Here is a 56,541-nt window from a genome sequence, read left to right as displayed (position 1 = left end):
TCAGGTCTGCGGCTCCGGACACCGTCTTCACTGGGAATTGGTCAAACGACCTCCTGCTGCTGATGAAGGCGGCAGGCGATGCGGGGCTCGATGTCACATTCGCCACGGCTTTCCTCGATCAACCCGGCAATATCGCCAACGCCGGCAAGACGGCCATCGGCCACTATATCGCCAACAATTATGACAACGCCGCGACGGACGGTAAATTCGCCGAAAGCTACAAGGCGGCGACGGGCCATTATCCGATCTTCGTTGAAGGCCACACCGCCTTCGCGCTTGGTGCCCTGCAACAGGCGCTGGGGACCGTCGATTTCGGCGGCGGCGACATTGATGCGACGAAGATCGCGCTGGCGCTGGAAAACACCACCTACGAGAGCCCGATCGGCCCGATCTCGGTCCGCAAGGAGGATCACCAGACGATCCGCCCCGTAGTTGTCTCCAAGGTCGTGGAAAATCCCAAGTATCCTGCCGATGGCACGAACATGGGCTTCGAAACGGTGAAGGTCATTGCCGGCGACAAGGCAATCAACTCGGTGCAGGACAGCTGCAAGATGGAACGCCCGGCCGAATAGGCCCCCGTCATCGAACGCTGGTCCGTACCAGACACGGACCAGCATCCTGACCGTCAGCTCCCGGAACACTCATGGAATTCGCGATCATCTCCACGTTGAACGGCGTGACCTATGGACTGTTGTTGTTCATGGTTTCCGCCGGTCTGACGCTCATCTTCGGCATGATGGGCGTGCTAAACTTTGCCCATGCGTCGTTCTACATGCTGGGCGCTTATGTCGCCTATGCGGTGTCCTCCGTCTTCGGCTTCTGGGCCGCCATCATCGTCGCGCCGATCTTCGTTGGCGTGACGGGCATGGCGGTTGAACGTTTTCTCTTGCCGCGCGTGCATGCCCATGGCCACGCGCATGAACTCTTGCTGACCTTCGGCCTGGCACTGATCATCGAGGAGCTCATCAAGCTCTGCTTCGGCGACTTCCCCGTGAACTACCAGATGCCCGCCGAAATGCGCTTTTCAGCCTTCCAGATATTCGGCGCAGACTATCCCTTCTACCGGCTCTTCATCGGCGGCGTGGCGATCGTGATGTTCACGGCGCTCTGGTTGCTTCTGACCCGCACCCGTACGGGGATCATCGTGCGGGCGGCGGAGCGGCTTCCGGCCATGGCCGAGGCACTAGGGCACAACATCCCGATGGTCTTCATGTTCGTGTTCGCGACGGGTGCCGCACTGGCCGGGCTTGCCGGAGCGGTGGCCGGAGCCTTCTACCCGACCAATCCCAACATGGGGCTGGAGCTCGGCGTTATTGTCTTCGTCGTCGTGGTCGTCGGCGGCCTCGGGTCACTGAAGGGATCGCTCGTTGCGTCACTTCTGATCGGGCTTTTCTCCTCGTTTGCCGTCGGCCTCGACTGGTCGCTGGCGACCCTCTTCTCGCTGGTAGGCCTGGGCGAGTGGGCGCGCTCCTTTGGTGGACTGATGACACTGGAGCTCTCCTCGGTCAGTGCGACGATACCGTTTGCTCTGATGCTGATCGTCTTGTTGGTCCGCCCGGCAGGTCTCATGGGCGAGCGCAACTAGAGAGGATGCCGATGCGTAAACTTTTTCTTCCCATCGCCCTGCTGGTCCTGCTGATCGTCATCCCTCCGTTCATGGGGATTGCCTGGCAGAACGCGCTGGTCAACGTGCTGATCGCAAGCCTCTTTGCCTTGGCGTTCAATCTGCTCATCGGCCAGGCGGGGCTGCTTTCCTTCGGCCATGCCGCCTATTTCGGACTGGGCGCCTTCGCAGCACTTCATATGATGATTGCGATCGATGACGGCTTTCCCTTCCCGACGCCGCTCGTTCCGCTTGCGGGCGCTGCGATCGGCCTCATTATCGGGCTCATCGCCGGCTACTTCGCCACAATGCGTTCGGGCGTCTACTTCGCCCTGGTCACGCTCGCGATCGCCGAGCTCTTCCATTCGCTGGCGCCGCGGCTGGAGGACCTTTTCGGCGGCGAAGCGGGTGTGTCCTCTATGCGGATGCCCTGGAGCGGGATCATTTTCGGCTCCACGCTGGAAGTCTATTACCTGACCTTGGCGTGGGTGGTGCTTTGCGGTCTCGCTCTCTGGTCCTATACCCACACCCCCTTCGGGCGTCTGACGCTTGCCCTGCGTGACAACGAACAGCGTGTAAGGTTCCTCGGTTACAACGCCCATTCATCAAAGGTGATCATATTCGCGATCTCGGCGATGTTCACGGGTGTGGCGGGCGCGCTCTTGGCAATCTCAAACGAGACGGCGAACTATTCCCTGTTTGCGAGCGATGTTTCGGCGCAGGTGGTCCTGCAGACCTTCGTCGGCGGGTCGACAATATTCTTCGGCCCCGTCATCGGCGCTGCAGCCTTCACCCTGTTCTCGTTTCTGCTTTCGGACGTCACGCGATCCTGGGTCTTTTACCAGGGGCTGATCTTCGTGCTGGTGATGCTCTATGCACCTGCGGGAATTGGCGGCGTCTTGCAACACCACATTCGCCATCGTCGCCAGCTGGACTGGTCGCGGCTCGCATGTCCCTATCTCGTCGCGATCCTTGGTGGCGTGCTGGTGGCCGCCGGCGTGGTCTTCATGACCGAAACCGTCTCGATTCTCTTCGGCGAGGAATATGCAATGGCGAGGCAGGCTACAGCCGGCGGCTTGCCGTCCTATCCGCTCTTCGGCATCGAATGGCGGCCGGTGAGCCCTCTCACCTGGCTCCTCCCGCTGATCCTCCTGGTCTGCGGTGTCGCCGTGATGGTTCGTGCCAGACGGCGTATCGATGCGCTCTGGGGAAGGATGGACGAAAGTAGGCAAGTCACGGCAGACGTCGCTGTACTGGGAGGTGCAACATGATCGCCCCGATCAACGACCAGCCGGCACTAAGGCTGTCGCGCGTTACCAAGTCGTTCGGCCCGATCGAGGTCATCAAGGGGCTGGAACTCGACGTCAGACGGGGCGATCGGCATGCGGTGATCGGACCCAATGGTGCCGGCAAATCCACACTCTTCAACCTGATTTCGGGCATGTTCGCGCCGTCGTCCGGCGAAATCATGCTCAACGGCCAAAGCATCGGCGGTCTGGCGCCGCATCGCATCAACAGGGGAGGGCTGGCACGCTCGTTCCAGATCACCAACATCTTCCATCGTCTGAGCGTGTTCGAGAACCTGCGCATCGGCGTCCTTGCCCGCCATGGCGTACGGTACGGCTTGTTTCGCCGGATTGCGCGGATGCAGCAGGTGAACGAGGAAGCGGCTGAGGCGCTGGCCCGGGTGGGGCTTGAGGCTCGCGCCCACGACCTTGCAGGCGATCTGACCTATTCGGAGCAGCGGGCGCTCGAGATCGGCATGACGCTGACCACCGGCGCGGACGTCATCCTTTTGGACGAACCGACCGCCGGCATGTCGCGCGAGGAGACAGCTCAGGCGGTGGAACTGATCCGCTCCGTCACAGAAGGCAAGACCCTGCTGATGGTCGAGCACGACATGAGCGTAGTTTTCAGCCTTTGCGATCGGGTTTCGGTACTCGTCTACGGCAACATCCTTGCAACCGACACGCCGGCGCGCATCAGCGCCAACCGAGAGGTGCAGGAAGCCTATCTGGGTCAGGAGGCGTCATGAGTCTACTCCAGGTAAAGGGACTGCACGCCCATTACGGCAAAAGCCACATCCTGCACGGCATCGATCTGGAGGTGCCGGAATCGTCAGTCGTATCCCTATTGGGTCGAAACGGTTCCGGCCGCTCGACCCTGTTGAAGGCGATGATGGGTCTGGTGCCGCCGAGCGGCGGGACGGTAACGCTGGATGGGGTTCAACTGGCCGGGCAGCGACCCTTCGACATCTGCCGCCAGGGGATCGGATACGTGCCCGAGGAGCGGCTGGTTTTTCCCAACCTCACGGTCGAGGAAAACCTCACCATGGGTGTGCAAAAAGGAGCGCCCGGCGCACATCGTTGGTCGGTCGATGAAATGTACGACTATTTCCCGCGCCTGAAGGAACGGCGCGCGATCCGGGCCGGCTATCTGTCGGGCGGCGAACAGCAGATGCTGACGATTTGCCGCTCCCTGCTGGGCAACCCCCGCGTACTGCTGATCGATGAGCCGACCGAAGGTCTGGCACCCAAGATCGTTGAGGTAGTGATGGAGGTGATCCTCGATATCGGACGCCGCGGCGTGGCGGTGGTGCTGGTCGAGCAAAAACTGACAATCGCTCTCAAGGTCGCACGGCAGGTGATGGTCATGGGCCACGGCGAGCTCGTCTTCAAGGGCACGCCCGAAGAGCTGGACGCTCATCCTGACGTAAGGCGCAACTGGCTCGAAGTGGCCTGAGGCAGCATCGCCCGCATGCAAGTAAGTGGACAGCAAATGAACATGATCAAGCGGATGAGCCCGCGCCCCGGTCTTCGGGTTCTGGTGACTGCCGGTGCTTCCGGCATCGGCGCCGCGATCGCCCGCGGCTTCCTGGAGGCCGAGGCGAAGGTGCTGATTTGTGACGTCGACGAAGAGGCTCTTCGATGTTTTGCGCAAGATCATCCGGAGGTCGCCGTCCTAAAAGCCGACATCTCTGACGAGGCCCAGGTCGACGCGCTTCTGGTCGCGACCGCGGCGAAGCTCGGCGATTTGGATGTGCTGATCAACAACGCCGGCATTGCTGGACCGACCGGCGCGATCGACGAGCTATCCGTCAACGACATCCGCCGCACCCTCGATATCGACCTGATGGGCCAGTTCTTGGTGGTGCGGCGGGCTGCACCGCTGCTGCGCGCCAGCGACGCCGGGTCGATCATCAACATTTCATCCGTAGCGGGGCGGTTGGGTTATGCACTTCGTACCCCCTATTCGGCTGCGAAATGGGGCATTGTCGGGCTGACCCAGAGCCTGGCGAAGGAGATGGGTCCGGACGGCATCCGGGTGAACGCCATTTTGCCGGGCATCGTGCGGGGTGCTCGCATCGAAAACGTCATTCGCGAGCGCGCCGCAGCCTCCGGTCTCAGCTACGAGGAGATGGAGGCGCAGTATCTCTCCAACATCTCGCTGCGCCGCATGGTCGAGCCGGAGGATGTCGCCGCCATGGCGCTCTTTCTAGCCTCGCCCGGTGGCGCCAATATCTCCGGACAAGCCATCAGCGTCTGCGGCAACGTCGAGAACATCTGAGATCAAGGAAGGAAAAGACTATGGCTCGATCATCCCGCAAGGTCATCATCACCTGTGCCATCACAGGCGGTATCCACACGCCGAGCATGTCTGCGCACTTGCCTGTCACCCCGGACCAGATCGCCGCAAATGCCATAGAAGCGGCCGAAGCCGGTGCGGCAATCCTGCACTTGCATGCCCGTAACCCGGAAGATGGCCGGCCGACCCAAGATCCTCAAGCCTTCGCGCGCTTCCTGCCACGGATCAAGCAGGCGACAGACGCGGTGTTGAATCTGACCACCGGCGGAAGCCCCACCATGACCGTGGAAGAGCGCCTGCAGCCGGCACTGAGGTTTGCTCCCGAAGTCGCGTCTCTCAACATGGGATCGATGAACTTTGGTCTCTACCCCATGCTCGGCCGCTACGAAAACTTCCAGCACGACTGGGAGCCGGCATATCTGGAGAAGACCCGCGACACCGTGTTCAGGAACACGTTCAAGGATATCGAGCACATACTGGAGAATTGCGGCGGTAACGGCACGCGCTTCGAGTTCGAATGCTATGACACCAGCCACCTCTACAATCTAGCGCATTTCCGCGACCGGGGGTTGGTCAGGGGTCCGCTGTTCATCCAGACGGTGTTCGGCATTCTTGGGGGCATCGGCACCCATCCGGATGATGTTTCGCACATGAAGCGCACGGCCGACCGGCTGTTTGGAGATGACTATGTCTGGTCCGTCCTGGGGGCCGGGCGCCATCAGCTTCCCGTCACGACGATGGCGGCTGCCATGGGCGGCAATGTTCGCGTCGGGCTGGAGGATTCCCTTTGGGACGGTCCGGGGAAACTCGCAACCTCCAATGCTGTCCAGGTGCGCCGCATCCGGCAGGTCCTCGAGGGACTGGGGCTGGAGATCGCCACTCCGGCTGACGCCCGCGAGATGCTCGCCTTGAAGGGGGGCGACAGTGTGCAGTTCTAGCGGCAGCAGAAGGGAGACGACCTATGTGGAATGACTTGGACGGTCGCGCGGCGACAAGCGGTGATATCTCGCTCGCTCGGCATTCGAAGGGTTTTCGACAAGGCGGCTGGCTTCATCTGCACGGTCGATTTTGCCCATCCCTGCAACGGAAAGAGCAGCGAGATTTCCTTCTGTCTTGGGAAATCTGCCTGACCGAACGACGCGGCTTGAATTGACGGCCAGAGCAGGAGCATTGCCTTGAACACCGAAGACATCACAACTGTGACCGTGGTGGGGACTGGACTCATCGGCGCCAGCTGGACGTGCCTTTTTTTGGCTCACGGGCTGGATGTCGTCGCGACCGACATTCGCGAAGGAGCTCAAAACGAGCTGGAGCTCGCAATAGAGCGATGCTGGTCTTCTCTTCCCGACACCTTGCTTGAAAAGAAGATGCGTGGCTCCCTGACGTTTGCCGCAGATCTCTCCGAGGCATGCCGAGGAACAGACTTTGTGCAGGAAAACGCGATCGAAAGAGTGGAAGAGAAGATCGAGCTGATGAGACGGATCGATGCTGTAACCTCTCCGGGGGTGGTAATCGCTTCCAGTTCATCCGCAATTTCTGTCAGCGACATGCAGAGTGCCTGCGCCCATCCAGAACGGGTGGTGCTTGGTCACCCCTTCAACCCGCCGCATCTGGTTCCGCTGGTCGAAGTCGTCGGCGGGGCAATGACGGAGGAAACTGCACTCGAGAAGGCCGAGCGATTTTACAAACGCCTGGGCAAGACGACGATTCGGCTGAGGAAGGAAATCTACGGGCACGTCGCTAACCGGCTGCAGGCAGCCATCTTCCGCGAGGCAATCCACCTGCTCGACAGTGGGGTCGCCTCGGCCGAGGACATCGACCGGGCCGTCATCGAGGGACCCGGTCTGCGGTGGGCCTTGATGGGGCCGTTGCTCACCTACCGTCTCGCGGGCGGCGACCGAGGTATGCAGGGGTTCTGGGACATGTTCACACCGATGCAGGACAAGCTCTGGCGCGAGCTCGGGACGCCAATGCTAGATGAGGCTCTGCAAAAGCGAGTGACGACGGCCGTGGAACTTGCATACGAGAACGTTCCGGTGGAGGCCTCGGTTCGGGAACGTGACGCAAGGCTGCGCCGGATACTGGCGATGCGGCAACAGAAAGGTCATCTGCGTTGATTGGCCCTCAGCCGGCGTTCGTTGGTGCCAGCTTAGCACCGACCGATCCGGTTCTTGCCGCCGACGTTCAGGTCGGGCCCCCAAGAGCGGGCAGGAAGATGAGGTTCGATTTGGCCTTACATCTGAGGCGGGATTGAACGATGGGTTAGCTTTTCCCTTCGTGAATCTCGCCATTGCAATCAGCCTCTCAGCTGCCGATGGCGAGCCTTGGTTGGGAACGTGGATCGCACATAATGTTTTGTGGGAAGTCGGTGCCGGCGTGCTGATCGGCCGCATCTTCGGCTGGCTCACCTTTCTGATTCCGGCTGATACGAAGCTAGCTCAGACGGGCGATGGCTTAATTGCCATCGCTGCCACATTCGTGTCCTACGGCCTCACAGAAATGATTGAGTGTTACGGCTTCTTGGCAGTGTTCATCACCGCGCTTACGATCCGTCATTCTCATAGGGAGCACGATTTTCATCGTGAGATGCACGACGTAACCGAGCAGATCGAGCGCCTCGCGATGATGATTTTGCTCGTGCTCTTTGGTGGAGCACTGGTCAATGGCTTGCTTGCGCCACTTCGATTCATGGATGTTATGGTCTCAGTCATCGTCCTTCTAGTTATTCGGCCGGTAGCAGGATGGATCGGCTTACTTGGGTTGGAGGCGGCACGGAGAGAGAAGCTGACGCTCTCCTTCTTCGGCATTCGCGGCGTTGGCTCGTTCTGCTACCTCGCCTATGGCCTTAACAATATGCCCATCGAAGGCGGGGAACGCCTTTGGGCCATCGTTGGCTTGGTGGTGCTCCTATCAGTCCTCCTCCACGGACTGACCGTAACCCCGATCATGCGGCAGCTCGACCGCAGCCAAGGCCGAGACCCCGATGCCGAGGGCATACCTCCGTCAGGACTGCAGCGGCCCGGCTAATCAGAGACGACTTCAGAGACATAAGTCGACAATACTTCGCAGATCCCAAGAGGCTCTTCTTGCAACCAAGGGGATTGACAATTATTGCGCTGCAGCCGCCAATGTGCGCGCGGAAAACCACTGCCCTCAGGTGCCATCGCATCAACCGAGGGATCTGGTTTTCCCGATAGGGGTGCGAATGCCCCTTCTATTCGACGCTTGGCACCGATCAACGCTCGTATGTCGGTCGCCAGCCTCGGGTAAACCCCGCGCTGCTCGATGCTTCCGTCAAAGCCAGTTGCTGGCGCAGGTGCCGGCAATCCTCAAGCAACGTCTCGATCGCAGCCCTTGCGTCACCGTCGTGCCAAGCCAGCACCACCTCGACGTCCGTTTCAGGTTGTTCGCTCAGTAGTTCAGCCGGACTGGATTGCATGACGCGAAATCCTCCTCCTTTCCGACACCTACGATTTTCATGACAAACCGGTACTTTCGCCGAGGCTTCCAGCTCGCCGGCACCGCGGCGGTCATTCCTCCCAGCGCCATCTGCTGCATGTGGACGTCCATGTATTCCGCATACCAAGACTCGCAGTCCTCCGCGACTTCGGCATAGGTCGCGCTTCTCCCACATTTCGGGTTGTCGCAAGTCACGATGTCTTCCGGTGACGGATTTCCGCCGTCGTACTTCAATCCACCGCCACAGGCAGCGCAGATCGGTGCGCCGAGGTGCCGGGTTCCATCATCGATTTCCATGGGCATGATTGCTCCTCTCGTCTTCGACCGGCTAAGGATCCAGAGCCAATTGCGGCGCGCCTTCAGCGGGCGGCGCCGGCTTTTTCTTGCTCGCGCGCGGTTTCGCAACTTGCCGCCGAGGCGCAGCGACCGGTTCGCTTAGCTCCAGTACGGGAGGCCTCTCGACCGGTTTGATCGCCGCGAGCGGAGCACTGACCGGTTCTGCTTCCACAGGCTCAGAGGCGGGTGCAAACCGGATCATTTTAGAGCCCTATCAAGTTTGGACATGATTTCTCCATCGCCCCGAAGCGCGTTATATATCTGTTGACAATATGTGGATGACCGCCTTCATCGCGGCCCATATGTTCTCATTATGTTCTTGTTGGCCAAGGAGTCAATGAGGATTCTCCTTCAGCCTTGTTGAGGCCGTCCAAGCGCGCGCATCGCGGTTAAGTCTGGTAGCAACCACTAACGTGGATGTGCAATCCGATTAGTTGCAAATCACCGTTGATTCCAGAAGCACATGCGCCTCTTCCTTTTGCCACTATTCGCGATCTTGCTACAACCCGGGCTTTGCTTTCGAGGATCCGAGGCTGTCTTGCGCCCGCATGTCGGCCGTTGAACCGGTTGCGCGTTTTCCTCTGAACTGCATTTCTGCTTTCCGGACCTGTCTGTACAGCGCGGGCGAAAAGACCTAATCTTTCTTTAAGCAGCAAAGCTCGGAATCAGCAGGCAATGCGTGTTGCCTCGCGTCAGTTGATGATCCCGCCCCGTTGGTCCGGGCGCAGCGAGGTTAGTCGCTCTCTCCACATTTGTAGTGCCTCAGGCGTCAATCGCGTCCACTGGGTGATTTCGCCGATAACCTTGAGTGGTGCGCTGCTACGATACGACCGCGTGGGGTTGCCGGGAAATTTCTTGTCAGTCACGTTCGGGTCGTCCTCGAATGTTCCAGCCGGCTCTACGATGTACACACGCGGGACTGCGCCGCCTCCGTTGAGTTCAGCCGCGATTTCAGCGGCGAGCCCGGCGCCGTCCACCATGGCAGTGAAGTAGATATGGTTCATCACCACTTCGGGACGATAGTTCGAGGGGTATCCCGCGGTGAGGAAGTCGCCCCTGCTCAAATCCGCGATTGTGCCATGAAAGAAGGGCCCGTCGTCCGGCGCTGTGGTCATCGTGACTGTCCTTATTTTACGATCTGCTTGTAGTCGGTTCGCTAAGCGGCGCCACCATCCGCAATGTGGTTATAAAGCGCCGTGAAGAATTCCGCTTCTGTCGCTCAGCGCGCCCATATCTGTCGTAGGGCCTGCCGCGGCATTTTCCCGAAAACAGACGTCAATCAAGATAGGTTTCGACGGCATCCAGACGCCCGGAAGCAGACATGACGTCGACTCGGAAATCCTGATTGGGGCAGTCATAGAACCCTGAAGAACGTCGCCTTGCAATGCCGATTTTTTCGCATCGGCGTGTCGGATTCCGTCTCCGCCGAACGCCATCATCACGAGCGGCCAGAAAAAGGCTCGTCCGCCGATCGAGGAGAAACCAGATGGAGCAAATGAATAATATAGATGGTGCCCAAAACCGCACGTCGGTCGAGCGTAGAGGAGACCGCGAACTCGTTGTGACACGGATAATCAATGCGCCGCCGAGCACGGTGTTCAGGGCGTGGAGCCAGCCCGTGCGCTTCCAACGCTGGTGGGTGCCCAAGTCGGCACCCGGTGTCTCGCTCGTGTCGTGCGACATGGACGTCCGTACCGGCGGCAAATATCGGCTGGAATTCGGGGCCGGCGGCTCGGGAACGATGGCCTTCTACGGCAGGTATCTCGAGGTCGTGACAAATGAGCGCATTGTCTGGACCAATGATGAAGGGGCTGAGGGCGCAGTCACGACCGTGACTTTCGAAGATCAGGGCGGGACGACGCTGCAGACCTTCCGCGAAATCTATCCGTCAACGGAAGCGCTCGAGGATGCACTGCAGGGCAGTGCGGCCGCATTGCCGGAACAATTGGACCAGCTTGAAAAATTGCTTTTCAGCTCTGAAAGGTAGCGCGAGTCGGGAAACCTGCCTCTGTACACCGACCTCCCTAGCGACCTCTTCTAACGACTGTTCCTGCCGGCGATGCCTGCTCAAGGTGGGCTTCATCACCCGCAGGGGCCTGAGGCCGTCTCCAAATCGCCTTAACTGCCATAGAGGCGATCTTGGCCGTCGCCCCGAAGCAGACATTTGGGCGACCACCAAAAATTTTCAGTCGCGCCACGACCGCCATTCCCGCCGATCTGTGTACTACGCTCGGCTCGCCTGAACGCTCAGCCACCAATCGTCCGGCCTTCCCATGCACCGCCGTATATCGCTGACGATCCAGCCGGCGTCCCTGATCGCGGATCGCAGGGAAGGCTCTCGCCAGTAGGTCTCGACATAGTGCCGCATCGCTGCATCGCGGCCGTGTGTGGATACATCCTCGCCGTCGCCCTCTCTCACCGATGCGTGCAGCCGGCCGCCGCTCCTGGTTGCCTCGGCAAGCCGTCCAAGCACCGTGCCGAAATCCTCACGCGCGACGTGAATCAGGCAAGCGCAGGCCCAGATCCCGTCATACGGCGCGCCGGGACGCTGCGGGTCGGCCAGATCGTCGATCAGCGGGTCCAACAGATCGGCCTCGTAGCCGCTCGCGCGAAGCAATTCGACGAAACCCTTCGAAATGTCGGTGCGCCGGACGCTAATCCCCCGCTTCTCAAGCGCCAGTGCATCTCGCCCGCCCCCGCTTCCGATCTCCAGCACTCTTCCCGAGCCACCCAGCGCGGTCACGAACACATCGATCTCAGTCGCCACCCATTCGGGCATCGCCGCCGCCTCGGCAGCATACTCGGCTGCGACCGCATCATAGGACCGCACGGTATCCCTGTCTGTGCTCATCGTAGCCCTCCTCCTTCAAAAACAACCGGCCCGATAGGCGAGAGGCCCATCAGCCGGTTGCGACTTCCGCACTTCGTCAGTTCATGCCATCGCGGGCGAATTGCTCCCGTGATTATCAGCAACGCGATCCAGAAGCACCACCGACCGAATTCCCTGCTGCCGGGCGGCAAGGCGCCCTCATCTCAGTCATAAAAGTCGTCCCGGCGCGCACGTGAAAGCAGACATCGGTCGCTGCGACTTGGCATCCCCCGGTGCGCCAATTGCGGTCATGCCACCTTGCTCTCCTCGTGGTGTTCCGGTTTCCATTTTTCAGCAAACGTGTTTTCAGGCTACAGATGATTAGTGATAAACCGGGACCAGACGCTTGAAACTTCTTTTGGTCGAAGACGACGCAGAGCTCGCGCAGTGGCTGATCAAGGCCCTGAAGCAACGATATGCCTTCATGATCGAATGGGCTGATGACGGCGCACTGGCGGATCAACGATTACGGCAAGAGGAATTCGACGCGGTCATCCTGGACCTCGGGCTGCCGAAGATGGACGGACGCGCAGTCCTTTCGGCCATGCGCAGCCGCGGAGACACGACACCTGCACTCGTCCTGACTGCTCGCGACACTTTATCCGAAAGGATTGGGACGCTGCATGAAGGTGCGGACGACTTCCTGGCCAAGCCGTTCGCGATTGAGGAGTTGGAGGCAAGGCTAGTGGCGCTGGTGCGTCGGGTCCATGGGCGAAATGCAGGAACGTTCTCCTGTGGTGAGCTGACCTACTATTCCGCCGAGCAGCGCTTTACGTTGAACGGCGATCCGCTGGACCTTTCGCCTCGCGAGCACTCGCTCCTGCGCATCCTCCTACAGCACGCGGGAGAGCCGATGTCGAAGCAGAAGATCGTCGACAGGATGTTCTCCTACGACGCCGACATCCACCTCGAGGCAATCGAGGTCATCGCTCACCGTCTTAGGAAAAAGCTCTCTCACTCCGTCCAAATCAGGACGCTTCGTGGCCTTGGCTACGTGCTTGAAGCGGGCGCGACATGAGCGCCACGAGCACCTCTAACCCCGGACGTCCTCTAGCGGTCACCCTTGGGGTGTGGATTGTTCCGGCAATCGTCCTTGCGATGGCGTCGACGCTCTGGTTCAGCGCGACGACCGTCCAGGAGATGGCCAACAGCGCCTACGACCGGTCTCTCGCCGGAGCCGTTAGGGCGATCGACGCCAACATCTCCACGGAAAGCGGTGGGGTCGGGGTCGAGCTTCCCTATAACCTCTTCGAGTTCTTCCAGCTCACGGCACAGGGCAAGGTCTACTTCAACGTCTCCACGAGCGATGGGCTGGTGCAGATCGGGGACGTGCTTTTACCGGAGACGCCGAACCTTGAACCGGGTCAGCTCCGTTTCCATGACGGCGACTACTTTGGCGAAGTCATCCGGGTTGGAGCGCTCTCTCGTCCGCTCGATCCTGCTAGACCTGAGGGGACTCAGATCACGATCCAGGTCGCCGAGACGAAGCTGTCGCGCACCACCTTCCAGAACGAGTTGATGATGCGCGCCATCCTGCGCGACGTCCTCGTTGTTGCGGTCCTTGGTACGTTGATAGGCGTCGGCGTCTACATGGCGCTGAAGCCACTGAACAGGCTGCGGGAAGCCATCGACGCTCGGGAGCCTGACGAGTTAAAACCTCTTGAGGTCGCTGATCTGCCCAAGGAGGTTCGGCCGGCAGTCGAGGCGATGAACCGTTTGATGGCCAGAAACGTAGAGCAAGCCCAACAACAGCGGCGATTTCTTGATGACGCTTCACATCAACTCAGGACGCCGATGACGATCCTACGCACCCAGATCGACTACGCGCTGCACCAGTCGAACCCCGATGAGGTCCGTACTGCGCTGCAGTCGTCCAAACTCGTGCTGGATCGCTCAATCCGCACGACAAACCAGCTTCTTGCGCTTGCCAAGGCGCGGACGTCACAAGGCACGGAGACATACCCCCAAGCTTCTATCGACGTCGCCGAGTCGGTCGCAGAAGTCGTCCGCATGCTGTGGCCGCGTATACGTAGTCGCCAAATGGACTGCATCGTCGAGTCTTCCGGTCAGAGGCTGATCGTCCGCGCCAACGAGGGCTTCCTTCAGGAGGCGATGATGAACATCCTGGACAACTCGATCAAATACGCCCCTGAAACCAGCCTCGTGACGGTGACGCTTTGGCGAGAAGACGCCGCGGCTGTCGTGGAGGTAATGGACGAAGGTCCGGGAATGGAAGAGGAGGAACTTGCCTACGCCGGTATGCGCTTTCGCAGCGGTCAAAAGGCTACGAGCGGGAGCGGTCTCGGGCTGGCGATCGCGCTAACCGTCGCCCGCGCCAGCGGCGGGTCGATGCAGGTGAGGAACAGGTCGGACCGCAGAGGCCTTGTCGTCTCGCTCCGCCTGCCTTTGGCAACTGAAAGCCAGTTGAAAGCTTGAGGCGGATATATGGCGAGCTTCGCAGATAGGAGGTCTGCGTTCGTCATCTGGAGGATCATCTATGACAATTGCATCTCGCGCCGCGCTCGCCGCCGCCATTTCTATCACAGCCGTTTCCGTTGCTCCGACTTTCGCGCAAGCAGAGCCGAAGAACCCAGAATGCATCGCACCAGCGCAGCCGGGCGGAGGTTTCGACATCACCTGCAAGCTCGCCCAGGCGACGCTTCAGCAGTCGGGCGCGATCAAGTCCCCGATGCGCGTCTCGTACATGCCGGGCGGCATTGGCGCGGTTGCCTACAACGCGATCGTCGGACAGCGCCGTGCCGAACCAAATGTCGTCGTGGCATTCTCCGCCGGATCGCTCCTGAACCTCGCCCAGGGCAAGTTCGGGGCATATTCTGAAAAAGACGTTCGCTGGGTCGCCAGCGTCGGCACCGACTACGGCGCTGTCGTCGTCCAGGACAGCAGCGAATACAAGTCGCTGACGGACCTGATGGCTGCCATCAAAAAAGACCCGAAGTCTGTCATCACCGGAGCCGGTGGCACGATAGGCAGCCAGGACTGGATGAAGGCCGCGATGGCTGCGCGTGCCGCAGGCATCGACTACAAAGCCATGCGCTTTGTGGCGTTCGAGGGCGGCGGGGATTGCGCAACCGCACTTCAGGGCGGACACGTCCATGTCTGCATGAACGACGTGGGTGACAGCCAGGCAGCAATCGATGGTGGCGCGCCGCTGAGGCTTCTTGCGATCTTCTCGGAGCAGAGGCTCCCAGGCAAGCTGTCCCAGGTGCCGACGGCCACCGAACAGGGATTTGACATCAAGTGGCCCATCGTCCGCGGGTTCTATGTCGGACCTGAAGTCAGCGACGCGGACTATAAGTGGTGGGCTGATGCTTTCGCCAAGACGATGCAGTCTCCCGACTACGCCGCGGAACTTCAGAAGCGCAACCTCTTCCCGCTTCCCATGACGGGCGAGGAGACGAAGGCGTTCGTGGAAAAACAGGTGGCGTCATACAAGAAGCTCGCCGCTGACTTCGGTCTCGCCACGACCAAATAAGGCCTCGCATCATGAAAACCGACCGCCTCCTGGGAGCGACCGCAATCGCGGTCGCAGCAATGATGCTCGTGTTCGGATACGCGCTTCAAGCACCCTTCGCCTACGAACCTGTTGGGCCCCGAGCGTTTCCGCTCATAGCTGCAGGCATGATCGCGCTGTGCGGCGTCATCTTGGTGCTGAGGCCCGGAGAACCGTCCTCCGAATCAGCGGGGCCTATCGGAGCGCTCGCAGCTTTATGTGGCTGTCTCGTTGGCTATGCGCTGCTCTTCCAGCCGCTCGGCTTCGTAATCGCGACGACAATCTTCATGGTCCCGATCGCGATGATCTTCGGCGCTAAGTGGTGGCAGGGTGCGGTAACGGGTGTCGTGCTCGCGGTCTCTTCCTACCTGCTCTTCGACCGAGTTCTGGAGGTCGTTCTTCCGGTGGGTCCATTCGGAGGGATCGTCTGATGGATTCGTTCAACTACCTGTTACACGGATTCGGAGTCGCTCTTGCTCCGACAAACCTGCTCCTGGCTGCGCTTGGAGCCGTCGTCGGGACGATGGTCGGTGTCTTACCGGGTCTTGGGCCCATCAACGCCGTTGCCATGCTGGTTCCAGTCGTGTTCGCGCTGGGACTGCCGCCGGAAGGCTCGCTGATCCTGATGGCGGCCATCTATATCGGCTCCGAATACGGCGGTCGCATCAGCGCCATCCTGCTGAACGTGCCGGGCGAAGCGTCTGCAGTGATGACCGCTCTGGAAGGCTATCCGCTCGCACGCCAAGGGAAAGCAGGGATTGCCCTGTCCCTTTCCGCCTGGACCTCGTTCGTCGGGTCGGCCATTGCGACCTTGGGGATTGTCCTTGCGGCCCCGGTTTTGGCGAAATGGGCCTTGGCATTCGGACCCGTGGAGTATGTCGCGCTCATGGTCTTCGCCTTCGCGTGTCTTACGGGCCTTCTCACGGACCAGCCCGTGAAGGCGATGCTCGCGATCGGGCTCGGGCTCGCGATCTCCACGATCGGCATCGATGCGAACTCGGGTGTCTACCGCTACACGTTTGGCTCGCCGAATCTGGTGGACGGCGTTCAGTTCGCCACTGTCGTGATCGGCCTCTTCGCGATCAGCGAGTTGCTGATCATGCTGGACGCCAAGCATGGTGGAGCAGCCGTCCGCATCGAGCAGTTCGGGCGCTCGCTATTCAACCGTCAGGAGATGCGCTTCACGAACATGGCGACGCTGCGTGGCTCGATAATCGGGTTCTTCGTCGGCATTCTTCCGGGCGCGGGTGGGACCGTGGCTTCTGCGCTCGCCTACACCACCGAGAAACGTGTTGTCGAAAAGAGCGATCCGGAAGGGAGCCGTTTCGGAGAGGGAGATGTGCGCGGGCTCGCTTCGGTCGAGGCGGCAAACAACAGCGCTTCCAACTCCAACTTCATCCCGATGCTGACGCTGGGCATTCCAAGCTCCGGGACGACGGCGATCATGCTGGGCGTCCTGACGCTCTACAACCTGACACCCGGTCCCGCGCTCTTCCGCTCGCAGCCTGATCTGGTCTGGGGTCTCATCGCCTCGCTGTTCATTGGCAACTTCATCCTTTTGGCGATCAACATCCCGCTTGTCGGCGTGTTCGCCAGGATGCTGTCCGTCCCGGCTTGGGTCCTGGTGCCGTTCATTGTCGTCGTGAGCGCGATCGGGGTCTACTCGGGCAAATCGACGACATTCGATCTCGTCCTCATGGTCGGCCTTGGTGTCGGCGGTTACCTCCTGCGCCGTCTCGGCGTGCCCATGGCACCGCTCATCCTCGGCCTCGTGCTCGGTAAGATACTGGAGCAGAGCCTGAGGCGAGCGCTATCGCTCTCTGCCGGAGATGTGGCCATCCTATGGTCGAGCCCGATCTCGATTACGCTGTGGATCATGGCTGCCGCCGTCCTCATTATCCCCCTCCTTCTTCCGCGCTTCGCGAAGTGGAGGCACAAGACAGCACTGCAGGTGGATTGACCGCAATGAATTATCTTCTTCCTAACCCAAATGACGAAAATCCGGCGGGTGACAGGCTTCGCCTTCTCTTGCGCAAGCCGGAGATCGTCAGGATGCCGGGGGCGCATAACGGCCTTGCAGCGCTCCAGGCCAAGGCCGCGGGCTTCGAGGCGCTGTACCTGTCCGGGGCAGCGATGAGCGCTTCGATGGGGCTGCCCGATCTCGGAATCCTGACGCTCGAAGACGTCTTGTTCTTCACCCGGCAGATCGTTGGGGCCTCGGGTCTTCCATTGCTGGTCGATGGAGACACGGGCTTTGGCGAAGTCTTGAATGTCATGAACACGGTACGGCGTCTTGAAGAAGTCGGTGCTGCCGCGATCCAGATCGAGGATCAGGTGCTGCCGAAGAAGTGCGGTCACCTGAACGACAAGAAGCTCGCGACCCCCGAAGACATGGCAGCCAAGGTTGCCGCCGCAGCGAGGGCTCGTCGTTCTCTTGTCATCGTGGCACGTACGGACGCTGTCGCAGACGAAGGGATAGAACGGGCAATCGACCGCGCCCGTCTGTACGTCAAGGCTGGCGCGGATGCCATCTTCCCGGAGGCTCTGATCACCGAAGCCATGTTCGCCGAGTTCGCAGCCGCCATGGGAGGCGTCCCTCTCCTGGCGAACATGACGGAGTTCGGTCGCTCTCCTCCCATGACGGCCGGCGCGCTCCAGGACCTCGGCTACAAGATGGTGATCTGGCCGGTATCGTCACTTCGGGTCGCCAACAGGGCGCAGCAGGACCTCTACGGGGAGCTTGCCCAGCATGGCGCCACGACAGATTTGGTGGCCAGGATGCAGACACGGGCCGAACTATACGACCTGATTGACCTCGCGAGCTATGAATCGCTCGACGCCAGTATTGTCGCAAGCGCTGTACCCCAGGCGGAATCGCGACAGGAGTAGAAGCCCATGGGTGGCATTAAGACCAGTGACTGCGAGATGATCCCTGACCTGATACGTCGAGTTCTTCCTCCTTCAACACGAGGAACTGGTCACGGATGGCTGCCGCTCTGGTCGCCTGCGGTACCACCGACCGATCGCCAATGCCGCCGGGCGGCAACGCGCCTTCACCTCGGCGGTAGATGCCGTCTCGCGCGCTTCCTGGAAGCGGACATCGCTCACGGCGTCGTCACGTCGCGTGTGCCGAGATCGGTGCGGCCGCCCGGTAGCATCCAGCACGCCTTGTCTAGTGGATCGGCGCTGGACGAGAAATAATGCGCCGTCTTTCGTCGCGAACGACCGCACTGGCTGCAAGAATGCGTTGTGAACTAGACATCTTCATCCTCGTTCGGATTGGCTGGCAGCATGGGATGACTTCACCGCTGTTATCGTGGAATCGTGTTTATCGGTAAGTGCGGCGAATGTCGCAGCCAGCAGCCCAATCGTCGTCGAAAGAAGAATGATGCAGAAGAGCCCATAGGTCGCGTCGTTTTCTGTCAGCATCGCCCCCGTGATCGATGAAAGGGCCGCACCGCCGCCAACCGTCATGGCACCGGCCAATCCGGCGGCGCTTCCGGCGAGATCCGGACGCACCGAGAGCATCCCGGCATTGGCACTCGGCATGGTCAGGCCGTTGCCGATGCCGATCAGGATGCAGGGGCCGAATAGCGCAATGGCATTCCTGAAGCCTGCCAGAAACAGGGCCAAGCCGATTATAGGGCACGCGCACGCTACGACGCGCCCCATAATCATCATGGTGGTCAACGGCACGCGCCCGGCATATCGCCCCGACAGGAAGCTGCCGAAGATATAGCCCAGGGTTGTGACGCCCATGAAGATACCGAGCGTTCCGGCCTGTAGGTCATATGCCGATGTTGCCGCCAATGGAGCGCCGGCAAGGAAGGCATAGAACGCTCCAACCGAGAACGACATGCACAATCCGTAGGCCCAGAAGCGCGGCGCGCGGAACAAGGCCGGATAGGTTCGGAACTGCTGAGCAATCGTGTCCGAGCGCGCTTTGTTGGTTTCGCTCAGACCGAACCAGCACAAGAGGAACATCACTGCCCCGGCGAGGGCGAGACACCAGAAAATCGCCCGCCAGCCAAGGGCCTGATCTAAAGCCCCGCCGAATGCCGGGGCGAACATCGGCGCGATCGCCCAGATCATTGCCGTATAGCCGATCCTGCTCGCCGTCCGCTCCTTTCCGACGGTATCCCTGATGACCGCCATAGCGACCGGGTAGCAGGAGGTAATTGTAGCCTGAAGCATACGGAAGGCGAGGAATATCCAAATATCAGGCGATAGGGCACAGCCGATTGATCCAAGCGTGAAAGCAGCAAGGTTCGCCAGAATGATCGGTCGCCGTCCGAACCGATCCGACAGCGGACCCATGACCATTTCCACCGCAACGGCGACCACCGCATAGCCTGCCAACGACAAGCTAGCGAAAGCATAGCTTATATGAAAATCCCCGGCGATATTCGCCAGCGAAGGCAGGAACACGTTCAGCGGTATGACCGAAAGAGCGCACAATAGGATGATTGTCGAGAACCTTGGAGGGGAGCGCATCATGTCTCAGCCCTCTCCAAGCCGCTCCGCCGCGGAGAAATCGAGGGTGAGGGCAAGATCTTGATCGTGCTGCCTCTAGGGGTATTCGTTCCGAGCTTTGGTTTCGTCAATGTCATTACGGCCTCGTCTAAGAGGCCGGCTGAGGATAGGTGTCGGACCCGTCCCTTCGCCGGCATGATCCGGATCAGGTTCAAAGGGTCACTGCGCTGCGTTGGCCAGCAGTATCTCAGCCCTTCGGCAGGGCACCCCTCGGTGTAGACGATGATAGAGCGAAAATCGCAAGCAAGCACGCTTTTTGAGGGGTACGGACAGTTACCACCTAAAACCTCACCTGGAAATTCACCCACCCCCTGGCAAGCATTCTCGCAGTGTCAACCCCGACTTTGTCTCACAAGCTGGATTTTAAACGCGTTTCTTCGGCAGTCGATGACCTCAAGGGGGCTCAAGCCCAACGTTAACTGCGATAAGCAACATGTCCGCTTTTCCTACTGGCAATGCGCCAAGCTGACAGTCTGAATAGCGCCTTTATTTCCGCCGTTCAGACCACCATTGCAGCTTCCCGAAAGCTGACGGTCTGCCAAGTCGGCACCAAGGCTTCCAGCGGTTACTCCGCGGTCAGCTCGTTTCCCAACGATAATCGCCGGGTTGATGTCAATGCGAGCATCCAAATATCATGCAAGTACTCCTAGGCTATCCGCCGGCGTGGTCGTTGCCGCCGTGCGCGGCCATGAACATGGCGACGGCCGATCGGCAGTAGGATTCGATCTCCTTGTCGTCCTCTGCTCGCGCCTGATCGAAGCGTGCAATAATTAGGAGATCGGACCCTTTGAAAAGCGCAGCGAACAAGCGGGCGGACCGGAGAGGATCGGGCACGTTTAGAACCGCCTTGTCGTGCAATTGACGCAACAGAACCTCGATTTGGGCGATGATATGGGCCGGGCCGGCGTCGTAATGCAGCTTACCCAACGACTTTTGATTCGTCGTGTCGGCCATGACCATGGCTTCGACATTGCGGACGTCCGGGCGCAACAGCGTGCGAAGCAGGGACGATCCCACCGCCATGAGCTGATCTTCGGCCGAACCGTCGACGCCTTCAAAAAGGACCTGCGGGATTAACTGATGGCACCGGGCCGCAAACGCCGCGCCAAACAGGGCCTCTTTGCTCTCGAAGTGACGATAGATGCTGAGTTTGGATATCTTCGCCCGCTGAGCGACCTTGTCCAATGTCGTCGCTTGAAAACCCAATTCCGCAAAAAGTTCGCTCGCGGCGTCGACTATGGTTTGACCAAGCGCCTCGTTAGCGGGCCGGCCGCGCCGGCCTCGACTATTTTCGGTCATGTCAATTCCAGTCCTTGACAGTATCTTTATTCTCGAATTACGATACCACTTAGTTTCAGAAATATGCAAGCCAAAGAATGAATCGAAAAACATGAGGGTGCCATGCAACGACGAACACTGCTGAAGCTGGCCGCGCTGTCCACCATCGGCCTGCCGCACGCCCAAGCCATCGCGGGTTCGAATCCAACATCGTCTACCCACAATACGGAGCCCACTACTATGGATAACGTCATCATCATCGGCGGCAGCTTTGCCGGTCTCGCCGCCGCCCTGCAGCTCGGCCGTGCCCGCCGTAAGGTCACCGTTCTCGATACCGGCCTGCCGCGTAATCGCTTCGCGGGCCGCTCGCACGGTATGCTCGGCCACGATCACAAGCCACCGCTGGACATCCTGGCCGAGGCGCGGCAACAGCTGACGCGTTATCCCGCGATCCGGCTGGTCAATGCCCGTGCCGACAGCATTTCCGGCACCATCGACAACTTCTCCGTCCTCACTGGCGATGGCGAAAGCCTTGGGGCGCGCCGCCTGATCCTGAGCTATGGCGTCGTTGACCAGATGCCTGATGTTCCGGGCTATGCCGAAAGCTGGGGCACATCCATCATTCCATGCCCCTATTGCGACGGCTTCGAAGTCGCCGGCCAGCATTGGGGCCTCGTCTGGTCCGGTCCGCAGTCAATGAACCAGGTCAGGCTGTTTCGCGATTGGACTGACAGGCTGACGGTCTTCGCCGATGGTCACGAGATTTCATCCGATATCCGGGCCGATCTGGCGGGCCGCAACGTACCTGTCGTCGATGGCCGGATCACCGGCGTCGCCCCTCACGGGAGCCACAACGCCACGATCAAGCTCGATACCGGGCCAAACGTTGCGGTCGACATCCTGTTCGCGCATCCGCGCAACAAGCCGTCCGCGAGCCTGCATGAATCACTGGGTCTCGCCACGGCCGACACACCCCTCGGCGTCGTGCTCAAGGTCGACGAGCGCCGCGAAACCAGCATGCCGGGCATCTACGCTGCCGGCGACCTCACCAACCCCGTCTTGCCCTCGGTCACCACGGCATCATGGCAAGGCGCGATGGCGGGTATCTTCGCCCAACAATCGATGCTGCGTTGAGAGCACAGATTGGAGATGAACATGGCCGTCGAACCGGACAGCGCGGGTGTCCGCTTCCCTCCGCCCTTCGTCTATCTGGGAGCGCTGCTGTTGGGGCTGGCGGTGGAGCGGTTCGTCCCCCTGCGCTCGTTCGGCATCGACTGGCGGTTACTGGTCGCGACGGGCGCGCTGCTGTTCGTTGCCGGCGCGGCGATCATGCTTGCGGCGGCGGGGCTGTTCCGGCGGCTGGGCACCAACATTCCGCCCTCGCAGCCAACGACCCTCATTGCAACGACCGGTCCTTATCGGTGGACCCGCAATCCCATGTATCTCGGCATGGCGCTTGTCTATGCCGGCCTTGCGATCGGCTTCGACGGGCCGATCGCCTTCGCCTTGCTCCCGTTGGTGCTGATCGCGATCCAGACGCAGGTGATCGCCCGCGAGGAGCGCTATCTCGAAGAGAAGTTCGGCGACGACTACCGCCGCTACAAGGCCGAGGTTCGCCGCTGGCTCTGACTATTCCGCCGCTGCCGCCTTCGGGGCCTTCTGATAAACCAGCACCGGCTTGCTTAAGCGGTAACCAAGAGCGGACAGACCGCCACCGGCCCCCCACCCTGGAAGCCTAGAACCTGCTCGTTGTTCCAATGGCCAATGGTGGCCTAGGAGAACCACAATGGGTATAGCACAATATGATCCTACCGCGCTGGGCCGACCGGCCTGGAACGCAGGCAAGCAAGTTGGCGTCAAGAAGCCCCTGAAACAACGCCAAATCTGGGCAGTACGCTTTTTCCTCGACCGAGAAGGAAGGATGAGAGATCGGGCGCTTTTCGATCTCGCCATCGACAGCAAGCTCCGTGGCTGCGATCTGGTAAAACTGAAAATCGGGACTCTCGTCACGGGCCACGAGATTCGAAATCGCGCGATGGTCGTTCAGCAAAAGACCGGACGACCGGTGCAGTTCGAAATTACGACCGAGGTCAGAGCTAGTCTGCTTGCCTGGCTTCAACGAAGGGGAGGAACAGTCGATGACTATGCCTTTCCCAGTCGCGCCGACCACGCTGATCATCGCAGCACCCGGCAGTACGCCCGGCTGGTCGATGAGTGGGTGACGGCGATCGGGCTTCGTCGGGAGGATTACGGTACGCATTCCCTGCGGCGAACGAAGGCTGCGATGATTTACAAGGCAACCTGCAACCTTCGGGCTATCCAGATATTGCTTGGCCATACTAAAATCGAGAACACAGTAAGGTATCTCGGCGTCGACATTGAGGATGCACTGGAACTGGCCGAGCGAACCGAGATCTGAAGGGGGGGGACGGCCCTGCAGGTCGCCGGGCCGCGCCGTTTTGCTCGGAGAGCCTCTTCCAGGATTCGATCGGCTTTGCGCCTTCAAGGCGGTCGTAAAGGGCGTCTGACGCGCTTCCTGAAGCGGTCGTCGCTCACGGCGTCGTCACGCCGCGTGTGAGCCAGATGCGCACATTGCAAAGCGGAATTCAACGTCTTTTCGATCAGAAGCAGCACAAATTAGGCGTCGAAAAAGTGTGAGTGGGCATCAGTCTGTTCGGGCGAAAACGCCCGGAGTGACGCCTACATGCCGCGTCATCGCGACAGGGCAAATGACGAGCGAGAGTTTAAGGTAACCTCTCCAATAGGGGCGACGCGGTGCCATCGATCAGCTCGCTTCTTTTGTGCGGGTTTTGCCCGGCCCTTGGTGGGCTTGGAGGGCGTAGCTTTTTTGCCTGCGCTAGCTCGCGAAACACCTGACGGAAGGCGGTGCGGTTGTCGCGACGGAAATCAGCGATCGTCTTGAAGTCAGGCTTCAGATGCCGAAGCAGCCAGATCACCTCGATGTTGCGATGTGTTTCCGCTCCCAGTCGGCGGCTCGAACGCACACGGTTGAGATAGCCGTAGATGTAGAGCTTCAGCAGATCGGCCGGATCGTAGCCGGGGCGGGCGGTCGCTTTCGGTGTCACGCGACTGAACCCGCCGCCTGTAAATCCAGCCCATCAACGAAGGCTTCGATGAGCGTGCAGGATTCTCGGCACCGACACAATCATCCACCGCCTCTGGAAGAAGCAGCATCTGAGAGCGGTCTGTTGCTGATGAATGGGACATAGCAAAACCTACCATGTCGCCACCTTGAAGAATCACGGATGCCTTCCATAGAAAGAAGCGACATTGCCAATAAACAGAATAGTGCTCCACGCGCAGGACGTCCAGGAGACCGTTCGTTTCTACGAAAAACACTTCAGCTTTGAGGCGTCCAAAGCCCTCATCGCATCACCGGCGTTCGCACCGCCGCAAAAGCCGCGCCGGCCGCCGCCGAAAAATACTCAGTTCTCCCTGGCGTCCACGTCGGCGTAAGTGGGGAATTTTACTTCGGCTTCTGGGGAAAACTCACGCGGCATTGACAGGGATGGCGTCTCACGTTGGCGCACGTCTTGTTGTCCAAGGGATGCAGCGTCAAGGTGGTTTCCGGACGGGCTGGCTTTGGCAGCGCCACATCCTTGTCACGCGCCTTCTCGCGTCACCTCGGATACGCTCCGAATGAGATCGGAAAACATCATCCGCCACTGCGGAAATAATCAAGCTGCATCAGTTTCATCCCTTTGCCAGTGATCGACCGGGCAGTAATTGACCGATCCCGGTCTTCACAGCATACGCGCAGCGCGCCCGCTTCGGCGTGTCGCGTTGTTGTAATAGCTTGAGGCCTGTTGGACCGAACGATGGCGCGACTGTTCCATCGCTTCGGGTAGGGGAATACCGCGGTTAGCCGCCTCGGTCAGGTACCCCGACCGCAGCCCGTGCGCCGAAAACTCCCCAGACTCCAGCCCTGCCAGCGCCGCCCGCTGCTTCACGATCTGGTTGATCGCGCTCGGCTCCAGCGCCCGCTTCGAAACATTACCCCAACGATCGATCTTCCGAAAAATGCTCCCCGTTTCGATCTTACCCGCCACAAGCCAGGCATTCAGCGCATCCACCGGCCGTCCTGTCAGATAGACGATCTCATCGTGCTCGGAGCCGGACGTCTTGGTGCGGCCCAGATGAATGGCGAGAGAGGGGAGGGGAGGGCTAGCTTCAACGAAGATCGGCGGCTCGACGATCAGCTGATCTCTGCGCAGACCGGCAATCTCGCTGCGACGGCGCCCGCCGGACGCGAACGCCACCATCAAAATTGCCCGGTCGCGGATATCACGAAGGCTGTCGGTGCTGCAGGTTGCGAGCAGCTTGGCCAGAACGTCGCCGGTTACCGCCTGGGCGCTCTTGCGTTTTCGGGGGCGTGGCGTTGCGCGCACTGCCAACCGGATCGCCGATTTGAGGGCAGGGGAGGCGAAGGCGCCGTCAACACCGCGCCATCTGGTCAGCGTCGACCAGCTGGCAAGCCGCCGGCGCACAGTATCGGGCGCATGCGGGCCGGACGACCGAAGGAAGCGCTGGTCGCGCAAGCTTTGCTCGACATCGGATGGCATGCCGTGGTGAGGGTCGATGGCGCGCTGCTCGGGCTGCCACAGATGATGGGCAACGAATTTCAGGAGAAGGGCCTCGGGTGCCGGCCAGGGCAGAGATTTGCCGGTGGCGGCCAGCGACCAGGCCTGCAGATAGGCAAGATCAGAGGTCAACGCCCGCAGCGTATTGGCGCCCATGCCCTCGTTGACCAGATGGCGAAGCGTCTCGACATCCTGATCGGTCAACAGCTCGGCCAGTTCGTCGCGGCGGTCGATCGGCAGGACGGCGGCGATCGTGTCCAGCGTCGCGATGCGTTTGTCGATGGAACGTGACGGCGAACTGCTTATATCGCCAGGCCGTGGACGTGCTGCCACGACGATATCTACGGGTTCCGTCATCGCCGCTGCCCTTTACCAGACCCGCTCATGCAAGATCGCATCGAACGCCATGTCGGTGGAGACGAATGCGCAATGCTCCAGCCGTGCCTGGGCGGCGAGAATGCGGTCCCAAGGATCTCGGTGATCCCAGTCAAAAGCCGCCGCGAGCTCGGCATGCAGATCGCTGACGGCCAACGTTTGCAGGCCACTTTCCATGACGGCTGCCCGCAGCTCTTGCGGCTTAAGATCAAGTTTGTTCAGGCGCATCTTGTTGTCCAACTCGTAGAACGTGACCGCACTAACGAGGATGGCGTTTGCCTTGTCCTCGATCAGGGATCGTGCCTTTGCCGACAGGCGATCGCTGCCGATCGTCCACCAGTAGACAGCATGGCTGTCGAGCAAAACTTTCATTGGGTGCTGTCGCCGCTCTCGGATTTGCCCTGCCAGACGCCGGTATCGTCGTTCCAGTCGCCAGCGTCGATCGCTGCCTGCTCTTCATCGACTGTATCGAACAGGTCATCGGGCAGTCGACGGTGGCGCAGCAGACCGAACGGCCGCTTACCTCCACCGGCTGCGGGGCCGATCCGTGCATAAACTTCGTTGCCGCGCATGATGACGATTTCCTCACCCTGGTTGGCGCGCTCGAGGACTTCTGCGAAATTTTTGCGGGCTTCGCTGATCTTGTAGCGGGTCTGGGGCATCCAACCCTCCGATATTGGCTTTCGACCAACTTATACCACGGCTTCCGAGTGCGTACAACTGCGATGTACATATCACCTCCGATAAGCGATACTTATCGATGGTTAGGCCGCCAACCTCGGATCATACCAAGTGAGGAACCGCAATATTAAGATAGAGTTCGATTAGCAAATCATTTACCATAAATTCAATGGTTTACGATCTCGCGAAAATCAGCATGACAGCCCTGATGCGGCCGGCTTTCGACGCCGGTGTCGCTCTGACCCGTCTCGACGAGCGCATCGCCCGTTCGCCGGTCGGCGCCGGCTTCCTCGAACGTCAAAACTTCGCCGACGCCTGCGCCTCGCTGTGGAGCGATGGCGAACTCGTCCATCTCGAGGACCTCGTCCTGCACGACGCCACCCGTGATATCCGCACCCCCACCCACGAGCTCACCATCGCCCGCGACGTGCTGCGCACCCGCCGGCGCATTGCCGCGCAGTCTCCGGACTGGGCGCTGTCGGCAGAAGGCATTCGCGCGCTCCGGAAAACCTCGGAGATCGCGTCGGGCGGCGGAGACGAGGCAACGACCGCCGGCGTCATTCGGCCCGCACTTATGGCTGATCCGGAAGGGGAGGGGGATAATGATGACGCGGATAGTATCGAAGGCGTCGACTACGTCGCCATCGATGCGGTGCTCGCCCGATCGGAGGCTGCGATCGAGAGTGCCAGAAGACCCCGGGCGTGGCAGCGTCCAGGACAAAGACCCGATGATCTATGATCTGGACTGGGACGAGGATGCCCGGATCGAGGAATGGCGCGGCGTGCTTCGCCAGGCCGAAAACTTGCCGGCGGTGCTGCAGGCGATCGTCGCCCTCGATGCCTGGAACGAGCTGGCCGTCCTGCAGCATGCGCCGTGGCTCGGCCGGCTATTTGCCGCCTCCATCCTGCGCCAGGCCGGCATCACCACCGGCGCCCATCTGGCCGCCATCAATCTCGGCCTCAAAACCATCCCTGTCGATCGGCGCCGGCATCGTGATCGGGAAACCCGGCTGCTTGCTATCGCGCATGGGCTGATCGCGGCCGCGGAGATCGGCATGAAGGAGCATGACCGGTTGGCGCTGGCGCGAAAAATGTTCGAGCGAAAGCTGGACGGACGCCGGACGTCTTCAAAGCTGCCGGAGCTGGTCGAGCTGGTGATGGCGAAACCGCTGGTGTCGGCCGGAATGGTGGCGAAGACCCTCGACGTCACGCCGCAGGCGGCGCGGCGGATTGTTTTGGAACTCGGCTTGAGGGAGATGACGGGGAGGGGGAGGTTTCGGGCGTGGGGGGTTCTATAAGCCCAGGTCGCGCCGGGATAGCCTGCCGCTGAACCAAAGCGACGGCGGCTACATTTTTGAGCAAAGGCCAAGCGTCATTAGCGTTTCTCGTCATCTTGATCAAGGACACCGCGGCGCGAACTGCGCTCAAGGACTCCGGCAATGGTCCGGATAGGCCGCTTGCAAATTGCGAGCGTTGACGGAGGCGACTGGCTTTGGCCAGCGGATCTTGTCGAAAAAGGCGTTATGGATCAGCCCGTCGACGTTGATTGAGGCACGACCTGTGGGGCCCGACTTGCCTACCAAGGGATACCGCCGGCTTGGACCTCTTCCACAGGCGACGTCGCTTTACTATGAGGGGGTGTTACGACGGAGCTAGATTCTGTAAGAGCGGACAGGACGACTCCGAACGGGCACGGTTGCAGTATGGCACTACACAAAGACGAGATTTTAAACTCCTTAGCCGCAACGGCGAATATCGCGCAGTTTGTGGCTTTTCGGCCAGCGGGTGGACGCCTCATACAAAGCTACTGTAGGATCGCGGGTTTTGAAGAGAACCATCGTTTTCAGGGTCCGACGGAGGCGATCACGGCACTGTTAGGCCGGAGCTTCGACCGAACGGTGAATGTCAGAAGCTATGAACCCAACAGCCCGCGTAGCCGGGAGTTTGTCTATGGCCTGCAGACGGTTGAAGAGGCGCTCGCGGTGCTTCACCGCCTCGCGGCAGAAGATTTGCATCTCATCGTGAATGAAACAATAGACATCCATGACGGGGGCGTATCTGGCGTCGTCCAGGGGCAGCTCATCGAGTTCGCCCCAGATGATACGCCACGTTGCGTCGAGAAACCTGGAGCCGCCTCCCTGCCATTGGCTCTTGGCTTGAACATACTGAAGACGGTCTACGGGTTCTCAGCCGAACTGTCTTTTGCCCAAAATGCTCGCATAGAATTCAGCATCCATCCTCGCCCTCGGGGGTACCACCAGCGTCACACCATCGTTTGGGAGCTAGAATGGGACGCGCCAGGCTTTCTGCCGGCGGCGCTGCTATGGCCAAACAGGTTCAGCCGCCATCTTGGCGACAAGGTTTTTGGTCTGCTGGTCGCGAATGAACTCGGCGTCCCGGTCCCACGAACGACGGTGATTGGGAGACGCATCGCACCTTTCACGTTCGGCCGAGACACCGGATCGGCGGAAGTATGGACCAGGACTGCCCCAACAGATCCGCAGCCAGGGCTCTACACGACCGTCAAAGGTTGGGTGGACCCGTTTGCCCTTCTGTCCTCTGAGGATTCAGACGGATCAAACATCCGGTCTGTGATCTGCCAGTCGGCGGTGCGCGCTCAATTTTCTGGTGCGGCGGTAACTGGGCCCAAGGGAGAAATCATCATCGAAGGGAGAAAAGGCGAGGGAGATCAGTTCATGCTGGGCCTTCAGCTGCCCGAAACGTTGCCCTCCTTCGTCGTTGAAAATGTCACGGCTATCTATTCAGTGCTAGCAAGCCGGCTCGGACCTGTAAGGTTTGAATGGGTTCATGACGGCGATGTTGTCTGGATAGTGCAGCTCCATTGCGGTGCCACAAGTTCCACAGCTGACGTTATCGTTCCAGGACAAGCTGATGCGTGGGTCGAATTCGAAACTTCAGCTGGACTAGAAACGTTGCGGCGGATTTTGGCCACAATGCCTGACGGCCATGGGGTTCTGGTGGTCGGTCGCGTGGGACTCACAAGTCACGTAGCTGATCTGCTGCGAAAGGCGAACCGGCCCGCAAAACTCAAAAGCAACTAGTGGTGGGGTTTCTTGGCCTTTGCTCGCGAGCCCGGTTACGGGTTGAATGAGCCGTTAACTGTGCCACCATCGTTTTGCGTGGACGGCTAGAAAAACAACTGGTTCCTGCTGAGGAACGAGGATAGCAAGCGAAAATGCATCTTGCGCTCTCACTCAACTCAAACGAAGATCGCGCATAGATAGCATTGAAGAGCTGATTCGCTAAAGGATACGCAATGAACGTTCAGGTCGCTGTCAAGATGAAATCTGGACCGAGCATTATGCTCGCAAGCGGCACCTGGTTCGATCTTCTTGACCCTTGGCACAGCGAATTTACCATCGCGGATATTGCGCAAGGTTTAGCAAACATATGCCGCTATACTGGCCAATGCCGAAGCTTCTATTCGGTCGCAGAGCACTCGCTTCACGTTTGCGACACCACCGACTCCTTCAAGCTTGAGGCATTGATGCACGATGCTGCCGAAGCATTTCTTGGGGACATCACCAGACCACTGAAGCAACTTCTACCAGAGTACAAAGCCATTGAGTCAAATGTCGAAGCTGCAATATTCAGTCGCTTTGGCCTTGATCGAGCTGCAATGGCTGACGTCAAGCTGGCTGATCTGCGTGTACTGGCGGCAGAGCAGTCGCAGCTGATGCCCGATGGTACCGATTACTGGGCGGTACAATCAAATATCCGCCCAGCGCCGGTCACCGTTCAATTTCTGTCTCCTTATGAGGCGCGGGAACGGTTCCTCGCAAAGTTCAACGACCTCATCGCCTGAAAGTTTTCAGTTTGGCTTCGATGCTAATCTAACTGAGCCCTACCGATGCAGCGCTTACGTCAAGGTCCGTCATTGGGCGCTGAACCAGGGCGCCGCCATAGCTCTGCTAACTTTCCATCTGCGAACCGGTGTGCCGATATCATATGGTCCTTGATATCCTGGACGCCATAATGCACCGTCAACTCCACCAGCGCGTTCTCAACGGACCGCGATTTCCTCCGATCCGCGTAGGGATACTCACTAATTGGGAGGAATGTGTTGGCCCCCCGTGGCTGCGGTTTCATAATAGTGGAGCCGCTGTTGATCGGGCTGAGAAGGATCTTGTCTTGATGAGCAGCAACGAGCGATGCGGTGTCAATCGTAAGGATTGTTTGCGGAAATGCACGGTAGGCTTCAGCATCCAGCAATCTCCATAGACGCTTCTTGTGAAGCCAAAAAAACGTCTTTCCATTTAACGTGCGATACCATTGCTCTGGTACAAGCCCGTCCAACAAACATTTCTCCAAAGCACTGTCTGTCATTGGTTTGTTGTCGCGGATAACAGCGTCGGGCAGCCCCTCCTTCGAGATCGTTACGCTTTCCGGGCGCCGCCGTGCTTCGATCGCTATTCGTTGTTGCCCGTTAATTTCATAGCGGTCGAGCAACGCTGTCGCGCTAAGGAGGCCGTGTTCTTGGATGGAAGGAAACGCGCCGTCTTCCGCCATGTGAAACAATCGCGGATAGGTTTTTACAAGAAGCTCAATTTCCATTTTCAGTTCTGCTTCCTCTGCGATCGATCACAATGGCATCCTCACCAAAACCCTTGGTGATCCAAGTAACATCGGTCCCGGTGACACGTTCAAGTTCCTCAACGAATTTCTTCGTTTCGGCTGTGAGCATCGCGTATTCCGTTGCAGACTTATTCGACGCATTAATGTAGTCAGCGAACGTAAGTGCGATATCTGTTGCTCCATTTAGTACCGCTGACCGTCGTACCTGCTCCCAATCAAATTCTCCAATCCGACGTTTCTTACCTGATACGGTACCAACTTCCGTTCCACGGATTTCCGCTTCGGATACGCCACTTCGCTCAGCGATCGTCGCGAAATCTATTTCCCGCATCATGGGACCGGATTTTCCCCCTACGCGGATAGGATATGTGCGCGTCACCATGATCACGCGGCGGACCCTTGCTGGAGCGATACCTGCGTCTGCCAAGCATCCAGAAGCGGTCGTTTCTCTGGACGTGACCCACGGATAATACCCGTGATGGATGCTCAGATCAGTCCCTTGTGTCCCTTCGAGCAAAATTCGATCGCCGCGCAGGTAAGCCTTTTCGAGCTCAATCTTCGTGCACCGGACATATTCCTTGAGTTCGGGCACGTCTCTCGCGAGCCGAACAGGGGAGTCAAAGTAGACCTTGTCGCCACGCCCAAGTATTTTCCTAGCGGTTGCGACGCCCACGCCTTTCTTAGTTGAGCCGATCGCCTCTAGACTCCCCATCTCGGTCTCGATGTCCGTGTCTTCGATGATCACGGCTTGAGGATCAATAGACAGCCGATCTCCCGTAAGTTTGAGATCCCGGACCTCCTTAAGGACCTGCTTGACAGAGAGCGTGGCCCCCGCGCCGATTAAGAGCTTGGCATCCGGGTTGGACAGCGTTCCCGATGGAAGTTGAATGTAGTCATACTTCGGAAAAGAGACCTTATGACCGGCGTTTGGTCCTCCGACCCGCATAAGGATATGATAATCCTTTGCAATATGCGCGCATATATTGCCTTTTCCCTCGCTACCGAACTGCGCACCAACGAGAACGTCGACGAGTCTTTCCGTCGTCTTCGGAAAGAGGTTCAGATCGCTCGCGGCGCGCGCCAGGAGCGAAGCAGCGTCGTTCTTATGCGTATCGAGGATGCAATCAGCCACCGTCGCCAAGTCATCGATGTTCCTTTCTGTTCCGTGAAGGCGAGCATCGTCGTAACTGGAAAACTCCTGCAACTCTGCTGGACGTTCAAGGTAACGTTTCCGAAGGACGCCAATCGGCGCTGTCAGATGAACATGAAAAACTTTTCCGGGTAACTGTTGTCTAAAATGCTGGACTTGATCCAACGTCCGTACCGCATCAATAAGCCAGATCGATCCTTCCAGATCACCTCGAGCGACATCGAGGAACTCATCAAGGACCCATCGGCCGGACGTGCTCTCGTCAAGCTCCAATCCCAGCTTAATAAGCGCTTCCCGGTCGCCTTGTGGGTTGCGCTGTAATAACAACTGCCGCGTGGAAATCCTCCGATCGCCGAAACGCTTTTCGAACTCGTTGACCAGCGCCGATTTGCCCACTGAAATGGGGCCTGAGATCAGGACTACATTGCCCATTGAATTTCCCGCCAATCGATCATTCTATTCTCCAATAAAGGCGATTCGTGCAAAAGTTGAAAGGGTGTGTGCGCTGCAATGCTTGAAAACTAACGTATCTCACGCATGAACGACGCTCCGGCCGTCAATCGCCTTCCGCAAACAACACAGCAATGAGCAATCGTCGCCGGAAGTTGGTGCCAATCTTCAGGTAGCTCAAGGACTTTTCAGGTACGTAACGCCAGAATGTCGGCGATTTACGTGCTCAACTCAAGCAGCGGCGACTCAAGTTCAATTGCTAGCGACGTTGGGACAGGTATTATATGTAGCTGTTGTAAAATCGAAGTATTCGGCAGCGAGGGGGATAAGCTTGCCCATCGAGAGCATCCATACATACCTTGTATATCCCAATAAGGGGGCCGCCGAGCCATCGGCCATCGTCGGAAGCCAAGTGCCGCATGAAGGCGACATGTTTATCCTAATGAGAAACGTGTACGAAAAGGCCGATACCGAATGCAACATCGGCATCGCCTTCAACAAGGGCAACGGCGGCGCTCAAGCCAACGCGCGTCGTGACATGTTGATTGCCTATGCGTCAGCGCCCGGGGTTGATTTGGGCCGTGTGCTTGCCGAGGAACTGGCGACGGTAACGACCCGTCGCTCGGGGCTCGGGCTTCTATTCCTGATCAAGGGCACCGAAGGTGCCGAGCACAAGGTGGTGATATCACGTTTTCGCGCCAACAATGGCGTGGTTGTAAACGAGGCTGCCGACATGTTGACGGTCGAATTCATCGACCGCGTGTTCATGAAAAATGCGCATTCCTACAAAGCTGTCGTCTACAAGCATCAGTCATTCCAAGGTGGTTTCTGGAGTGGCATGGCCGTCGACAAGCAGATTAACAGTCAGGATCTGGAGTCGTCGGACTACTGGGTTAAGGAGTTTCTGCTGTCGGACTTTATGACTAGCCCTGCGTTTGGTACCCGTCGTCTCGCTGTCGCATTGAAGAAGGCGATCAAAACGACGGACGATTTGGAAATCAAGCGCCAGATCACTGCCGCGGCTACCTTGGCCAGTGGGCTTGGTACAGAGACATTGAGCGTTGAGGTTTTCTGTAATCGTTACGGATTTTCCGAGGGCGCCAAGGCCGCCGTGGTGAAGCAGCTCGAACGAGCTGACCTGGCCAATGATAATTTTCAGTTCGATGCCACCGAGTTCACTCGGCAATTGCCTTATCGCACCGTGGAACTGGACAATGGGGCCATGCTCACCGCTGACGCTGCCTCCTTCGATAAGGTCTTCGAACACAAACCCGTCGAGGAAGGAGCCGATAAGATGCGCTTCAGCACAGTCGGCTCAGTGATTAGCGAAAAACTGGAGAAGGGTAGATGACCGTCGAAGCTCAATATCGAGCGCGGTACGAAACCGTACTCTTCCCCATCGCCGATAAGCTCGCCAACTTATTGCAGGACATCTTCGCCGGTCAGCCGCGGATCGATCGCATCTCGACGCGCCCGAAGTCTGTGGAGCGCTTCATGGGCAAAGCCGCTGCTGAGAAAGATGGAAAAGCGAAGTACGAAGATCCGCTTCATCAGATTCAGGATCAAATCGGCGCGCGGATCATCACTTTCTATAAGGACGACGTGCATAGGATTTCGGAGGAAGTTCAGCGCTACTTCCACGCCATCGAATCGAAAGACATGTTGCCAGAGAACGAGTGGGAGTTTGGGTATTTCGGAAATCACCATATCCTTATGCTGCAGCAAGATCTGATCGATCCTAGTTTCGACAAGAACCTCGTGCCCTACTGCTTCGAGTTGCAGATCAAGACTCTCTTTCAGCACGCATGGTCCGAAGCGAACCATGATCTCGGCTACAAGCCCGGGCAGCAGCCACTGGCCAGCGACGAGTTGCGACAGCTTGCCTTCACATCGGCTCAGGCGTGGGGAGCGGATCGGGTGTTCAACGATCTGTTCGTAAAGCGGAGCGCGCAGCATTGAGAACAACTGCTTTAGGCCTGCCCATCGTACTTGTTTAGATGGTCATCCCGCGTTGGCTTCCTGGAGTCAGGCCGGCTCGACCTCGGCCGCTTCCGAATGCTCCTTTAGGGCCTGGGCTTCCTCCAAAGAGATTTTGCTGGCCACATATTCCTCCAGCTCGGCAGCGTGGTTTTCACAGCCCTTCGCCTGCTTGCGAAGAAGTAATATATGGTCAGAGAGTTCTCGCGGCGTGCAAAGGCTTATGGGAACCAGCGCCCTCTCACCGTTTCTGATCACGGGATATGATTTAACCAAACGGGTATGGCTCGGAAACACCATCTGAGGAGAGGCGGGATCGTCGCTCATGCCGATGCGCTTCAGCATTCGCGTCACTACCTTTACCAATTCCTTCTTGGCAAACGCCCTGTAGAAGTCGGCATGAGGGCTTGTCAGAGGCTTGTTCTTAAAAATTTCTTCAACAATCTGGCTCGGCTGTGCAATCTGGCCAGCATCCATCCGCTGTCCGATCAGCTTATGCAGCTCAGACAATAGTGCAGCGTCTTTGGCCATGAGCTTCGTCCTATCAATCTTGAGCAGAGAAAAAGGTACGGCCACGCAGGCGCTTCCGTCCCCGACGGCTCCCAGCGCTCGGGGGGAGCTTGGCTGGAAGCCATGCATTGCCCAGTGATAATCCACGGATTCTAAGGATTGTCAAAGCAGATGTTCTGATTTTGTTCGAAGAAGCGATAAACGCCAGTCGATGGAGCAGGTAATCGCCATTCAAATTCAAAAGTTGAAGTTCGCGAAGACAGATATCTTGCCCACGTTCGCCGTCGCTGCCGGTCCGTTGCGGAAATGATGCTGCCATTCGCGAAATATTGGGTTGATGCCCGCCAAAGCCCCTCTAGCGCTTCATTGCGAGCTGATCCTCGTAAGTGAAAGCCTGCGTCTCCAGAGCTTCCTAGGCGCTGGGATTTGCGGCGTCGGTCCGATCATTATCCAATGTCGTGCACTTTTCCTCACGCTTGGACAATACAGCCAGCCGGCCTTCGTCGCAGCGAACTGCGCATGAAGCCGAAGAAAGAATTCGGAAGGTGGCTGCTACAACGCTGATCGAACGGCCGCGACAAATTTGTTGTATGCGGCCGCGTCCCCTTTCATCATCGATCGAAGCCCGGCATGGATCTCGAGTTGCACACCCGCGCCGGTGCTTCCGCGGTTGCAGATATTCTCCGGTTCCATGCCGCCGTATGCGTCGTCTATCACGACTTTGCTGTTGAAGCCGGCGCCCTGCAGCGCTTCGTGGACACGGCTGCGCAGTGCCTCGTCGCGTCCGCCGATCTGGAGGGATCGGGCGTCCGCATCGAGACCATGAATAGTGACCACTCTCTCGCAAGGCTCGATCAGCGCCACAGCGCGCTCCTCGTCGAAGCGGTGAGATGTGATGTGCAGAACCTTGTTACCGTTTTTCTTGAGACCCCTCAGCGCATAAAAATTGTGGTCATTTCCGGCGATGGAATCTGCGAGTTCGGCTGTGAGAAATTCGATCCCGCCGCCATGTGGCGCGACAATTGCTACCTTGCTGCCCTCGGCGTGGCGCGCGGTTACGCTATAATCGACGTTTTCCCGTTCTTTCCGGCGGAGTTCTTCGAAGCTCCTGTATTCATCCTTGCGCGCCACTGTTTCCTCCCGCTGACGCCACCTTCCGTCCCTTGAGGAAGACCATACCATCAAAAGCACCGAGCTTGGCGCTACCAGCGTCCGCGTAGGGCCGCTTGTTCGTAACCGCATCGCCCGTCCCGAGGTCGGTGATCTTGCCACCCCAGGAGCCGTCACTGAGCGGATACACAACGATGTGGAAGCCATCGGTCTTCAGGTAGGGATTGCCTGACCGCGATTTCTTCCACTTGCGTGTGAGCCATCGCTTCCTGCGGCCGGCGACATTCTTTAGGTCCTGCTCCCGGCGACGCGGATTGATGTAGTCGTCTTCCATCTTCTCGGCGCAAACGCAGCCGACATCGAGCAAGTCTTCATAGTCCTCATGTGCCATGTGGTGGACGTAGCGGATTTCCTCTCTCCCGCACATCTCGCAGCGCCCGTCAGGCGAGCCGAGGTCCGTGACGCCCTCACAAGTCCACCCTTTCTGGGGGACTCCTTTTTGATCCCAAAGCATGCCTCAATCTCGATCGCTCGCGCTGTGCAAGAGAGCGCGGCCGTGTAGGAACATTTCCATCTCCTGTTTCAAGAGTTCGTCGTAACGCGCCGATAGCTGGTCCAAGACTTCAATCATCTTCATCTGGCCGATCGACCAGATGGCCAGACCGCGATCGCCGAACGGGCCGCCGGTTGTCTCCTCGACGATGGCGAGCGCTTCGGCCTCAGCCAACGAGCGGTTCAATTTCGCGCAGAGATAGGCATACGTTGCCGGAAATTTTCCCCTGATCGAGTGCCAACATTCTTCTGAGATCGTCGGTGTTTTAAGCGCGGCTTTGCTGACAAGCCATCCTTCCGCGGCATGGTTGATCAGCTCGGGAAGCGCTTCGGCGATTCGTGCGCCCGCAGCGTGCTGGATGAATATTTTTGCTGGCAACGGATCGCGGCTCGATTGCCATTCGCCCCATGCGAGTTCGACGTCGAGTAACAATGCGTCATTCGCCATTGCCTTCAGCCAACGGGCGGCCGCCGCTTTGTTTCCTCGATCGAGCCAACGCTCGAGGATTGCTTTTCGCGCCTCAACCGAAAGGAAGGGATAGATGGCCGAAAGCACGCTGTCCGTTCGTGGGTCTAGACGGCGGCCCTTTGCCGGCAGCGCGATCAGATCCGCACTCAATTGGTCCAGTTCGTTCGAGTTGCCGCCATCGTTCCCAACGCGGACAAGACGTGTTCGGAGCGCTCGTATGAGTACCTGGTCCGCTTCAAGATAGTGGAGTGTTGCATTGCGCAGCTCCGCCGGGCTGAGGCAAGCCACGTAAGCGTGAAGCAGATTGCGACCGAAATCGTCCCGGATGTGCATCAAGCAAGCTTCAATGCGGCCCAGCTTCTGCCCGAGCGTCTTGCGATGCAAGGCGGGTGTGTTGTCTGTCGCTCTGAATGTCATGGCTCAGTTAGGCCTCTTAGCGTCCTTTTGGCGATCGGCGATGCTCGTAAGCCAGCTCTCCAACTTGATGACCTCGTTTAAAAGGTCCGCATGTGTGACGGTTTCGGGGTTCAGCGTTTCCGCGGTCGCATGAAGTTCCTCTGAGAGACGACCGCGCGCGGCTGTGACCGTTTTCACGTCCGCGTCGTCAAGAACGGCTAGCTTGAACAGGCTCGTTCCCTTGATCGCATTGTCGAACCTGCCAAGCACGGGGAAGATGAAATCGGCAATGCCTTGATCCCACGATTCTCGGAGCTGCTCGATAACACCTTTGGCAAAGATCGTGCGCTTGGCGTCGGCCCAACCATCGAAATGAGGTTTCGCCGCTTTTAGCTCCGAGCGGAGCGACTGGCCCAACTGCCATGCAGACTTGGCTTTCATCGGGAGCTCGGCTTCCACGAAGCCCGGACGATTCTGTTTACGGGCTACCGTTTGGTAGTAAATTGGCATCGCCTTTGACTCCGCTTCCCGGCGTAGTTCAAAAAGGAATGCAAGGTCGTGGGTGAAGACGATGACTTGGCGATGGGCGGATTCTTCCACCAGGCGCGCTGCAACAGCCTTGCGATGAATATGGTCGAGCGAGGACATCGGATCGTCAAACACGATGCTGGAATATTGCTTCGCCGTGACAAGTTCGGCGAGAAACGCCGCAAGCGCTACGCAGCGATGCTCGCCTTCGCTGAAAATCTCGCCGACTGGCTCGTCCGGCTTTTCGACCAGTGTGACCTGAAAATACGAAACGGCCGCCGCATCTTTGATCTTTTTCAGCTCGACCGGCATGCGCGAGAGCTTCAACTTTTCGATCTCGCGGGCAAAGCGGCCGCGAAGCGCGTTGGTCACTATGCGGTCCGATAGGTCCTTGTTCTTGTCGGTGACACCGCGCTTGGCTGTATCCTTGATCGCCTTCCTGATTTCCTGCGCTTCCTTGAGCCGCTGGATCTCTGCCTTGAGGTCTGGCACGAGCGGCGCCAGTCCCTCACGCGCCTTGAGTTCCCGATACTCGTCCAGCAAGGACGTGTATTCGGGGCTACCGTGGTCCACCGCCAGTCGGGCTGACCGTGTTCCTAGCTCAGCCGACGCAGCTACGAGTTCTGCCTCCGGCAGAACCGCCAACTGCAGCGGCGCCGCTGTTTCCCGAAGCAGTGCGCGCAGGCGCCCGGCCGCAATCAATGCACACCTGCGAACAGCCATCGCAAGTTGCGCGTCCCCGAGGTCACCCTCGATGAATCTGCTGAGCTCGAGGATCGTTTTCATGTCGATCTTCGACTTGCCTGCGTCTGTTAGGAACGCGCGATAGCGCCACTCGGCGGCTTCCTCCTCCGCACGCGTGCTACTCTTTACGAAACCCTCAAAAACGTTGCGCCGCTTGATCGCATCATCACCCAGCGGTTGCTGACAAAGCACGCAAAGCTCGTCATGTCCTTCCTCGTCTGGAAAGTGCTTATCGGGATATGCGACTTCATCGGAATATTTCCGGGCAGCTTCCCAGAGCGCGCGCCAAGTCGGTTCACCAATACTTGGCAACGGTGATGCGGCGAATAAGGCATCGGATGCGAGCTGAGCGGCGGAAACGGCTGCGTCGCGATCCTCCCTCAATTTCTCGCGAGCTTGAAAAGCGCCTACGGAAGCCGCTGCCACAAGCCGCGCCAGCTTTGCAGCACCATCGTCGAGGCGAGTCTTGTGGTGGGCAAGGCGCGTTGAGGCACGCTTTGGGTCCTGTGCCAGATCGGTTTCGAGCGTGATCAGACGACGGTTTTCTTCGTCGGATAGATTTGCGAGCAAATCTAGCTGGGCAACATTCGAACGGGCGGAAAGGTCGAGGACGTAAACGCCCGCCGCCGTGTCCCGGTCAAGCTTGGAATTCTTGATTGAAAGCGGCGTTTGGGCGGACAGCTCGGCGAGCTTGGCTTCAAGATTCGCTTTTAGTTTGTCGCAGGCGGCGGCTAGGCCTTCCAAGACCTGCATCGGCTGCGGGATGTAGGCTACAGCGTTGGTCTTCTCGACATGGACGTTTGCACTGCGCGAGTCAAAGATGCTGATCGACGGCAGGTCCGGATTCCCGGACGTATCGGGCGTCCACGCAAAACTCTGCTCGATCGATCCGCGTATATAAGCGAGGTTTGCGGACTGTGGCACTTCCGGGCTGCCTTCAACGTCCCGGAGAATCTTCACCCCGCGGTCGCGCGTCCGGCATGCGTGCTTTAGAATACGGACAAAGCCTGATTTGCCCGAGCCGTTGTCGCCGTAGATGACCGTGAGGCCGCTATTTGCGAATTCGAGCGTCTGGTCGGGGGCGAGAGCGTTTATACCCGTTGGTTTCTCGATACGCAGCAGGGAAATCGGTACGCCCGTGGACTGCTGCGTGGAGACGTGATCGCCAGACAAAACCTCATGCGGAAGCGTCGGGTCGAGGCAGAGTTTTGTCAGCTCCTCCAGGTCGTCGGAGGAAAGCGGTCTGCCGGCAACGAGGCGCCTTAGCGCGTCCCGCTGCCAGACCGGACGATCGAGCGACCACGACAGGATCTCGGCAAATGCGTCGCTCTCGCCGAAGACCTGCCCGAGGTCCGGCGTCGCGGAAATCGTAGCCGCTTCGTCCTTAAGTGCCTGCATTCTCACCCCGCCCCTACTTGGCCTTGAGCGACTTTAAGGAGAGCAAGATAAAGGGCTGGCCGTGATCGATATTCACGCGCAAAGACCTCTCTCCAAACTCTCCCGGAGGTGCGAGGGCGACAAGCAGCCTGCTTTGCAGCGTGTGCTCTTCGCCATCGGGCGGAAGTGTCATGCGCTCGGGAAGGCGGCGGAAGAACGACGTTTCATACACCCAGACATCGTTCCCCTTCAGCGAGACGAGAAGCTGGCGGATACGCCGGCGCAGCGCGATCTCTTCCGCGGGCTCGATATCCTTCAGTATGTCCCTCTTCGCATATGTGAGGCCACCAAGGATTTCGAACAGTTCTTCTGCGTAGGCGCTGGTCTCTTCGGTGAGCGCAATTTCAATTGCCGTGACAAGGTCATGAGAATGCGACGCTTCGCGGTAGAGGCGCGTCTCATCAGATGTGGCGTAGGCATAATCCCAATCGAAGCGCGGAATGACCTGCGGCGGCTCCTCCAAGGTACAGTCCGCAGGCGGGACCGGAGGGAGTGGCGGGACCGTAGACTCTAGCGCCTCCACGCTAGCCGGCCCGCCTTCCGAATAGATGATCTGCTCGCGACGCACGCCAAGCGCTTTCGCCAAGCGATCGACCGTCGTCATGGGAATGGCGGCATTATTATTTTCAATCAAACGGAGCATGCGTTCGCTGACGCCGATTTCCGCCGCCATCTCCTTTTGCGTGCTCAGCCGGTCAAGGCCCCCGCGCAACTCTTTGATCGTCGCTCCTTTAGCGGTGTATTTTTTCATACCTGCCCCTTTCTAGCTGGTGCAGCCTACAACAGAATGGATCAGGGCGTGAGGCAAATGATCGGCAAGCGACCGGCAGCAGGGCGGCAAGAACATGCAACCTGCGGGCGGCGTCCGCTAGCGTAGACGGCAGACTTGGAGCTGCCTGTCAGCGTCCGACCCCAATCAGTCATTCCAGCCAGGCCAAATTCTTGGCTCGCCTAGCGAATCTGTTACAGAGGAAATTTGAAACAACAGGGCCGTTGGTTCTGATCCCTTCAAGGCGCAAAGCGTTGGCAGCTTCTCAGCCACCAGCACGATCGGGTTAGACTTAGGGTATGTCGACTCGTTTTTGAGAGGAGTTGCGCCTTGAGTGCTACCGTCGATCGGTTCGGTCTTAGCTAGGCTCCTCCTAAATGCCAACCGATCATCGGGGTCGTCGCCCTGCTCGCCATGACGAGCAGAGCCGTTGTGAACTACGCCCTTGGTTGTAATTCGGTCGCTAAATACACCTTTAGGACAAGGAGCACCATCACAGGGAAGTGAATTATACTGTTTCGACGGTGCCGAGATTGAGGGAGGCCGGGCATCCGCTGATTTTGCGCAAGCGTTAGGTGGGAGGCTAAATGGGTATTCTGGCAGACATGTTGGTTAGCCTCTCCGGCGAAGCCACCAGGAACTACAACCATTGGTACGTAGGCGAGAGGTCCGGGCCCGTTCCTACGGATACCGGTTATGCCCGGGTCTGGCTCCGTAGCGCGCGTATCACCGACGTCCGACGCTGGACCCGGAAATTCTATCCCACGGTCCACGCCCGCTTCGTTCACGCCGATCCATCGGTCGGGTTGCGGGAGGTGATGTCGGTCAGTTCGCCCAACAAAACCTTCCAGGAACTCGACTCCCGGCATCTGGACCGGTTCATCGTCGTGAACCAGTCGCTGCTTGGGCCAATTCCCTTTCGCGGCGAATTGACCAGTGAAATCGCACTGTTTTCCGTCGTCGGCGACGACCTTGCAAAGCCGTATCTCGATCTTCTCTCGGAAATGTCGGCGTCGGCGATTGGGTCGTCGTTTCCCGCAGTCGAACCTCTCATCGCACCCTTGAAGCGCGGTGCCGAGATGCTCCTACTGGACCAGAGCCGTGCCGAACTGGAAATCGGACTTGCGCGGACGGATACCGAGTTTTCTCCCGGCAACATCGTCGTGGGCCGTACCGAAATGGGCGGGCCGGCAATCAAGGATCTGAAGCTCGACCCGGACGACTTTCGCCTGCTGGACGCCAAAGGCAAGCCGGTCGATTCATTTCCCTATATGGTGATCGGCATGGCGTTCGATTCCGAACGAGCCGATTTCCGCACTCTTCCCGACTTACGCGCCGCCTGGAAAGGTGTTTCGGACGCGGCACAGAAGGGCGAACCGCAAGAGACGGTGATTGACGCATTCCGCGCCCTGATGCGGGTGGTCAATTTTAGCGCCGATCTCATTCGCACCGATCGCCGGCGGATCGTCGGAATTTTCGCCGAAGAACTGCGTCAGGCGGGTTACTCGCTCGATGGCGTTGCCGGGCTGCCGCCACCCCCAACCGTGGGCGGCGCAGGTGCGGCGACGGAGATCGTGAGCGTGCCGCGTCCTCTGCCGGTTACGGAAAGTATTGAGGTGGCCGAGGCGTGGAAGGCGGAGACCGGACGGATCTCGATATCCGAGGCGCGGCGGATGATCATCGATCCGCAGGTGCCGGAGCACGTTGTCCGGCAGATACTGATTCCCGATCAGCAAGCCTCGCGACCTTTTGCGCCAGCTCTTCGCTTCAATCCGGACGTCGTTGCCGTCGGCACAACGGAGTTCGGCACCGAAGGCGCCCAGATGATGAGCTGGGCCAACGAACTTGCCGCCTGGCGACGCAAGAATGCGTTCCTTGCCCGGATCGAGGCAAAGGATCCGCGACCGCTACTGGTTTCGGTGGGCGACAGCTGGTTCCAGTTTCCTATCTTTCTCGACGACGTCATCGACCAGCTCGGATCGGCATACTCCATATGGAGCCTTGATGTCGCCGGGGACACGCTGGAGAACATGATCCTGCGGCAAAAGCGGCATATAGCCGGGCTGAAGCAGTGGAAGGGGAAAGCGAAGGCGCTGCTGGTCTCGGGCAGCGGCAACGATATCGTTGGCGAGGATCCGGACGGCGTCTCGGTGCTCACAAAGATCCTGAAGCCGTTTTGCCGCGGCAAGCCGCCCGAGTGGTATATCAAGACCGGCGAGTTCGAACGGCGGATTGGTGCGCTAGAGGCGTGTTTCTCCAGTTTGTTCGCAGAGGTTGCAGAGGAATTTCCGGATCTTCCTGTAATCTGCCACGGTTACGATCTGGCTATTCCGTCTTATCCCGGCGATCCGCGTCATCCGCTCTGGGCAAGTCAGGATGCCTGGCTCGCCGGCCCCATGTCGAACCGCCTCGGCATCCGCGATCCAAAGCTCCAGCGCGCGATCATCGCCGCCCTGATCAATGAATTGAACGCGATGCAGATCCGCCTGTGCGGCGGTAACGGTCGCGGTCGCCACGCAAACGCGTGGCATGTGGATGTGAGGGGCAAGGTGGGCACGAGGTGGGCCGACGAACTGCATCCTACGGACGACGGCTTTTCAACTGTAGGCAAGCTCTTCAAGACCGTCCTCGACGCGGCTTTGAGCCGCACTGAGGCGCAGGCCATCATTTTCGCTGCCGCCGAAGGGGGCACCGAAGCGTACGCCACGCAGGGCCGTGATGCCGAACTGGAATCGTCTGAGCGGATAGAGGCACGTCTCGAAGTATTGCGCACTGAAGGTGCCAGCCCGGAAAATGCCACCGAAGGAGAGGCCGGGCCGATGCCACCGGTTTCGGCCCGCGCGCTCAACCTGATCGTGGAATACGAGACGGGCGGGCGGCTCTATTACGACCGCGTGATCCGCCGGCTGCCGATATGGCCCAAGGGCGCATCCGGGGTCACCATCGGCTTCGGCTACGATCTCGGATATATCAAACCGGCCGAGTTCGAACGAGATTGGGCAGCCTTGCCGGCCGCGATCCGCAGCCGGCTGGCCAAGGCGCTTGGCCGTCACGGAGGGCGCGACAGCGACGCCGAACTAAAGGCGTTGGTCGCGGCACTCAAGGATATCGAGATACCGTGGGAGATGGCCGAGGCAGTGTTCACCGCTGCCACGGTACCCAAATTCGTCCGTGCCACGGTTCGCGTGCTGGACAATACCCAGACGCTTTCACCCGACTGCTTCGGCAGTTTGGTCTCGCTTTCCTTCAACCGCGGGGCTGCCTACCGCAAGCTGCGTTCCCCTTCCGATCCGCTGGACCGCTATCGCGAGATGCGCGGCATCGGCGCGGCGATGACCGAACGCCGCTTCGGCGACATCCCGGGCCTGATGCGGTTGATGAAGCGCGTCTGGCGCGGAACGGCTGTCGAGGCAGGGCTTGCGCGCCGCCGGGAGGACGAGGCGGTGCTTTTCGAGGCGGGTCTTGCGGCGATGCCAGGTTTTGTCGCCGGCACCTGACCAAATGCAATGCCATTGCAGGGTAACGGAGCAAGGACGGAGGATCCGATGAAACTTGAGTCTGTTAGCAGGCCGGTTGCGAGGCCGGGCCGCGAGATGGATGCACCGCCGCCGAAGCCATCGCAGGTGGTAGAGCGGACCAAAATCACGGCGGCAGCCGCCAATCCGCCGGAGCTTTCAGATCCCGTGCGCCGGCGGATCGTCGTCGGGAAGTCCGCCAAACCGCTGATAGCGCCGGAGAGCACTGGTCTGGAATCCGTGATCGATGCGGATGAAAGGACGCGGATCGTCAATACCACCGAGTCACCCTGGCGCATGGTCTGCGCTCTCGCCATCGATTCCGAATGGGGCACCTTCATCGGTACGGGCTGGTTGGTCACGCCGACTACGGTCATCACCGCCGGTCACTGCGTCTTCGACAAGAGCCAGATGAACGGCTGGGCGCGGTCGATCACCATCACGCCGGGTCGTGAAAGGGAGCGGGCGCCCTACGGCATCGCCAAAGCAACGCGCTTTTCTTCCGTAGACCGCTGGGTTTCGGATCAGGATCCGGATTTCGACCTTGCAGCGATCCATCTCGACAGACCGCTGCTCGACGACCCGGATAGTGTGTTTCGCGTGGGAGCTTTCACGGACGAAGAGCTTGTAGAGCACATGATCAATGTCAGCGGTTATCCGGGTAGTCCTGGCGGTGGTCAGGAACTCTACTGGGCGAAAAACCGTATCCGGGCGGTGTCGCCACGGCGGATTTTCTACGATGTCGATACCTCCGGCGGGCAGAGCGGCGGCCCTGCTTTCATTTTCCGCGAGGGAGAGACACAGCCGATCGTCGTCGGTATCCACGCCTATGGCTTCGGCGGAACACCCGCAAGCATGAACATGCGCGTCAACTCGGCGCCGCGGATTATTCCCGCCGTCGTCGAGCAGATCGAAAAATGGTCCAACACCGCAGACGGTGGCGCAGGTGACATCGGGTAACAGGAAGGTAACGGCATGGATGTGCGACGTATCCTGCACACCGGACGCGTCGTCCACCACAACGGCAGGCCGGCGGCTGGCGCTTTCGTCTGGGTAGCGACAGGCACGGCGCCGACACCGGAAATCGCAGTTGTAAGTGACGAGAAAGGCTATTTCCGGCTGGCGCTACCGCCGGGGCATTTCGAGATCAGGGCCCGCTCCGAGGGAGGGCAGGAAGGCAAAGCAGAGGCAACCGCCGGCGAAGAACCGCTGCACATCGAAATCGAGGTGAGCGCGCCGGATTGAACAGGAGGCGATAATGAGTGGCAGCGACGACATTATTGAAACCGCCAAGAAAACTTATCCGGGCGGAATGACACCCGAATCCGAACTAGCTCACGAAATCGGCCCTGACAAGGATGCGGATCTTCATGGTGATCCCGACGATCCCGAACCTTCGCCGCCGATCACCGAAGCAGGGGTGGCCAACTGGCGGGTCGCTTCGTGCCTCCTGAAGCTTCGCGAACAGGTCAATGCACTTGCGCCCAACCGCAACAAGGCAAGTGACGGCACCATAGGCGACCGGTCTCACCAGAGCAGAGCCTCGGACCACAACCCATGGGTCCTCGATTCCGGTACCGGCGTCGTCACCGCCATGGACATTACCCACCACCCGGTCGGAGGATGCGACGCGGATTTAATCGCGAAGGCGATACGCGACGCCGCCGACAAACGGGTGAAGTACATCATCTGGAACCGGCGGATTGCAAACTCATCACCTGTCGGCGGTGCGCCCGCGTGGGGCTGGCGGCCATACACCGGCAGGAACGGCCACACGCACCACATCCACATCTCGGTCAAGCCGGACAAGACAAACTACGATTCGACGGCGGCGTGGACGCTTCCGACCTCGCTGAATTCCGGACAGGTTTAGAGAAGCGACAGATCAGGGCGGAAGGAAAGGCCACGTATGTCAAGCGGCATAATGGGTAATCCATCGATCATCGGGCCGTATTTTCAGCGCGTCAGCCGATCCGTCTGTGCAATCGTATCCGGACCATGGCACCGGGGTGCTGATCGGTCCGGATCTGATGCTAACGTAACTGATAGGAAAACTATGGAGGGCGCCCAATCGCCTATCGCATTTCCGCTTTAGGCGGCTTTAGGGTGAATGGAAGCAGCTTACAGTCGGAGACTATCATAAGTTTCTGCGCAGCATGATTTAGAATGCCGAGGACGACACGTCTCGAATAACAGCCCTTCGCAGGCTGGCCGAAACGGTCAATCGGCGTGCATTTTATGTCGGAGAATTTTATGGCGCTGCAACCCAGAGAGACAGGTACACTGGTTGATCTACTTGCTGGAACCTTAAGCGAGTACGACCTCCGGACTATCGTTGCCGAGAGTACCGGGGATGATCTCTACGTAGAGTGGGTGGGGACCGGAAATCCCCTTAAGCGGACGATCCGCGAACTTATCGAGGCGATGGAGAAAGAGGGCGTTACGCCCCAGTTTCTCGCCGAAGTGTATAGAAAACGTCCGAGACGAAACGACGTTCGCCAAGGCATCGCGCTCCTTTACCCTGAGATCATTGGACTCGCGGCCCAAATGCCGGCCGACTTTGATCTGCAGATTCAGGGCGTCACGAAAGAACAAACGCAGGGAAGGTTCGCGCCTGGTTTGCAGCGCAATATCAAGGATCATCTCGTTATGCTCAGCATTGGCGGGTGGGCACAGCGGCTGTCAGAGATCCAGCGCCAAGTTTGTGTTGTTGAAATTGCCGGCAGGGCGGCGGGTACCGGCTTTCTAGTTGGGCCAAATGCTGTTCTGACAAACTGGCACGTGGTCGAACACGGGCAGGTAGCCAAGGCCGATATAGTTTGCCGCTTTGACTACGCCGAACACCCCGCGGGCGGTCCCGAAGCGGGAATTCGGGTTGCGGGGCAGGTGGTATGGTATCGCCCATACGCTCCCGCCGAACTTACGTCCACGCCCTACAGCCCGCCACCGCTACCAACCGAGCTCGATTTCGCACTGATCAAACTTGCGAGCGGTATAGGTACTGAAACCATTGGGGGGGTGGAGCGTGGCTCTATTGAACTTCCTCCATCGTCGGCGCCCATAGCGCCTGGCGCTGGCGTTATTATAGTGCAGCATCCTGACGGAGGACCGATGAAGCTGGCAATCGACTCAGATGCCGTGCAGAAGCTTCCACCACCCGGCGACTGGCCGAGAATCCGCTATTCAACGAACACGGCAGCGGGATCGTCAGGCTCGCCATGTTTCACCATGGAATGGGAACTGATCGCCATTCATCATTTTGGTGACCCGGCGTGGAAAGCAGTCTTCAATCAAGGCGTGCCCGCGCATCTGGTTCGGCAAGACATCGTAAGCGCGGGGTACGGCCCCTTACTACGCTGACACGGAGATAACAATGCCGCTTCTGTACGCCGGAGTGACCTTGGAGCCCATCAGTAAAGCGATCGGCAATAGGTTCACTTTCGAAGATTTAGCCGAGGTAATGAGTAACCTGCACGGTGAGGGCTCTATTCACGAAGCCACTACAAAGGAAAGGCCGAGGGAAGTAGTCGCCAAGGAGTGCATCGACTACACGCGCAGGCGCGGCTTGCTTGCCGAGATGTTTCTTATCATTGCTACCCGAACCGACGTGGAGGAAAAACTACGTTTCCAGCTCGCGGACCTGCTTCGACTGGGGTTCAAACAATATGCCGACGTTAGCCTACAAGTGGCGGCAGCGACCAGTTGGCTTCCGCCGCCGCCCGTCTCCTTGCCAGGCGTTTCGCGGCTCGGAACGTTGTTCGGCGAGGTGGCAGACGCTGTCGAACGGCCCTGGGTGATTAAGGACTTGGACAGCGTGGCGCGCAGATTGCTTACCTATTCCCGCAAGTTCGCCCCACTTTTCGATCAGCACGGTGCGGACCAGGATCTCGAGATCGGACAGGTTTTGCTTCACGAGTTCGAGCGCGGGATCGCCGAGGCCGAGATGACATTGAAGCGCATTTCGCGACCTCAACCCGATGGAGCGGAGACGCGTTGGGTAGTCGCTTTGCGCAAAGCTTCGGAAGCCTATCGCGAGGCGATGAGAGCGAGGGAAATTGAAACGGTGCGCGCGTGCCGCGAGGTACTGACCAATTTACTTGAGATGACGGCGTTAGACGATGAGATTCGGGCGAGCGGGCGACGATTGTCATTCGAGCGACTAGCGGTATTGTCACGCGAAGTCTCCAAGGAGCTTGGCGTGCAAGCAACTGTCGATACTTCGGTCGCGCCCGCATTTCTTATATGCGACTTCGCCTTTTCCTATCGCTCGGAGACATATGAACGATGGAAGGACGCCATATCAACTTTGCAGAATGCGGTGGAAGCAGTTCCTACTGAACAGCACCGCAATGATGACGCTTGGCTGGCAACCTTTAACGACAAATGGTCCTCGATCGAGACATTGGTGCGGACGCTTTCCCTCCTCGATGCCAGCGGCGCGATTGCGAAACTTGAAGAGGATCTCGCCGATTCCGTCAATTCCGCTTTCGAAGAAATCATGTTGGAAGAATTGGAGACATCATCGATCAATCTAGTTCATAGCTTGGCGGCCTATGTCGACTTCACGACTGCACGAAAGGTACAGATAGGTCATGAGTTCGACGTCGAACTGGGTAAGCTCTTGGCCTTTCGAGAGTTCGTCCAGCAACTGAAAGTCATTGTAGCCGTCGACCAGGGGCTCCGATCGGGGCAATAGGGGAAACTAATGACTGCCAGGACAACCTCTTCGCATGGCGGCAAGCCGACGGGCCTTAAATCGCTGCAACAAGAATACGCCCAGCTGAGGCAGGCGATGGCATCCGCACAATCCGATCCTCAAAAAATCGAGTCAAACATCCAAACCATTCGCAACTTCAGCGAACGCATCATCGAAGCTGGTTTGGGTTTTGCCGATCTGGGGGAGAGACGGCAAGCCCAGGTTATGCTCAACTATTGCACTGCTCTGCTATTCGCCTTGGCACCAGACGATCCCAATTTAGAAATCCGCCTGATAGAGCCATATGCTGAGAGAGCAGCTGAAGCAGAGGGGGAAGTCGCCCAATTGGCCTCTGATGCCGTTGATGCCGCGCCCCCCCATGAGCCGCTTGGATCGAAAAGTAGCCAAGCGCGCGAGCAAGTTCGCCTCAAAGCTATGGCACGTCAGTGGATTATCTCAGGAGAACACGATGGATACTTACTTAATGGGCCGGCTTTAACGAAAGTAGAGGCGTTTTGGGGGAAGGATTCGGATATCACCGCTTTTATCTCTGCTAGTCGACAAAAAGTAATAACGGATCGCAAGTTTCACAGAATCTATGGAGCTATGGTCGTTACCGTTTTGGGAATCGTTGGGACTGGATGGTGGTGGGGGCCATTGCTAAGCCACCAGTTCTTCGTCTTGCTTACCCGGCAACATGCTGCAGAGATTGTAGAAACGGAGTCCTGTAATGAGAACAGGGATAGAGATCATGCCGTTGTCGAACCAAAAAAGGTATCGGCACTACAGCAGATTTCGACTTGGGAGCTATCAGGGAGATTCACCGGATCGACTATCTGTGACCTCGTGCTTACCGACCAGTCACTCGCCTTTCCTCTTGATTTTAGCGGAGCAACACTTAAACGGCCCTTCCTACAGCGGGTAAAGGGCAAGCAACCAAATGCCCCGGAAAAGGTTGATTTCTCCGATTCAGAAATCGAGGATGGTCGCTTTATTGAAGCTGTGTTGACCGACGCGAAATTCAAAAACTGCGAACTGGTGTCTACTGAAAATCCTTCAAAGGAAAGTCTCCGCTACACGTCATTTGAGGGAGCGTCTCTTGAACGAGCAGATTTTCGCAGTTGCCAGATCAAAGGAGTAAGTTTCGCGAACGCCGATCTCCGTGATGCGGACTTTACGGGCGCCAACATACTCGGTGAGACGGATTTCACGGATGCAAATCTGGCTGGTGCCGTCTTTGCCAATGCAACGATTGAAAAGCCGAATTTCAACGATGCTGATCTAACTCATACGGATTTCAGAGGCAGTAACTTGCGGCTGGTCAATTCCCATGACACCACATGGTGGTTGGCGATTTGGAACGCGCCACTCGATCGGTCGAATTTCGATCGAGAAGACGCCTCAAAAGGCAACCTTTACATTAAAAACCTTATTGAACGTAATGGTAAGGTCGAGCAGGCGAGGACCATTGCACGGACCTATCCCCCTATCCTCAAGGAGCCCGCGCGTTCGACGGGTTTGGCAACAGCGCTCAACGATTGGGCTTGGCATCAGGCCATATACGGACTCGAACTGGAAAGTGCTGCGCAGCTGGCCTTGGAGGCACAGTCCGTAGCCAAAGCAGATACACGCATCAGTGATACGATCGGCTACATCTATCTTCAGCTGGGTAAATTTAAGGAAGCAAAAGAGGCTTACAAGTTCATTGAAGAAAGGATAGCAGCTGGCTCATTAGACTCGGTGGAGCCGAGCTCGCGCTACCGTTACGGCCTTGTACTTGCCGCGCTGGGCATGTGCGCGGAAGCAGAAAAAGTTGTCAAGCAGGAGCCAATCTACGCAGCCACACATGAGCGCGTGCTGGTTCTTCCGCTTACCCCCAACCGTTGCCCCGAAGTAAGCAAAATTCTTAACAAATAGCGTCGATTCGAGAGACGAGTGCAGACAGCAATCGCTCGACCTAGTAGTAATGTACGACTTGCGCCAACGTCCACCTAAAGGTTCCCGCCGCATCCCGTCTGGGGGCTGCATGGCCCAGCGAGAGCCACTACCGGGGCTAAGCCGGCACCGCCGAGCAGCGCCAACACCAACGCTAGTCTGATGCCGAACGCGAAGGCATTTTTCAATATCAACATCATCTCTCGTACCTCCATCTATAACATACTCCAATCATGGCAGTTAGGCAATCTGGACACCGTCCACGACGGTTGCTGCCGCTTACCAGTTAAAAGGGTTCATCCTCAAGGTCTGTGGTTCCGCGGCAGCATTCCCGCCCTCATCAGTTCTGGGCCGGCGCGGGTATTGCAGTTGTTCGATGCTTGCATTTCGGTGTAGTCCTGCGTAATGAAATTACCGAAGTCTTTTCCCCGGTTGACGGAGTTTCGATTGACCTCGTGCCCCTAAGTCGGCTGGTGCGGGAACCACGGTTGTGCCAGCAATTACAGAGGGCTTCAGACATCTTCCGATGAACGGCTTCAACACTAATCCCCGATCCGGCCGCTTCGTCGAATTCTCTGTGGCCGGTGAACGTGTAACAGCGTTCGTGCCTCCGCCATTACAACCCGTGCTCTCGATTGACGTCCTTTCACGGTTGGAGTGGCTGAGCCTGGCCGAACGCGCCTTGGGACGCCTCGACGGAATAACCATGCTGCTGCCGCGGCAAAATTGAACGGCTGCATTCCGGAACAATGATGTTGCGAGGGTGCTTTCGCTCAGCGACAGCATTTGGTTGCGTCCGGCCGTGAACGAGCTACAGTGGGTGTGGCTGATGGACTAGGAGGAGCGTTTCATGAAACGGATGTGGCCCGACGAGTTCAACTTCATTCTGGATGATGCAGAGGAAGTGACGCTGGAAATTCCTCATACGCCAGGCGCGGACGGCTCAACCAATGTGGCGACCCGAAGACCGGCCTTGAAAGTTCGGTTACTCCAACAGGACTATGAGCGAATTTGGCCGCTGGCAGACGCCCGGTTCCGGCTCGGAGGCAGGTTTGGCGGCAAGGCCATCACAATGATTGTCAACAACCCGCTCTATCACCAGTGGCATCCGGCAGACGGCGGAACGCAACGTGAGATTGACGACCCGGTAAAGCAGCCCATTACAAAGAACGTCGTCGTGCATTTCCTCCTTGACGATGTGCGTGAACCCGCAGTGACGTAAGCAAGACGGTATACTTGTACCTGCCCTCGTAGACACAATCGCCATGGTATAGACCGCCAGCGGGGGAGCCGCTAATTGCAAGGCTTACCACGATGACGAAGACGTCTCTGAAACCCACCCGCAGACACCCAGGCTTCACCATTGAAGAAAGCGCAACGCAGTTTTGCCGTCGAGTACAAATCCGGCCGGCGAAAGACCGAACCCAAATCCAACTCGATCTGGGGAGACATAAACCTCAAGTCCCTGTCGCAAGATGTGCTGGAAGAGGCAATGCCATTTCTGCCCGTCGGCTCACCAGATAATAAAACCGGCGCTGGAGGATCTTTATCTCCAGAAGATCCGGCCGGGCCATTATTGACAGTGTCGATCGAGCATCAGACAACTGCATCGGATTTACAGGAGAGAGACATGGCCGACGAAAACGATACGATCACTATTGCTGACGCGCCAGCCGCAGCAACGCCCGATGTGCCCAAGAAACAGCGCAAACCGCGCGCCAAAAAAGCTGCCGCTGAAATGGGAACCGTCGAGGCTGTAACGGAACCGGCTGCTGCTTCAAATGCATCAGCTGGAAAACAGAGGAGGGGACGTAAACCGAGATCCAGCGAAGGCGCGACGAGTGCCAAGCGGGTGCCGGTCAAACGTGGCCCGAAGGCTATGCAAACAGCGGCTGCTCCTTCGCCGGCGGCAATTGATGAGATGGCCGATCTACTGCAGCTGGAGGAAGAAAACCGCCGGCTCCGCAAGCTTTTGGCTGAGAAGCTTCGTGCCGAAAATGCCGATCTGCGGAAGCGGCTGAACCTCGATTGATCTGCAGCACGCGGCCAAGCACTGGCCGCATTCTCATGCTTATCGAGATGAAGGTTTTGGTGGCGGTTTTTTCCGCCGCCAATGCTTATAAATACGCAGTCAGCGTGCCGAGCAGACGAGGCGGCTAAAATGGCATCTCCATGGAAATTTCTGGCTCGACTGGTGTCACCGCGACGGCAGCAGGGGCAAGAGCTTGATGTCACCGATGAGGTGACGCCGGACGGTCCGGCCATCGCCAAGTCGACTGAAAATCCTGCTGACGCGATGTTGGCCTCCACGGATCAGCCAACAGGTGAGGAGCCACCCCCGCACAGCGAACCCGTTGTGGCGTCAACGGCTGCCCAGCATTCCGCGGCAGTGATCAGCGCTCCAGGCACGCGAGATGTCGAAAGCACCGACATCGCCGAGGCTGCTGATCCAGTCCGACCTGAGAGCTCCGACACCGCCGACCGCGAGGTTTTAAACACCGCGCAGCTTCGCCAACGCGTAGAGCCAGGTCGTCGCAGACGCGGCAAGAAGGCGGACGTGCTTGAAGTCGTTCCGCCGAGCTCGGCGGACGTTCTCGTCGTTTCCGACGACACCCTAAGCCTCGATGAAGAAATCAGGGTGCTTCGACAGCAGTTGGCGAACAAGCTTCAGCAGCAGAACGCACAGCTCAAGAGGATGCTGGAGCGGTTTGAACGTTGAACGCGGGCAGGGCTGGTCTATCCGTTTGTCCGAGCCCAAACCGTGCAATGGCTTAACCTTGAAGTCAGCAGCTGACGCGTGTGGCTTCAGGCTTTGGTCGATAGCCGCGCGCCCGCTTTGTTTTGATGACCTCGAGAAACAGCCTGACGGCATCCTCTTCTTTAGCAAACGCATGAACCATGGACTGGCCAGAAGCGCCTATTCGACCCCATCGCCTGATCAGGCAGGGTTCTCCAAACAGCGTCTCGGAGATTGCGACGGTATAAAACCGCGCCATGTTTTTCGCGGGATCGGTTTGTTCGACGTAGAGCTGATAGGACTGAGTGAGCATGGGGAGAAGATCGTCGAACGGAAAGAGAACGTCTAACGACAATTCTGAATCGGTGGATCGCAACCGATTCAAACTCGTGATGTTTGCCGTCGGTCACGAAGCTTCCAAACCGGTCAATATGCGGAGTGGCTTTGATGCCTATCCCTCCAGCTTTTCCCTGCAGATCTTCTCGACAAGTCCCTGGAGCACATAGATCCGTTCGATCAGCCAGCGCAGCTCTTCCTCGGTGATCTCGTAATGCGGCGAGTAGCGCGCATCGACATAGGCGCGATCGAGCCGTTCAAAACAACGGCGGGCGAACTTGGTATCCCGCGGCCATGCCTCGATCAGCCGTGGTTCTATCCGTTCCGCGGATGAGCGCAGTGATTTCAGTCGATGCGATTTCGGGCTGTAGAGGGTCAAAACGAGAAGTAAACAATGGTACATGCCCTCTGTGGCCTGATGGAATAGGAAGACTGCTTGGTTGAGGTATCGCTTTCCAAAAGCGTTTCCGGCTAGGTCCATTAGTGCAGCAACATCTTTGCTCCACTTTTTGAAGTAAAGGCGTGCTTCTTCGTGTTCCGCTTCCACACTGAGCGGCTTCGGCGCCACAAACGGATGGCCGTCCTTCTCATACAGCATGATGCCGTCACGGATGATGTCGATGAAGAACGGTCGTCCGCGTGCCAGCTGATCGTTCACATCCTGCAGCGTGTGCACGATGACATTGACTGGCGTCTCGATCGTCTTCGTCACCAATAGCTCGCGCAAGAAGTGATCGGACACATCGTGCCAGAGCTCGTTTTCCTCGCCGACGCTGTGCATGTTGACGACGACGAGAATATCGTAGTCGGAGCGATAACCGCTCTTATGATCCTCCACCCAGCCGCCGCGGCTATACGAACCGAACAGGATGACCTTGAGGATCCGCCCGGCCTTCTGTTTTTCAGAAAGCTTTGACTGCTGCGCGGCGTCGAACTCCTCGAAGATGATCTTCAAGGCGCGCGAAAGCTCGCGCCGCTTGCGCTCAGGAAGATGGTTCAAGGCTTCGTTGTCAGTCACGCCACCGCTCGTATCCATTCGTCGTGCCGTATCCTTTTAAGAAAAGCACCGCTCGCAAACCAGTGCCTGACTGCCCGTCAATCATCATCCCCGGTTTGGTCCGTCAAGGATATACAACGGGAAGACCAGGCCCGCCAGCTGGTTGAAGATCCGGCGGTCGCGTCGGGATGCTGTGCTGAGGATGCTACTTGGGCCTTCGCGCCAGATCGGTCGAAGGAGTGCCGGTTCAGATTGCATCATATCGTCCCCTGAACTCCTGATCTTCATAGTACCGCAGCTTGCTCGCGACGATCGGACGCCGTGCTGCCAGAAACAGCAATTGGTTTTGCTCGGCCATGTTGCGGACCTCGTCCGGCGTCAACAAAGGCCGGCCGGTATGGTGCTGGCTGAAGGAAAGCCCCGACTGTTCGGAATCAAGCGCCCGCGCCACCGTCTGGAAGACAACGGTTTCCTGTCCGAGCAGATCGGAGACAAGACGGGCGGTGTCGTGATCGTTGACACCAAACACCTGCAATACGCCGGCATTCGACAGGAAGGTGCCGGCTCGCTTGCCATAGGTGGCGCGCAGCTGATGGATGTCCTGCAGGATCGGCCAAAGCTGCACACCGTACCCCGCCATCAGACCCATGGCGCGTTCGACGGGAGCGAGATATCCGAGGCTCGCAAATTCATCGAGGAGATACAGAACCGGCTTTGCCTCAGTGACCGGTACGACCGAGGTTCTGGTCATCTCGATCAGGCTCTGGGTGATCAGCAGGCGAAGCCATCTGGAATAGGCGGAAAGA

General features: G+C 58.6%; 53 protein-coding genes, 4 pseudogenes and 1 riboswitch (2 of these 58 only partly in view). Of the genes and pseudogenes, 36 read left to right on the top strand and 21 right to left on the bottom strand.

Annotated elements, in window-relative coordinates:
* From C5L12_RS04550 to C5L12_RS04510, 9 genes are all read left to right on the top strand, one after another.
* Positions 1-572, top strand: the 3' end of a protein-coding gene (locus C5L12_RS04550; protein WP_105370837.1) for a branched-chain amino acid ABC transporter substrate-binding protein. The gene continues 661 nt to the left of window position 1, outside the view; 572 of the gene's 1,233 nt are visible here — the last part of the coding sequence; its start codon lies beyond the left edge, outside the window; the stop codon is at positions 570-572.
* Positions 573-643: 71 nt separating this feature from the next.
* Positions 644-1,585 (top strand): branched-chain amino acid ABC transporter permease, encoded by a 942-nt coding sequence (locus tag C5L12_RS04545; protein ID WP_105370836.1) that lies wholly within the window; start codon positions 644-646, stop codon positions 1,583-1,585.
* A gap of 5 nt (positions 1,586-1,590) precedes the next feature.
* A complete protein-coding gene (locus C5L12_RS04540) occupies positions 1,591-2,874 on the top strand; it encodes an ABC transporter permease subunit (RefSeq protein WP_105370835.1) in 1,284 nt (427 codons plus the stop codon).
* A complete protein-coding gene (locus C5L12_RS04535) occupies positions 2,871-3,638 on the top strand; it encodes an ABC transporter ATP-binding protein (protein WP_105370834.1) in 768 nt (255 codons plus the stop codon). Before C5L12_RS04540 ends, C5L12_RS04535 begins: the two co-directional genes overlap by 4 nt.
* The gene (locus C5L12_RS04530; protein WP_105370833.1) at positions 3,635-4,345 is read left to right on the top strand and encodes an ABC transporter ATP-binding protein; all 711 of its coding nucleotides are present in this window, start codon (positions 3,635-3,637) and stop codon (positions 4,343-4,345) included. Before C5L12_RS04535 ends, C5L12_RS04530 begins: the two co-directional genes overlap by 4 nt.
* A gap of 36 nt (positions 4,346-4,381) precedes the next feature.
* Positions 4,382-5,170, top strand: a complete 789-nt coding sequence (locus C5L12_RS04525; protein WP_105370832.1) for an SDR family oxidoreductase — start codon at positions 4,382-4,384, stop codon at positions 5,168-5,170.
* A 20-nt stretch (positions 5,171-5,190) separates the two neighbouring features.
* Entirely contained in the window at positions 5,191-6,126 is a 936-nt protein-coding gene (gene kce / locus C5L12_RS04520; protein WP_105370831.1) for a 3,5-dioxohexanoate:acetyl-CoA acetone transferase, read from the top strand.
* A 237-nt stretch (positions 6,127-6,363) separates the two neighbouring features.
* Positions 6,364-7,305, top strand: coding sequence for a 3-hydroxyacyl-CoA dehydrogenase NAD-binding domain-containing protein (locus tag C5L12_RS04515; protein ID WP_205839306.1), 942 nt, complete (start codon positions 6,364-6,366; stop codon positions 7,303-7,305).
* Between the two features lie 133 nt (positions 7,306-7,438).
* Positions 7,439-8,215 carry a cation:proton antiporter domain-containing protein gene (locus C5L12_RS04510; protein ID WP_245422761.1) on the top strand — a complete coding sequence of 259 codons (777 nt, stop codon included), beginning with the start codon at positions 7,439-7,441 and terminating at the stop codon, positions 8,213-8,215.
* A gap of 208 nt (positions 8,216-8,423) precedes the next feature.
* Here the strand turns inward: C5L12_RS04510 and C5L12_RS04505 are convergent, their stop codons facing one another.
* The 3 genes from C5L12_RS04505 to arr all read right to left on the bottom strand — a co-directional run bounded on the left by C5L12_RS04505 (position 8,424) and on the right by arr (position 10,098).
* Positions 8,424-8,627, bottom strand: coding sequence for a dehydrogenase (locus tag C5L12_RS04505; protein WP_105370829.1), 204 nt, complete (start codon positions 8,625-8,627; stop codon positions 8,424-8,426).
* Complete coding sequence (locus C5L12_RS04500; RefSeq protein ID WP_105370828.1) at positions 8,600-8,950, bottom strand: hypothetical protein; 351 nt, start codon at positions 8,948-8,950, stop codon at positions 8,600-8,602. Before C5L12_RS04500 ends, C5L12_RS04505 begins: the two co-directional genes overlap by 28 nt.
* Before the next feature lie 725 nt (positions 8,951-9,675).
* Positions 9,676-10,098, bottom strand: a complete 423-nt coding sequence (gene arr, locus C5L12_RS04490) for an NAD(+)--rifampin ADP-ribosyltransferase (protein WP_105370826.1) — start codon at positions 10,096-10,098, stop codon at positions 9,676-9,678.
* A 371-nt stretch (positions 10,099-10,469) separates the two neighbouring features.
* Here arr and C5L12_RS04480 point away from each other — a divergent pair, with 371 nt between their 5' ends.
* Complete coding sequence (locus C5L12_RS04480; RefSeq protein WP_105370824.1) at positions 10,470-10,970, top strand: SRPBCC domain-containing protein; 501 nt, start codon at positions 10,470-10,472, stop codon at positions 10,968-10,970.
* A gap of 237 nt (positions 10,971-11,207) precedes the next feature.
* Here the strand turns inward: C5L12_RS04480 and C5L12_RS04475 are convergent, their stop codons facing one another.
* The gene (locus C5L12_RS04475) at positions 11,208-11,834 is read right to left on the bottom strand and encodes a class I SAM-dependent methyltransferase (protein ID WP_105370823.1); all 627 of its coding nucleotides are present in this window, start codon (positions 11,832-11,834) and stop codon (positions 11,208-11,210) included.
* Positions 11,835-12,198: 364 nt separating this feature from the next.
* Here C5L12_RS04475 and C5L12_RS04470 point away from each other — a divergent pair, with 364 nt between their 5' ends.
* The 6 genes from C5L12_RS04470 (at position 12,199) to prpB (ending at position 18,252) form a co-directional block, all read left to right on the top strand.
* Positions 12,199-12,870, top strand: coding sequence for a response regulator (locus C5L12_RS04470; protein WP_105370822.1), 672 nt, complete (start codon positions 12,199-12,201; stop codon positions 12,868-12,870).
* Complete coding sequence (locus tag C5L12_RS04465; protein WP_105370821.1) at positions 12,867-14,288, top strand: sensor histidine kinase; 1,422 nt, start codon at positions 12,867-12,869, stop codon at positions 14,286-14,288. The genes C5L12_RS04470 and C5L12_RS04465 overlap by 4 nt, the downstream gene beginning before the upstream one ends.
* 61 nt (positions 14,289-14,349) lie before the next feature.
* Complete coding sequence (locus tag C5L12_RS04460; RefSeq protein WP_105370820.1) at positions 14,350-15,345, top strand: Bug family tripartite tricarboxylate transporter substrate binding protein; 996 nt, start codon at positions 14,350-14,352, stop codon at positions 15,343-15,345.
* A gap of 11 nt (positions 15,346-15,356) precedes the next feature.
* Entirely contained in the window at positions 15,357-15,794 is a 438-nt protein-coding gene (locus C5L12_RS04455) for a tripartite tricarboxylate transporter TctB family protein (protein WP_105370819.1), read from the top strand.
* The gene (locus C5L12_RS04450; RefSeq protein WP_105370818.1) at positions 15,794-17,323 is read left to right on the top strand and encodes a tripartite tricarboxylate transporter permease; all 1,530 of its coding nucleotides are present in this window, start codon (positions 15,794-15,796) and stop codon (positions 17,321-17,323) included. Before C5L12_RS04455 ends, C5L12_RS04450 begins: the two co-directional genes overlap by 1 nt.
* 5 nt (positions 17,324-17,328) lie before the next feature.
* Positions 17,329-18,252, top strand: a complete 924-nt coding sequence (gene prpB, locus C5L12_RS04445) for a methylisocitrate lyase (RefSeq protein ID WP_105370817.1) — start codon at positions 17,329-17,331, stop codon at positions 18,250-18,252.
* A 375-nt stretch (positions 18,253-18,627) separates the two neighbouring features.
* On the opposite strand, the gene C5L12_RS04440 is transcribed toward prpB, so the two are convergent.
* Together C5L12_RS04440 and C5L12_RS04435 are read right to left on the bottom strand one after the other, a co-directional pair.
* Positions 18,628-19,857: a multidrug effflux MFS transporter gene (locus C5L12_RS04440; RefSeq protein ID WP_245422774.1), complete on the bottom strand. Its 1,230-nt coding sequence runs from the start codon at positions 19,855-19,857 to the stop codon at positions 18,628-18,630.
* A 144-nt stretch (positions 19,858-20,001) separates the two neighbouring features.
* Positions 20,002-20,117, bottom strand: a riboswitch (TPP riboswitch).
* 430 nt (positions 20,118-20,547) lie between these two features.
* A complete protein-coding gene (locus tag C5L12_RS04435; RefSeq protein ID WP_105370815.1) occupies positions 20,548-21,195 on the bottom strand; it encodes a TetR/AcrR family transcriptional regulator in 648 nt (215 codons plus the stop codon).
* Positions 21,196-21,414: 219 nt separating this feature from the next.
* Between C5L12_RS04435 and C5L12_RS04430 the strand changes: the two genes are divergently transcribed.
* From C5L12_RS04430 to C5L12_RS04420, 3 genes are all read left to right on the top strand, one after another.
* Positions 21,415-22,308 carry an NAD(P)/FAD-dependent oxidoreductase gene (locus tag C5L12_RS04430; protein ID WP_170109052.1) on the top strand — a complete coding sequence of 298 codons (894 nt, stop codon included), beginning with the start codon at positions 21,415-21,417 and terminating at the stop codon, positions 22,306-22,308.
* 21 nt (positions 22,309-22,329) lie between these two features.
* Positions 22,330-22,803, top strand: coding sequence for a methyltransferase family protein (locus C5L12_RS04425; protein WP_105370813.1), 474 nt, complete (start codon positions 22,330-22,332; stop codon positions 22,801-22,803).
* A gap of 157 nt (positions 22,804-22,960) precedes the next feature.
* Positions 22,961-23,593, top strand: a complete 633-nt coding sequence (locus tag C5L12_RS04420; RefSeq protein WP_105370812.1) for a tyrosine-type recombinase/integrase — start codon at positions 22,961-22,963, stop codon at positions 23,591-23,593.
* A 442-nt stretch (positions 23,594-24,035) separates the two neighbouring features.
* On the opposite strand, the pseudogene C5L12_RS04415 reads toward C5L12_RS04420, so the two are convergent.
* Positions 24,036-24,402: pseudogene (locus C5L12_RS04415) on the bottom strand (transposase); the annotation flags it as partial.
* 314 nt (positions 24,403-24,716) lie between these two features.
* Here C5L12_RS04415 and C5L12_RS29200 point away from each other — a divergent pair.
* A complete protein-coding gene (locus C5L12_RS29200) occupies positions 24,717-24,872 on the top strand; it encodes a hypothetical protein (protein ID WP_425350734.1) in 156 nt (51 codons plus the stop codon).
* A 66-nt stretch (positions 24,873-24,938) separates the two neighbouring features.
* Here the strand turns inward: C5L12_RS29200 and C5L12_RS04405 are convergent, their stop codons facing one another.
* From C5L12_RS04405 to C5L12_RS04395, 3 genes are read right to left on the bottom strand one after another with little or no spacing between them, the layout of a single operon-like run.
* On the bottom strand, positions 24,939-26,132 hold the full coding sequence (locus C5L12_RS04405; protein ID WP_105370810.1) for a tyrosine-type recombinase/integrase: 1,194 nt from the start codon (positions 26,130-26,132) through the stop codon (positions 24,939-24,941).
* 12 nt (positions 26,133-26,144) lie between these two features.
* Complete coding sequence (locus C5L12_RS04400; protein WP_105370809.1) at positions 26,145-26,522, bottom strand: type II toxin-antitoxin system VapC family toxin; 378 nt, start codon at positions 26,520-26,522, stop codon at positions 26,145-26,147.
* Positions 26,519-26,812: a type II toxin-antitoxin system Phd/YefM family antitoxin gene (locus tag C5L12_RS04395; RefSeq protein ID WP_105370808.1), complete on the bottom strand. Its 294-nt coding sequence runs from the start codon at positions 26,810-26,812 to the stop codon at positions 26,519-26,521. The genes C5L12_RS04400 and C5L12_RS04395 overlap by 4 nt, the downstream gene beginning before the upstream one ends.
* A gap of 188 nt (positions 26,813-27,000) precedes the next feature.
* On the opposite strand from C5L12_RS04395, the pseudogene C5L12_RS04390 reads away from it, so the two are divergent.
* From C5L12_RS04390 to C5L12_RS04380, 3 genes and pseudogenes are all read left to right on the top strand, one after another.
* Positions 27,001-28,129, top strand: a pseudogene (locus tag C5L12_RS04390) (RHE_PE00001 family protein).
* Positions 28,130-28,534: 405 nt separating this feature from the next.
* Entirely contained in the window at positions 28,535-29,893 is a 1,359-nt protein-coding gene (locus C5L12_RS04385) for a hypothetical protein (RefSeq protein WP_105370807.1), read from the top strand.
* A 215-nt stretch (positions 29,894-30,108) separates the two neighbouring features.
* The gene (locus tag C5L12_RS04380) at positions 30,109-30,657 is read left to right on the top strand and encodes a hypothetical protein (RefSeq protein ID WP_105370806.1); all 549 of its coding nucleotides are present in this window, start codon (positions 30,109-30,111) and stop codon (positions 30,655-30,657) included.
* 59 nt (positions 30,658-30,716) lie between these two features.
* Here the strand turns inward: C5L12_RS04380 and C5L12_RS04375 are convergent, their stop codons facing one another.
* Both C5L12_RS04375 and C5L12_RS04370 read right to left on the bottom strand, forming a co-directional pair.
* Positions 30,717-31,406, bottom strand: coding sequence for a DUF7002 family protein (locus C5L12_RS04375; protein ID WP_105370805.1), 690 nt, complete (start codon positions 31,404-31,406; stop codon positions 30,717-30,719).
* Entirely contained in the window at positions 31,396-33,009 is a 1,614-nt protein-coding gene (locus C5L12_RS04370) for an adenylosuccinate synthetase (protein WP_105370804.1), read from the bottom strand. Before C5L12_RS04370 ends, C5L12_RS04375 begins: the two co-directional genes overlap by 11 nt.
* A gap of 349 nt (positions 33,010-33,358) precedes the next feature.
* Here C5L12_RS04370 and C5L12_RS04365 point away from each other — a divergent pair, with 349 nt between their 5' ends.
* Together C5L12_RS04365 and C5L12_RS04360 are read left to right on the top strand one after the other, a co-directional pair.
* The gene (locus tag C5L12_RS04365; RefSeq protein ID WP_105370803.1) at positions 33,359-34,378 is read left to right on the top strand and encodes a hypothetical protein; all 1,020 of its coding nucleotides are present in this window, start codon (positions 33,359-33,361) and stop codon (positions 34,376-34,378) included.
* Positions 34,375-34,986 (top strand): GTP pyrophosphokinase, encoded by a 612-nt coding sequence (locus C5L12_RS04360; RefSeq protein WP_105370802.1) that lies wholly within the window; start codon positions 34,375-34,377, stop codon positions 34,984-34,986. Before C5L12_RS04365 ends, C5L12_RS04360 begins: the two co-directional genes overlap by 4 nt.
* Positions 34,987-35,052: 66 nt before the next feature.
* Here the strand turns inward: C5L12_RS04360 and C5L12_RS04355 are convergent, their stop codons facing one another.
* The 6 genes from C5L12_RS04355 to C5L12_RS04325 form a co-directional block, all read right to left on the bottom strand.
* On the bottom strand, positions 35,053-35,535 hold the full coding sequence (locus C5L12_RS04355) for a hypothetical protein (protein ID WP_157948990.1): 483 nt from the start codon (positions 35,533-35,535) through the stop codon (positions 35,053-35,055).
* A 531-nt stretch (positions 35,536-36,066) separates the two neighbouring features.
* Positions 36,067-36,645 carry a poly-gamma-glutamate hydrolase family protein gene (locus C5L12_RS04345; protein WP_157948989.1) on the bottom strand — a complete coding sequence of 193 codons (579 nt, stop codon included), beginning with the start codon at positions 36,643-36,645 and terminating at the stop codon, positions 36,067-36,069.
* Positions 36,629-37,051, bottom strand: a complete 423-nt coding sequence (locus C5L12_RS04340) for a hypothetical protein (RefSeq protein ID WP_205839305.1) — start codon at positions 37,049-37,051, stop codon at positions 36,629-36,631. The genes C5L12_RS04345 and C5L12_RS04340 overlap by 17 nt, the downstream gene beginning before the upstream one ends.
* A gap of 90 nt (positions 37,052-37,141) precedes the next feature.
* Positions 37,142-38,029, bottom strand: coding sequence for a hypothetical protein (locus tag C5L12_RS04335; protein ID WP_157948988.1), 888 nt, complete (start codon positions 38,027-38,029; stop codon positions 37,142-37,144).
* Positions 38,030-38,065: 36 nt separating this feature from the next.
* Positions 38,066-40,486 carry an AAA family ATPase gene (locus tag C5L12_RS04330; RefSeq protein WP_245422760.1) on the bottom strand — a complete coding sequence of 807 codons (2,421 nt, stop codon included), beginning with the start codon at positions 40,484-40,486 and terminating at the stop codon, positions 38,066-38,068.
* 238 nt (positions 40,487-40,724) lie between these two features.
* Positions 40,725-41,501 (bottom strand): helix-turn-helix transcriptional regulator, encoded by a 777-nt coding sequence (locus C5L12_RS04325; RefSeq protein ID WP_105370797.1) that lies wholly within the window; start codon positions 41,499-41,501, stop codon positions 40,725-40,727.
* Between the two features lie 605 nt (positions 41,502-42,106).
* Here C5L12_RS04325 and C5L12_RS04320 point away from each other — a divergent pair.
* The 11 genes and pseudogenes from C5L12_RS04320 (at position 42,107) to C5L12_RS04270 (ending at position 54,384) form a co-directional block, all read left to right on the top strand.
* Positions 42,107-45,016 (top strand): lysozyme family protein, encoded by a 2,910-nt coding sequence (locus C5L12_RS04320; protein ID WP_105370796.1) that lies wholly within the window; start codon positions 42,107-42,109, stop codon positions 45,014-45,016.
* A 48-nt stretch (positions 45,017-45,064) separates the two neighbouring features.
* A complete protein-coding gene (locus C5L12_RS04315; RefSeq protein WP_157948986.1) occupies positions 45,065-45,994 on the top strand; it encodes a trypsin-like serine peptidase in 930 nt (309 codons plus the stop codon).
* A gap of 15 nt (positions 45,995-46,009) precedes the next feature.
* Positions 46,010-46,279 carry a carboxypeptidase-like regulatory domain-containing protein gene (locus C5L12_RS04310; RefSeq protein WP_105370794.1) on the top strand — a complete coding sequence of 90 codons (270 nt, stop codon included), beginning with the start codon at positions 46,010-46,012 and terminating at the stop codon, positions 46,277-46,279.
* Between the two features lie 13 nt (positions 46,280-46,292).
* Complete coding sequence (locus C5L12_RS04305; protein ID WP_205839304.1) at positions 46,293-46,907, top strand: hypothetical protein; 615 nt, start codon at positions 46,293-46,295, stop codon at positions 46,905-46,907.
* Between the two features lie 380 nt (positions 46,908-47,287).
* The gene (locus tag C5L12_RS04300) at positions 47,288-48,394 is read left to right on the top strand and encodes a trypsin-like serine peptidase (protein ID WP_170109047.1); all 1,107 of its coding nucleotides are present in this window, start codon (positions 47,288-47,290) and stop codon (positions 48,392-48,394) included.
* A 13-nt stretch (positions 48,395-48,407) separates the two neighbouring features.
* Positions 48,408-49,730: a hypothetical protein gene (locus tag C5L12_RS04295; protein ID WP_105370792.1), complete on the top strand. Its 1,323-nt coding sequence runs from the start codon at positions 48,408-48,410 to the stop codon at positions 49,728-49,730.
* A gap of 9 nt (positions 49,731-49,739) precedes the next feature.
* Entirely contained in the window at positions 49,740-51,647 is a 1,908-nt protein-coding gene (locus C5L12_RS04290) for a pentapeptide repeat-containing protein (RefSeq protein WP_105370791.1), read from the top strand.
* Between the two features lie 544 nt (positions 51,648-52,191).
* Positions 52,192-52,389, top strand: a pseudogene (locus C5L12_RS04285) (Fic family protein); the annotation flags it as partial.
* A gap of 135 nt (positions 52,390-52,524) precedes the next feature.
* Positions 52,525-52,887 (top strand): hypothetical protein, encoded by a 363-nt coding sequence (locus C5L12_RS04280; RefSeq protein ID WP_205839310.1) that lies wholly within the window; start codon positions 52,525-52,527, stop codon positions 52,885-52,887.
* A 141-nt stretch (positions 52,888-53,028) separates the two neighbouring features.
* Positions 53,029-53,697, top strand: coding sequence for a transcriptional regulator (locus C5L12_RS04275; RefSeq protein ID WP_105370789.1), 669 nt, complete (start codon positions 53,029-53,031; stop codon positions 53,695-53,697).
* A gap of 129 nt (positions 53,698-53,826) precedes the next feature.
* On the top strand, positions 53,827-54,384 hold the full coding sequence (locus tag C5L12_RS04270; protein WP_105370788.1) for a hypothetical protein: 558 nt from the start codon (positions 53,827-53,829) through the stop codon (positions 54,382-54,384).
* Between the two features lie 64 nt (positions 54,385-54,448).
* On the opposite strand, the gene C5L12_RS04265 is transcribed toward C5L12_RS04270, so the two are convergent.
* The 3 genes and pseudogenes from C5L12_RS04265 to C5L12_RS04255 form a co-directional block, all read right to left on the bottom strand.
* Entirely contained in the window at positions 54,449-54,715 is a 267-nt protein-coding gene (locus tag C5L12_RS04265) for a WGR domain-containing protein (protein WP_105371039.1), read from the bottom strand.
* A 138-nt stretch (positions 54,716-54,853) separates the two neighbouring features.
* Positions 54,854-55,756, bottom strand: a complete 903-nt coding sequence (locus C5L12_RS04260) for a HEPN domain-containing protein (RefSeq protein WP_245422759.1) — start codon at positions 55,754-55,756, stop codon at positions 54,854-54,856.
* 226 nt (positions 55,757-55,982) lie between these two features.
* Positions 55,983-56,541: pseudogene (locus C5L12_RS04255) on the bottom strand (type IV secretory system conjugative DNA transfer family protein) (its annotated part continues 440 nt past the right edge of the window); the annotation flags it as partial.

Source organism: Neorhizobium huautlense (assembly GCF_002968575.1).
Taxonomy (GTDB): domain Bacteria; phylum Pseudomonadota; class Alphaproteobacteria; order Rhizobiales; family Rhizobiaceae; genus Neorhizobium; species Neorhizobium huautlense.
This window is presented reverse-complemented; position numbering and strand designations above follow the sequence as displayed.

Excerpts from the sequence above, each read along its gene's own strand:
- C5L12_RS04295 (WP_105370792.1), top strand. The coding sequence starts at position 48,408 with ATGCCGCTTCTGTACGCCGGAGTGACCTTGGAGCCCATCAGTAAAGCG.
- C5L12_RS04265 (WP_105371039.1), bottom strand. The coding sequence starts at position 54,715 with ATGCTCACTCAGTCCTATCAGCTCTACGTCGAACAAACCGATCCCGCG.
- C5L12_RS04375 (WP_105370805.1), bottom strand. The coding sequence starts at position 31,406 with ATGGAAATTGAGCTTCTTGTAAAAACCTATCCGCGATTGTTTCACATG.
- C5L12_RS04455 (WP_105370819.1), top strand. The coding sequence starts at position 15,357 with ATGAAAACCGACCGCCTCCTGGGAGCGACCGCAATCGCGGTCGCAGCA.
- C5L12_RS04270 (WP_105370788.1), top strand. The coding sequence starts at position 53,827 with ATGGCATCTCCATGGAAATTTCTGGCTCGACTGGTGTCACCGCGACGG.
- prpB (WP_105370817.1), top strand. The coding sequence starts at position 17,329 with ATGAATTATCTTCTTCCTAACCCAAATGACGAAAATCCGGCGGGTGAC.
- C5L12_RS04440 (WP_245422774.1), bottom strand. The coding sequence starts at position 19,857 with ATGCGCTCCCCTCCAAGGTTCTCGACAATCATCCTATTGTGCGCTCTT.
- C5L12_RS04360 (WP_105370802.1), top strand. The coding sequence starts at position 34,375 with ATGACCGTCGAAGCTCAATATCGAGCGCGGTACGAAACCGTACTCTTC.
- C5L12_RS04480 (WP_105370824.1), top strand. The coding sequence starts at position 10,470 with ATGGAGCAAATGAATAATATAGATGGTGCCCAAAACCGCACGTCGGTC.
- C5L12_RS04395 (WP_105370808.1), bottom strand. The coding sequence starts at position 26,812 with ATGCCCCAGACCCGCTACAAGATCAGCGAAGCCCGCAAAAATTTCGCA.
- C5L12_RS04540 (WP_105370835.1), top strand. The coding sequence starts at position 1,591 with ATGCCGATGCGTAAACTTTTTCTTCCCATCGCCCTGCTGGTCCTGCTG.
- C5L12_RS04290 (WP_105370791.1), top strand. The coding sequence starts at position 49,740 with ATGACTGCCAGGACAACCTCTTCGCATGGCGGCAAGCCGACGGGCCTT.
- C5L12_RS04420 (WP_105370812.1), top strand. The coding sequence starts at position 22,961 with ATGGGTATAGCACAATATGATCCTACCGCGCTGGGCCGACCGGCCTGG.
- C5L12_RS04435 (WP_105370815.1), bottom strand. The coding sequence starts at position 21,195 with ATGACCGAAAATAGTCGAGGCCGGCGCGGCCGGCCCGCTAACGAGGCG.
- C5L12_RS04530 (WP_105370833.1), top strand. The coding sequence starts at position 3,635 with ATGAGTCTACTCCAGGTAAAGGGACTGCACGCCCATTACGGCAAAAGC.
- C5L12_RS04405 (WP_105370810.1), bottom strand. The coding sequence starts at position 26,132 with ATGACGGAACCCGTAGATATCGTCGTGGCAGCACGTCCACGGCCTGGC.
- C5L12_RS04385 (WP_105370807.1), top strand. The coding sequence starts at position 28,535 with ATGGCACTACACAAAGACGAGATTTTAAACTCCTTAGCCGCAACGGCG.
- C5L12_RS04465 (WP_105370821.1), top strand. The coding sequence starts at position 12,867 with ATGAGCGCCACGAGCACCTCTAACCCCGGACGTCCTCTAGCGGTCACC.
- C5L12_RS04535 (WP_105370834.1), top strand. The coding sequence starts at position 2,871 with ATGATCGCCCCGATCAACGACCAGCCGGCACTAAGGCTGTCGCGCGTT.
- C5L12_RS04380 (WP_105370806.1), top strand. The coding sequence starts at position 30,109 with ATGAACGTTCAGGTCGCTGTCAAGATGAAATCTGGACCGAGCATTATG.
- C5L12_RS04315 (WP_157948986.1), top strand. The coding sequence starts at position 45,065 with ATGAAACTTGAGTCTGTTAGCAGGCCGGTTGCGAGGCCGGGCCGCGAG.
- C5L12_RS04300 (WP_170109047.1), top strand. The coding sequence starts at position 47,288 with ATGGCGCTGCAACCCAGAGAGACAGGTACACTGGTTGATCTACTTGCT.
- C5L12_RS04280 (WP_205839310.1), top strand. The coding sequence starts at position 52,525 with ATGTGGCCCGACGAGTTCAACTTCATTCTGGATGATGCAGAGGAAGTG.
- kce (WP_105370831.1), top strand. The coding sequence starts at position 5,191 with ATGGCTCGATCATCCCGCAAGGTCATCATCACCTGTGCCATCACAGGC.
- C5L12_RS04355 (WP_157948990.1), bottom strand. The coding sequence starts at position 35,535 with ATGGCCAAAGACGCTGCACTATTGTCTGAGCTGCATAAGCTGATCGGA.
- C5L12_RS04430 (WP_170109052.1), top strand. The coding sequence starts at position 21,415 with ATGGATAACGTCATCATCATCGGCGGCAGCTTTGCCGGTCTCGCCGCC.
- C5L12_RS04400 (WP_105370809.1), bottom strand. The coding sequence starts at position 26,522 with ATGAAAGTTTTGCTCGACAGCCATGCTGTCTACTGGTGGACGATCGGC.
- C5L12_RS04370 (WP_105370804.1), bottom strand. The coding sequence starts at position 33,009 with ATGGGCAATGTAGTCCTGATCTCAGGCCCCATTTCAGTGGGCAAATCG.
- C5L12_RS04475 (WP_105370823.1), bottom strand. The coding sequence starts at position 11,834 with ATGAGCACAGACAGGGATACCGTGCGGTCCTATGATGCGGTCGCAGCC.
- C5L12_RS04450 (WP_105370818.1), top strand. The coding sequence starts at position 15,794 with ATGGATTCGTTCAACTACCTGTTACACGGATTCGGAGTCGCTCTTGCT.
- C5L12_RS04460 (WP_105370820.1), top strand. The coding sequence starts at position 14,350 with ATGACAATTGCATCTCGCGCCGCGCTCGCCGCCGCCATTTCTATCACA.
- C5L12_RS04500 (WP_105370828.1), bottom strand. The coding sequence starts at position 8,950 with ATGCCCATGGAAATCGATGATGGAACCCGGCACCTCGGCGCACCGATC.
- C5L12_RS04305 (WP_205839304.1), top strand. The coding sequence starts at position 46,293 with ATGAGTGGCAGCGACGACATTATTGAAACCGCCAAGAAAACTTATCCG.
- C5L12_RS04325 (WP_105370797.1), bottom strand. The coding sequence starts at position 41,501 with ATGAAAAAATACACCGCTAAAGGAGCGACGATCAAAGAGTTGCGCGGG.
- arr (WP_105370826.1), bottom strand. The coding sequence starts at position 10,098 with ATGACCACAGCGCCGGACGACGGGCCCTTCTTTCATGGCACAATCGCG.
- C5L12_RS04505 (WP_105370829.1), bottom strand. The coding sequence starts at position 8,627 with ATGCAATCCAGTCCGGCTGAACTACTGAGCGAACAACCTGAAACGGAC.
- C5L12_RS04545 (WP_105370836.1), top strand. The coding sequence starts at position 644 with ATGGAATTCGCGATCATCTCCACGTTGAACGGCGTGACCTATGGACTG.
- C5L12_RS04310 (WP_105370794.1), top strand. The coding sequence starts at position 46,010 with ATGGATGTGCGACGTATCCTGCACACCGGACGCGTCGTCCACCACAAC.
- C5L12_RS04525 (WP_105370832.1), top strand. The coding sequence starts at position 4,382 with ATGAACATGATCAAGCGGATGAGCCCGCGCCCCGGTCTTCGGGTTCTG.
- C5L12_RS04320 (WP_105370796.1), top strand. The coding sequence starts at position 42,107 with ATGGGTATTCTGGCAGACATGTTGGTTAGCCTCTCCGGCGAAGCCACC.
- C5L12_RS04425 (WP_105370813.1), top strand. The coding sequence starts at position 22,330 with ATGGCCGTCGAACCGGACAGCGCGGGTGTCCGCTTCCCTCCGCCCTTC.
- C5L12_RS04340 (WP_205839305.1), bottom strand. The coding sequence starts at position 37,051 with ATGTGCGGGAGAGAGGAAATCCGCTACGTCCACCACATGGCACATGAG.